Origin of the sequence: Flavobacterium defluvii (genome assembly GCF_900129555.1) — a bacterium.
GTDB lineage: Bacteria > Bacteroidota > Bacteroidia > Flavobacteriales > Flavobacteriaceae > Flavobacterium > Flavobacterium defluvii.
On record NZ_FQWC01000008.1, the window covers coordinates 171492 to 229162 of the forward strand.

General features: G+C 32.3%; 54 protein-coding genes (2 of these 54 cut by a window edge). 32 read left to right on the forward strand and 22 right to left on the reverse strand.

Annotated elements, in window-relative coordinates; translation table 11 throughout:
* Together BUC29_RS17060 and BUC29_RS17065 are read left to right on the forward strand one after the other, a co-directional pair.
* Window positions 1-306 carry the 3' portion of a hypothetical protein gene (locus tag BUC29_RS17060; RefSeq protein WP_073417380.1) on the forward strand. Its footprint begins 219 nt before the window's first position, so only the last 306 of its 525 coding nucleotides appear in the window; the start codon falls outside the window, past its left edge; the stop codon is at window positions 304-306.
* A gap of 51 nt (window positions 307-357) precedes the next feature.
* On the forward strand, window positions 358-828 hold the full coding sequence (locus BUC29_RS17065; RefSeq protein ID WP_073417381.1) for a nuclear transport factor 2 family protein: 471 nt from the start codon (window positions 358-360) through the stop codon (window positions 826-828).
* Between the two features lie 230 nt (window positions 829-1058).
* On the opposite strand, the gene BUC29_RS17070 is transcribed toward BUC29_RS17065, so the two are convergent.
* Entirely contained in the window at window positions 1059-2546 is a 1488-nt protein-coding gene (locus BUC29_RS17070) for an aminotransferase class V-fold PLP-dependent enzyme (RefSeq protein WP_073417382.1), read from the reverse strand.
* A gap of 171 nt (window positions 2547-2717) precedes the next feature.
* Between BUC29_RS17070 and msrA the strand changes: the two genes are divergently transcribed.
* The gene (gene msrA, locus BUC29_RS17075; protein WP_073417383.1) at window positions 2718-3251 is read left to right on the forward strand and encodes a peptide-methionine (S)-S-oxide reductase MsrA; all 534 of its coding nucleotides are present in this window, start codon (window positions 2718-2720) and stop codon (window positions 3249-3251) included.
* 78 nt (window positions 3252-3329) lie between these two features.
* Complete coding sequence (locus tag BUC29_RS17080; RefSeq protein ID WP_073417384.1) at window positions 3330-4898, forward strand: protein adenylyltransferase SelO; 1569 nt, start codon at window positions 3330-3332, stop codon at window positions 4896-4898.
* Between the two features lie 148 nt (window positions 4899-5046).
* Here BUC29_RS17080 and BUC29_RS17085 read toward each other — a convergent pair whose 3' ends face one another.
* Complete coding sequence (locus tag BUC29_RS17085) at window positions 5047-6015, reverse strand: YpdA family putative bacillithiol disulfide reductase (protein WP_073417385.1); 969 nt, start codon at window positions 6013-6015, stop codon at window positions 5047-5049.
* Between the two features lie 3 nt (window positions 6016-6018).
* Window positions 6019-6495, reverse strand: coding sequence for a CYTH domain-containing protein (locus BUC29_RS17090; protein WP_073417386.1), 477 nt, complete (start codon window positions 6493-6495; stop codon window positions 6019-6021).
* A 284-nt stretch (window positions 6496-6779) separates the two neighbouring features.
* On the opposite strand from BUC29_RS17090, the gene BUC29_RS17095 reads away from it, so the two are divergent.
* Both BUC29_RS17095 and BUC29_RS17100 read left to right on the forward strand, forming a co-directional pair.
* The gene (locus BUC29_RS17095; protein WP_244160841.1) at window positions 6780-7601 is read left to right on the forward strand and encodes an OmpA family protein; all 822 of its coding nucleotides are present in this window, start codon (window positions 6780-6782) and stop codon (window positions 7599-7601) included.
* 16 nt (window positions 7602-7617) lie between these two features.
* Window positions 7618-8172: a hypothetical protein gene (locus BUC29_RS17100; RefSeq protein WP_073417388.1), complete on the forward strand. Its 555-nt coding sequence runs from the start codon at window positions 7618-7620 to the stop codon at window positions 8170-8172.
* A gap of 62 nt (window positions 8173-8234) precedes the next feature.
* On the opposite strand, the gene BUC29_RS17105 is transcribed toward BUC29_RS17100, so the two are convergent.
* From BUC29_RS17105 to menD, 8 genes are all read right to left on the reverse strand, one after another.
* Window positions 8235-9293 (reverse strand): o-succinylbenzoate synthase, encoded by a 1059-nt coding sequence (locus BUC29_RS17105; protein WP_073417389.1) that lies wholly within the window; start codon window positions 9291-9293, stop codon window positions 8235-8237.
* Between the two features lie 58 nt (window positions 9294-9351).
* On the reverse strand, window positions 9352-10554 hold the full coding sequence (locus tag BUC29_RS17110; RefSeq protein WP_073417390.1) for a tetratricopeptide repeat protein: 1203 nt from the start codon (window positions 10552-10554) through the stop codon (window positions 9352-9354).
* 146 nt (window positions 10555-10700) lie between these two features.
* The gene (locus tag BUC29_RS17115; RefSeq protein WP_073417391.1) at window positions 10701-11378 is read right to left on the reverse strand and encodes a metal-dependent hydrolase; all 678 of its coding nucleotides are present in this window, start codon (window positions 11376-11378) and stop codon (window positions 10701-10703) included.
* Window positions 11379-11405: 27 nt separating this feature from the next.
* Window positions 11406-12368: a 1,4-dihydroxy-2-naphthoate octaprenyltransferase gene (gene menA, locus BUC29_RS17120; protein ID WP_073417392.1), complete on the reverse strand. Its 963-nt coding sequence runs from the start codon at window positions 12366-12368 to the stop codon at window positions 11406-11408.
* Window positions 12369-12461: 93 nt separating this feature from the next.
* Window positions 12462-13295: a 1,4-dihydroxy-2-naphthoyl-CoA synthase gene (locus BUC29_RS17125; RefSeq protein ID WP_073417393.1), complete on the reverse strand. Its 834-nt coding sequence runs from the start codon at window positions 13293-13295 to the stop codon at window positions 12462-12464.
* Window positions 13296-14008: 713 nt separating this feature from the next.
* Window positions 14009-14866, reverse strand: a complete 858-nt coding sequence (locus BUC29_RS17130; RefSeq protein ID WP_073417394.1) for a CvfB family protein — start codon at window positions 14864-14866, stop codon at window positions 14009-14011.
* 144 nt (window positions 14867-15010) lie between these two features.
* Window positions 15011-15352: a DUF2853 family protein gene (locus tag BUC29_RS17135; protein WP_073417395.1), complete on the reverse strand. Its 342-nt coding sequence runs from the start codon at window positions 15350-15352 to the stop codon at window positions 15011-15013.
* A gap of 93 nt (window positions 15353-15445) precedes the next feature.
* Window positions 15446-17110: a 2-succinyl-5-enolpyruvyl-6-hydroxy-3-cyclohexene-1-carboxylic-acid synthase gene (gene menD, locus BUC29_RS17140; RefSeq protein ID WP_073417396.1), complete on the reverse strand. Its 1665-nt coding sequence runs from the start codon at window positions 17108-17110 to the stop codon at window positions 15446-15448.
* 177 nt (window positions 17111-17287) lie between these two features.
* Here menD and BUC29_RS17145 point away from each other — a divergent pair, with 177 nt between their 5' ends.
* Window positions 17288-18463: a thioredoxin family protein gene (locus BUC29_RS17145; RefSeq protein WP_073417397.1), complete on the forward strand. Its 1176-nt coding sequence runs from the start codon at window positions 17288-17290 to the stop codon at window positions 18461-18463.
* A gap of 81 nt (window positions 18464-18544) precedes the next feature.
* A complete protein-coding gene (locus tag BUC29_RS17150) occupies window positions 18545-19042 on the forward strand; it encodes a GNAT family N-acetyltransferase (RefSeq protein ID WP_073417398.1) in 498 nt (165 codons plus the stop codon).
* 208 nt (window positions 19043-19250) lie between these two features.
* Here the strand turns inward: BUC29_RS17150 and BUC29_RS17155 are convergent, their stop codons facing one another.
* The gene (locus tag BUC29_RS17155; protein WP_073417399.1) at window positions 19251-19838 is read right to left on the reverse strand and encodes a glutathione peroxidase; all 588 of its coding nucleotides are present in this window, start codon (window positions 19836-19838) and stop codon (window positions 19251-19253) included.
* 759 nt (window positions 19839-20597) lie between these two features.
* Here BUC29_RS17155 and BUC29_RS17160 point away from each other — a divergent pair.
* The 3 genes from BUC29_RS17160 to BUC29_RS17170 all read left to right on the forward strand — a co-directional run bounded on the left by BUC29_RS17160 (window position 20598) and on the right by BUC29_RS17170 (window position 22389).
* Complete coding sequence (locus BUC29_RS17160; protein WP_073417400.1) at window positions 20598-21128, forward strand: RNA polymerase sigma factor; 531 nt, start codon at window positions 20598-20600, stop codon at window positions 21126-21128.
* Complete coding sequence (locus tag BUC29_RS17165; RefSeq protein ID WP_073417401.1) at window positions 21128-21916, forward strand: anti-sigma factor; 789 nt, start codon at window positions 21128-21130, stop codon at window positions 21914-21916. The genes BUC29_RS17160 and BUC29_RS17165 overlap by 1 nt, the downstream gene beginning before the upstream one ends.
* 86 nt (window positions 21917-22002) lie before the next feature.
* Entirely contained in the window at window positions 22003-22389 is a 387-nt protein-coding gene (locus BUC29_RS17170; protein WP_073417402.1) for a DoxX family protein, read from the forward strand.
* A gap of 47 nt (window positions 22390-22436) precedes the next feature.
* Here the strand turns inward: BUC29_RS17170 and ccsA are convergent, their stop codons facing one another.
* Window positions 22437-25643 carry a cytochrome c biogenesis protein CcsA gene (ccsA, locus tag BUC29_RS17175; RefSeq protein WP_073417403.1) on the reverse strand — a complete coding sequence of 1069 codons (3207 nt, stop codon included), beginning with the start codon at window positions 25641-25643 and terminating at the stop codon, window positions 22437-22439.
* A 270-nt stretch (window positions 25644-25913) separates the two neighbouring features.
* On the opposite strand from ccsA, the gene BUC29_RS17180 reads away from it, so the two are divergent.
* From BUC29_RS17180 to BUC29_RS17235, 12 genes are all read left to right on the forward strand, one after another.
* Window positions 25914-26675, forward strand: a complete 762-nt coding sequence (locus BUC29_RS17180; protein ID WP_073417404.1) for a Rossmann-like and DUF2520 domain-containing protein — start codon at window positions 25914-25916, stop codon at window positions 26673-26675.
* Complete coding sequence (locus BUC29_RS17185; protein ID WP_073417405.1) at window positions 26659-27186, forward strand: KdsC family phosphatase; 528 nt, start codon at window positions 26659-26661, stop codon at window positions 27184-27186. Before BUC29_RS17180 ends, BUC29_RS17185 begins: the two co-directional genes overlap by 17 nt.
* A 136-nt stretch (window positions 27187-27322) precedes the next feature.
* Window positions 27323-28258 (forward strand): geranylgeranylglycerol-phosphate geranylgeranyltransferase, encoded by a 936-nt coding sequence (locus BUC29_RS17190; RefSeq protein WP_073417406.1) that lies wholly within the window; start codon window positions 27323-27325, stop codon window positions 28256-28258.
* On the forward strand, window positions 28251-28835 hold the full coding sequence (locus BUC29_RS17195) for a Maf-like protein (protein ID WP_073417407.1): 585 nt from the start codon (window positions 28251-28253) through the stop codon (window positions 28833-28835). Before BUC29_RS17190 ends, BUC29_RS17195 begins: the two co-directional genes overlap by 8 nt.
* Before the next feature lie 10 nt (window positions 28836-28845).
* Window positions 28846-29376 carry a mechanosensitive ion channel domain-containing protein gene (locus tag BUC29_RS17200; protein WP_073417408.1) on the forward strand — a complete coding sequence of 177 codons (531 nt, stop codon included), beginning with the start codon at window positions 28846-28848 and terminating at the stop codon, window positions 29374-29376.
* Window positions 29377-29487: 111 nt separating this feature from the next.
* Window positions 29488-30588, forward strand: coding sequence for an AI-2E family transporter (locus BUC29_RS17205; RefSeq protein WP_073417409.1), 1101 nt, complete (start codon window positions 29488-29490; stop codon window positions 30586-30588).
* An 86-nt stretch (window positions 30589-30674) separates the two neighbouring features.
* Window positions 30675-32504 carry a BamA/TamA family outer membrane protein gene (locus BUC29_RS17210; protein ID WP_073417410.1) on the forward strand — a complete coding sequence of 610 codons (1830 nt, stop codon included), beginning with the start codon at window positions 30675-30677 and terminating at the stop codon, window positions 32502-32504.
* A 188-nt stretch (window positions 32505-32692) separates the two neighbouring features.
* Window positions 32693-33199 (forward strand): hypothetical protein, encoded by a 507-nt coding sequence (locus tag BUC29_RS17215; protein WP_073417411.1) that lies wholly within the window; start codon window positions 32693-32695, stop codon window positions 33197-33199.
* Between the two features lie 217 nt (window positions 33200-33416).
* Window positions 33417-35039 (forward strand): LVIVD repeat-containing protein, encoded by a 1623-nt coding sequence (locus BUC29_RS17220; RefSeq protein WP_073417412.1) that lies wholly within the window; start codon window positions 33417-33419, stop codon window positions 35037-35039.
* A 182-nt stretch (window positions 35040-35221) separates the two neighbouring features.
* Window positions 35222-37753 (forward strand): PIG-L family deacetylase, encoded by a 2532-nt coding sequence (locus BUC29_RS17225; RefSeq protein ID WP_073417413.1) that lies wholly within the window; start codon window positions 35222-35224, stop codon window positions 37751-37753.
* A gap of 120 nt (window positions 37754-37873) precedes the next feature.
* The gene (locus BUC29_RS17230; protein WP_073417414.1) at window positions 37874-39604 is read left to right on the forward strand and encodes a sodium:solute symporter family protein; all 1731 of its coding nucleotides are present in this window, start codon (window positions 37874-37876) and stop codon (window positions 39602-39604) included.
* A gap of 113 nt (window positions 39605-39717) precedes the next feature.
* Window positions 39718-40347: an MCP four helix bundle domain-containing protein gene (locus BUC29_RS17235; RefSeq protein ID WP_073417415.1), complete on the forward strand. Its 630-nt coding sequence runs from the start codon at window positions 39718-39720 to the stop codon at window positions 40345-40347.
* A gap of 1 nt (window position 40348) precedes the next feature.
* On the opposite strand, the gene BUC29_RS17240 is transcribed toward BUC29_RS17235, so the two are convergent.
* The 7 genes from BUC29_RS17240 to BUC29_RS17270 form a co-directional block, all read right to left on the reverse strand.
* Window positions 40349-40762 carry a nuclear transport factor 2 family protein gene (locus tag BUC29_RS17240; protein WP_073417416.1) on the reverse strand — a complete coding sequence of 138 codons (414 nt, stop codon included), beginning with the start codon at window positions 40760-40762 and terminating at the stop codon, window positions 40349-40351.
* Window positions 40762-41289 carry a TetR/AcrR family transcriptional regulator gene (locus BUC29_RS17245; RefSeq protein ID WP_073417417.1) on the reverse strand — a complete coding sequence of 176 codons (528 nt, stop codon included), beginning with the start codon at window positions 41287-41289 and terminating at the stop codon, window positions 40762-40764. Before BUC29_RS17245 ends, BUC29_RS17240 begins: the two co-directional genes overlap by 1 nt.
* A 132-nt stretch (window positions 41290-41421) precedes the next feature.
* Window positions 41422-42264, reverse strand: a complete 843-nt coding sequence (locus BUC29_RS17250; RefSeq protein WP_073417418.1) for a DUF2911 domain-containing protein — start codon at window positions 42262-42264, stop codon at window positions 41422-41424.
* Between the two features lie 72 nt (window positions 42265-42336).
* Window positions 42337-42999: an HAD family hydrolase gene (locus BUC29_RS17255; RefSeq protein WP_073417419.1), complete on the reverse strand. Its 663-nt coding sequence runs from the start codon at window positions 42997-42999 to the stop codon at window positions 42337-42339.
* A gap of 158 nt (window positions 43000-43157) precedes the next feature.
* On the reverse strand, window positions 43158-43874 hold the full coding sequence (locus BUC29_RS17260) for a tRNA threonylcarbamoyladenosine dehydratase (RefSeq protein ID WP_073417420.1): 717 nt from the start codon (window positions 43872-43874) through the stop codon (window positions 43158-43160).
* A gap of 149 nt (window positions 43875-44023) precedes the next feature.
* Complete coding sequence (locus BUC29_RS17265; RefSeq protein ID WP_073417421.1) at window positions 44024-44677, reverse strand: TatD family hydrolase; 654 nt, start codon at window positions 44675-44677, stop codon at window positions 44024-44026.
* On the reverse strand, window positions 44677-45276 hold the full coding sequence (locus BUC29_RS17270; protein ID WP_073417422.1) for a DUF1684 domain-containing protein: 600 nt from the start codon (window positions 45274-45276) through the stop codon (window positions 44677-44679). The genes BUC29_RS17265 and BUC29_RS17270 overlap by 1 nt, the downstream gene beginning before the upstream one ends.
* A gap of 97 nt (window positions 45277-45373) precedes the next feature.
* Here BUC29_RS17270 and BUC29_RS17275 point away from each other — a divergent pair, with 97 nt between their 5' ends.
* From BUC29_RS17275 to BUC29_RS17305, 7 genes are all read left to right on the forward strand, one after another.
* Window positions 45374-46591: an MDR family MFS transporter gene (locus BUC29_RS17275; RefSeq protein WP_073417423.1), complete on the forward strand. Its 1218-nt coding sequence runs from the start codon at window positions 45374-45376 to the stop codon at window positions 46589-46591.
* Between the two features lie 167 nt (window positions 46592-46758).
* Entirely contained in the window at window positions 46759-47127 is a 369-nt protein-coding gene (locus BUC29_RS17280; RefSeq protein WP_073417424.1) for a BlaI/MecI/CopY family transcriptional regulator, read from the forward strand.
* Window positions 47128-47142: 15 nt separating this feature from the next.
* Window positions 47143-48798, forward strand: a complete 1656-nt coding sequence (locus BUC29_RS17285) for a M56 family metallopeptidase (protein WP_073417425.1) — start codon at window positions 47143-47145, stop codon at window positions 48796-48798.
* Between the two features lie 17 nt (window positions 48799-48815).
* Window positions 48816-49184: a BlaI/MecI/CopY family transcriptional regulator gene (locus tag BUC29_RS17290; protein ID WP_073417426.1), complete on the forward strand. Its 369-nt coding sequence runs from the start codon at window positions 48816-48818 to the stop codon at window positions 49182-49184.
* 18 nt (window positions 49185-49202) lie between these two features.
* Complete coding sequence (locus BUC29_RS17295; RefSeq protein ID WP_073417427.1) at window positions 49203-51032, forward strand: M56 family metallopeptidase; 1830 nt, start codon at window positions 49203-49205, stop codon at window positions 51030-51032.
* 78 nt (window positions 51033-51110) lie between these two features.
* A complete protein-coding gene (locus tag BUC29_RS17300) occupies window positions 51111-51251 on the forward strand; it encodes an SsrA-binding protein (RefSeq protein WP_073417428.1) in 141 nt (46 codons plus the stop codon).
* Between the two features lie 64 nt (window positions 51252-51315).
* Window positions 51316-52161 carry an EamA family transporter gene (locus BUC29_RS17305; protein WP_073417429.1) on the forward strand — a complete coding sequence of 282 codons (846 nt, stop codon included), beginning with the start codon at window positions 51316-51318 and terminating at the stop codon, window positions 52159-52161.
* A 59-nt stretch (window positions 52162-52220) separates the two neighbouring features.
* On the opposite strand, the gene BUC29_RS17310 is transcribed toward BUC29_RS17305, so the two are convergent.
* Together BUC29_RS17310 and BUC29_RS17315 are read right to left on the reverse strand one after the other, a co-directional pair.
* A complete protein-coding gene (locus tag BUC29_RS17310) occupies window positions 52221-52775 on the reverse strand; it encodes a fasciclin domain-containing protein (RefSeq protein ID WP_073417430.1) in 555 nt (184 codons plus the stop codon).
* Window positions 52776-52958: 183 nt separating this feature from the next.
* Window positions 52959-56465, reverse strand: coding sequence for a patatin-like phospholipase family protein (locus BUC29_RS17315; RefSeq protein WP_073417431.1), 3507 nt, complete (start codon window positions 56463-56465; stop codon window positions 52959-52961).
* Window positions 56466-56754: 289 nt separating this feature from the next.
* Between BUC29_RS17315 and BUC29_RS17320 the strand changes: the two genes are divergently transcribed.
* Together BUC29_RS17320 and BUC29_RS17325 are read left to right on the forward strand one after the other, a co-directional pair.
* A complete protein-coding gene (locus tag BUC29_RS17320) occupies window positions 56755-57294 on the forward strand; it encodes an ExbD/TolR family protein (RefSeq protein ID WP_073417432.1) in 540 nt (179 codons plus the stop codon).
* A gap of 26 nt (window positions 57295-57320) precedes the next feature.
* On the forward strand, window positions 57321-57671 hold the 5' portion of the coding sequence (locus BUC29_RS17325; RefSeq protein WP_073417433.1) for an ExbD/TolR family protein. It continues 177 nt past the right edge of the window; the window shows 351 of its 528 coding nt (coding positions 1-351); it begins with the start codon at window positions 57321-57323; its stop codon lies off the right edge, out of view.

Below are 57671 nucleotides of genomic sequence, written 5' to 3' on the forward strand. Positions count from 1 at the left end.
GCCAGAATTGCGGGCGGACTCTATGTAGACCTTGCAAATGCTGATGTAATCGCGTGTGTAGATAAAAATGTAAAAGAATCTGGTAACGGAAAAACAACTTCGTACTATTATTTTACTCCTGCAGAATTTGCTAAACTTAAAAAAACAGATATTTATGCCATAAGATTTATCATAAACGGCGGAGCAAATACTTTTGGAAACCAAACCGGTTATTTTACGACTTACAACAAAAAGAATTATTTTTCAACAGCTTACGATAATTCAAAAAAGAGTTACGATACTGCAAAAGAAATTAGTGTTTTGTAAATAAATTATTTATAAAAATAAATCTTATATTTATAATCTAATTTCAAATTTATGACTCCCAACGAAGCTTTAATTACAAAGTTCTATACTGCTTTTGCCAATTCTGATTTTAAAACAATGGCTGAATGTTATCATCCAAAAATACATTTTATCGATCCGGCTTTTGGTTTATTAAAAGAAGAACAAGTTTCTAAAATGTGGGAAATGCTTTTGTCAAGAAGTAAAGGAAATATCAAGATTGAATTCTTTGATGTAAAAGCCGACGAATTTACAGGCTCGGCAAAATGGGTAGCTACCTATAATTTCAGCAAAACAAATCGTAACGTTGTAAACCGAATTTCTGCCGAATTTGTTTTTCAGGATGGACTAATCATCAAGCATACTGATAATTTTGATGTTTGGAAATGGTCAAAACAAGCTTTTGGTCCAACCGGATATTTATTAGGCTGGACAGGGTTTTTCCATAAAAAAATTCAGGAACAAGCATTATTATCCCTAAAGAAATTTCAGGAATCAAAATAAACTTAAAATCTTATTGTTTTTAACGCTAAGTTCACCAAGGATTTTTCGCAAAGCACGCTAAGTGTTGTTTGAGAATATCAATTATAAAAACAAACCCGACAGGTTTTTAAAACCTGTCGGGTTTTCTATAGATAAAGCTTTGTGAAACTTAAAAAACTTGCTTTTCAAGCTAAATTCTTCGCGTGCTTTGCGAAAAATTCTTGGTGAACTTTGCGGTTAAATCAAAAATATTAAGATTTAAACCAACTCTCTACCAGTTGGTCTTCAAATGAATTAGCATTTTTATGAATAAATTCATTTGTGTTTTTATTATAAGAATAATCTAAAGCCCAAGTTTTGTGGTTTTTAGCTAAATCTTTAATACTATTACAAACAAATGCAATTTCTTCGTCAGTTGTGGTTGGATGAATCGACATTCTAATCCATCCCGGTTTTTTTATCAAATCGCCAATCGTAATTTCATTAACCAGTTTATTAGAAGTTTCCTGATCCACGTGCAATAAATAATGTCCGTAAGTTCCTGCACAGCTGCATCCGCCGCGAGTCTGAATCCCAAATCGGTCATTCAATAATTTTACACCTAAATTAAAATGCAGATCTTCAATAAAAAATGAAATTACACCCAAACGATTTTTATGTTGTCCGGCAAGAATTTTAATATTTTCAACAGGATCTAATTCATTGAAAACAAAATCAACAATTTCGTGCTCGCGCTGCAAAATGTTTTCAATTCCCATTTCTTCCTTAAGTTCAATTGCCAGCGCTGTTTTTATAACCTGGAGAAATCCCGGAGTTCCACCATCTTCCCGATCTTCTATATTATCAATATATTTATGTTCGCCCCAGGGATTTGTCCAGCTAACTGTACCTCCACCCGGACAATCAGGGATCATATTATTGTATAATTTTTTATTGAAAATCAAAACACCAGATGTTCCTGGACCGCCAAGAAATTTGTGCGGCGAAAAGAAAATCGCATCCAGATAGGCTTCAGAATCTACAGGATGCATATCGATTTCAACATAAGGGCCTGAGCAGGCAAAATCTACAAAGCAAACTCCATTATATTGGTGCATTAATTTTGCTGCTTCATGAAAAGGAGTTTTAATACCCGTAACATTTGAACAAGAAGTAATCGATGCAATTTTTATAGTTCTGTCGCTGTATTTTTGCAACAGCAATTCCAGATTATCTAAACAAAATAAACCTTTTTCGCATGACGGAATAATTTCAACATCGGCAATTGTTTCTAACCATGATGTTTGATTAGAATGGTGCTCCATGTGAGAAATAAAAACAATAGGTTTTTTCTCTGCAGGAACAGTGGTGAAATTTTTAAGATTTTCAGGAATTTTTAAACCAAGAATACGCTGAAATTTATTGATAACTCCAGTCATTCCGGTTCCGTCTGTAATTAAAACATCATCTTCATTTGCATTTGTATGACGTTTAATAATATGTCTGGCATGATGATATGCTTTTGTCATGGCAGTACCTGACACAGTAGTTTCTGTATGTGTATTGGCAACAAATGGTCCAAATTGGTTCAAAAGTTTCTCCTCAATTGGTCTGTAAAGCCTTCCGCTGGCAGTCCAATCCGTGTAAACAATGTTTTTTTTGCCAAAAGGTGACATAAATTCCTGATCTATGCCAACAATATGCTGTCTAAAATCCTGAAAATAAGTTTCTAGACTGATGGTACTATTTTTGGTATTCATTTGTTGTGCCTGTGTTTGACTGCAAATATATTGCTTTTTTATAGAATTGAGAATTTATCAATTATAAACTTTAAATACTGAATAAAATTTAGTTTAAAGTATATTTTTTAGATAAATTATCATAATACTCTATCGAATTAATAGGGCATATAAACTTAAACAAATACATTTATGGGAAATTTATCAACAGCCACTTTTGGTGGTGGATGTTTTTGGTGTGTAGAAGCTGTAATTCAGCGTTTAAAAGGAGTTGAAACAATAAAATCTGGTTATTCAGATGGTTTTATAAAAAATCCGGCATACCGTGAAGTATGCACGGGACGTACAGGTCATGCAGAAGTTGTTCAGGTTACATTTGACTCTGACATAATTTCATATCATGATTTATTAACTATTTTCATGACCAGTCATGATCCAACAACATTAAACCGTCAGGGCGGTGACAGCGGAACACAATACCGTTCTATTATTTTATATCATGACGAAACGCAAAAAGAAATTGCGGAGCAGGTTTTTACAGAAGTTCAGCCTGTTTATGCAGATCCAATTGTAACTCAGTTAAAACCTTTTGAGGTATTTTACGAAGCCGAAGATTATCATCAAAATTATTACAACGATAATCAGGAAGCAGGATACTGTCAGTTCGTAATTGACCCAAAAGTTAACAAGCTAAAAAAAATGTATGCTGATAAATTAATTGGCTAATATTTTTTAAGCCACAGATCATCTGGATTAAAAGATTTTTTTTAATCTACGAAATCTGTGGCTATTTATAATTCTCTTATGAAAAATTTAAAAATAAATAATCGATTTACTGCCGAATTACCTGCAGATCCAGATTTGACAAATGAAACTCGTCAGGTTAAAAATACAGCTTTCTCGTATGTAAATCCAACAAAACCTTCAAATCCAGAATTAATTCACGTTTCTGAAGAGGTCGCAGAATTAGTCGGGATTTCTAAAGATGAAATTCAATCAGAAGAATTTTTAAATGTTTTTTCAGGAAAAGAAATTCTTCCTGAAACACAACCTTACGCCATGTGTTATGCCGGGCATCAATTCGGAAACTGGGCCGGACAACTGGGCGACGGACGTGCTATCAATTTAACTGAGATTGAAAATAACAATCAGTTTTTTACGCTTCAATTAAAAGGTGCCGGAAAAACTCCTTATTCAAGAACTGCCGATGGTTTGGCTGTTTTACGCTCTTCAATACGAGAATATTTATGCGCTGAAGCCATGTATCATTTGGGCGTACCTACTACCCGATCACTTTCGTTGATTCTTTCCGGAGATCAGGTTTTGCGTGATATTTTGTACAATGGAAACCCAGCTTACGAAAAAGGCGCTATAGTTTGCCGCGTTGCCCCTTCTTTTATTCGTTTTGGAAGTTTCGAAATGCTGGCTGCACGCAATGAGCTAAAAAATCTCAAACAGTTTGTCGAATATACTATCAAACATTATTTTCCAGAAATTACAGGCGAGCCCAAAGAGCAATATTTGCAATTCTTTAAAAAAGTAGCCGACACGACACGCGAAATGATTTTGCATTGGCAGCGAGTTGGTTTTGTTCATGGTGTAATGAATACCGATAATATGTCCGTTCACGGAATTACAATTGATTATGGTCCCTATGGCTGGCTTGAAAACTACGATCCAAACTGGACACCAAATACTACAGACAGCCAAAATAGAAGATATCGTTTTGAAAATCAACCACAAGTTGCTCATTGGAATTTATACCAATTAGCCAATGCAATTTATCCATTAATTAATGAAACTGAGGGATTAGAAAAAATCTTAGAATCGTTTATGGATAATTTTATTGAAGATTATAATCAAATGTTTTTAAGTAAGTTAGGGATATTTACTTCAAGAGAAGCTGATAATAATTTAATAGACAATTTAGAAGCTATTTTGCAATTAACAGAAACCGATATGACAATCTTTTTTAGAAATTTAAGCTCTGTCAAAAAAGCGGATTCTGTAGAAAAAGCAATTGAGAAAGTTCAATTTGCATTTTATAAAATCGAAGAAGTTTCAGGAGATATTTTGGATGCGTGGAAAAAATGGTTCACTGTTTATTTACAAAGATTAAATGCTGAAAAATTATCAGACGAAGAACGTTCACAAAAAATGAACTTAATAAATCCAAAATATGTACTTCGAAATTATATGGCGCAATTAGCGATCGATGCAGCTGACAAAGGCGATTATTCATTGGTAGATGAGTTGTATAAGCTTTTACAAAAGCCATATGATGAACAGCCTGAAAACGAAAAATGGTTCGCAAAACGTCCGGATTGGGCACGAACTAAAGTTGGCTGTTCAATGCTTTCTTGCAGCTCTTAATTTTTTCAGCCGCGAATTCACGAATTAATATTTTGTCAGTTTGAGCGAAGTCGAAAACACACGCGCATCTCGACTTCGCTCGATGTGACAACTTACAAAAGAGATTATAATCTATTAGTGAAAATTCGTGAATTCGTGGCGAAAAAAACTATTTCGAAGTAATATAATCCACAATCATATTAGCATGGATTCTTGAATTTTCGATAAACCATTTATGTGTCTGCATTCCTCCGCACACAACGCCTGCCAGGAATAATCCTTCAACATTTGTCTCCATAGTTTCCGGATTATAAGTTGGAATTTTTAATTCATCATTTGAAAGATGAATTCCAATATTTTCAAGAAAGTTCAGATCTGGTTTATAACCTGTTAAAGCTAAGACAAAATCGTTATCAATTGTGATTTTTCCGTTTCGAGTTTCAATTTCAACTTCATTTTCGCGTATTTCAGTAATATTAGATTCAAAATACGCTTTTATGCTTCCCTCTGCAATTCGGTTTTTAATATCGGGTTTAACCCAATATTTTACTCTGCTGTTAATTTCATTTTTGCGAATAACCATCGTTACATTGGCCCCTTTTCTCCAACATTCTAAAGCTGCATCGACAGAAGAATTATTGGCACCAACCACCAAAACATTTCTAAAAGCATATTCGTGTGCTTCTTTATAATAATGACGAACTTTTGGCAGTTCCTCACCTTTTACATTCATTAAGATCGGAATATCATAAAAACCCGTTGCAATAATCACATTTTTGGATTTGTATAAACTTTTATCTGTAGCAATTTTAAAAATTGAAGTTTCAGTTTTTTTAATTTCTAATACTCTTTCAAATAAATTGATGTTGAAATTAAAATATCTGTGAATGTTTCGGTAATATTCTAAAGCTTCCTGACGCCCGGGTTTTGGCGCTAAGCAATTAAAGGGAATATCTCCAATTTCAAGTCTCTCGGCAGTAGAGAAAAAGGTCATATACAAAGGATAATTAAAAATACTATTTACAATTGCACCTTTTTCTATTATTAAATATTTTAAGTTTTTCTTTTGAGCTTCAATTGCGCAAGCCAATCCTATTGGACCGCCACCCACAATAATTAAATCATATTGATTAGTCATAAATTATTCTTTTCCCCAGTTTTTAAAAGGATTTTTGCTCAAATAAGCGTTGTAGTATCTTTCGTCATTTGTAACTTCTTCTCCAAGCCAATCTGGTTTTTCAAAGCTTTCTGTTTCAGACTGCAGTTCGATTTCTGCCATAATCAATCCTTCATTTTCTCCGTAAAATTCATCTACTTCATAAACATGATTTCCAGATTTAATTTCATAACGGGTTTTCTCGATTTTGCCTTTCTCACATAATTTCAATAGTTCTTCAGCTTCGTCAAGCGGAATTTGATTTTCCCATTCAAAACGCGACATCCCTCCTTGTTGTCCAATCCCTTTTATGGTTAAAAAAGCTTTATCACCTTTTATTCTCACACGAACAGTTCGTTCCGGAATTGAACTCAAATATCCCTGAGCAATTTTATTTTGTGTAAATGCCTGTTCTTTAAAATCATTCGATTTTACAAGAAACTTTCTTTCTATTTCGAGCATTTTTAGTCTAAATTTATTTTACTGCAAGTTACTCAATTTAATTCAGTCACGGAATTCACTTTTTAAAATTCTAACGATAAAAGGCTTTTTATTTTAAAACTTTACTGGTCTAAAATGCAACCAATTTGATTGATTATTAATATGTTACAAATTTTAATTTTCGCTAAATTTGATTGAACCTTAATTTTCTACTTATGTCTAAAAAAGCACTTTATCTATTAGGCATTTTGCTAACAATAATTTTAGGTACTTTTTTGTATGTAAAATTTTGTTGTAACTGCAGTATGTCAGAAACCAGGGCCAATACAGAAAAAGTAACGCCAGCGGCAGTTAAGAGCGATAATTTTGTCCCTTTTGTACTAAATGGTTCCGAATTTGAATTTAAAACAAATGAAAATTTTAAATTTCTTAAAAATAATGCTGCGATAATTCAGCCAATCAGTGACTCCATCTCAATTGGAATCGAAAAACTAAATACTTTTTTAGTTTCAAATCCAAAGCAAAAAATTATAATAACCGGTTATGCGGCTTCAGAAGAAAAGAATACAACACAATTTGAAAATCTTGGTTTGGCAAGGGCAAATGAAGTTAAAAATTTCTTTGTTGCTAAAGGTTTAGCGGCATCTCAATTTGAGGTTAAAGGAGAAATTGTGAGTAGTTGGAAAACAATTTCAGACACACTTATTGGTCTGGTAGAATATAAATTTGAGATTCTCCATGCAGTTTCTACAGCAAATGGCGACTGGAGTGTATTAAAAGATAAAATCAACACTAATCCTTTAATTCTGCATTTTAATACAAATAAATCGAACTTTAATTTAAACAATGAAGAAGACCAGAAACTGTCCGATATTATTAAATATTTAGAAAATATAAAAAATGCTTCTGTTTTGATTGTTGGTCATAGTGATAACGTTGGAAACAGAGAAATGAATATAGCTCTGGCGCAAAAAAGAGCTGAATTTTCTAAAAGCTATTTAATTAAAAATGGAATTGGGGCTGCCAGAATTGATATAGAATCAAAAGGCCCAGATGAACCCGTTGGAGATAATGCTACTACCGAAGGAAGAGCGAGTAACAGACGTACAGTAATTACAATCAAATAATTAAAAATATACTACTATGAACTTACCATGTATCTTAATACCAATTATAGTGGGAATAATCTGTGGGATTTTAGGTTATCTTTTAGGTAAATTAAATTCAAAAGGAGATGATTCACTTTTGGCGTCATTACAGGCAGATTTAGATGCCTGCAAAGCAAACACAAAGAATTTAAATACTAAAATTTCTTCATTAGAAGCAGATTTGGCCGCAGCTCACGCAAAAGTTTCTTCATCTGTGCCAAAATCTTTTGCAGCAACTGCAGCAACAGTTGTTTTTGACAGCGATTTAGCGACAAACGTTTTAGGTAAAAAAATTAAACAAGACGATTTGAAAATTGTAGAGGGGATTGGGCCAAAAATTGAAGCATTATTTAACGAAGCCGGAATTAAAACCTGGTATGATCTTTCGCAATCTTCGACAGAGAAACTTCAGTCGATTTTAGATGCAGGAGGCGAAAATTATGCAATTCATAACCCAAGCACGTGGGCGAAACAAGCTTTATTTGCTTATGAAGGAAAATGGAAGGAATTAAAAGAATGGCAGGAAAGTATGCTTGGAGGGAAAGAGTGAAAAATAAATATAAAAGGTGCAGATTAACAAAGGGACAAAGTTTTTTTGCTTTTGAAACTTTGTCACTTTGAACCTATGTCACTTTGAACCTTAAAAAAATCCCATTTTAGAGATGTATTATACCATAATTTACCTTTTGAAACTTCTAATGGTGAATCAAAATTATTAGTATAAAGTGCTCCGGTTCCTAATCCCTGAGGCATATTTGAATTTAATGTAAATGTCCATTGTGCAATGGCATTTAAACCAATATTACTTTCTAATGCAGAGGTAATCCACCAGCCGATATTGTATTTTTCGGCCAATGTAATCCATTCTTGCGTTCCTCTAAAACCGCCAATAAAACTGGGTTTCAAAATAATATACTGTGGTTTAATTTCACGCAGCAGTTTTTCTTTTTCTTCAAATGAGAAAATGCCAATTAATTCTTCGTCTAATGCGATTGGAAAAGGTGTAATTTTGCACAAATCGCGCATAGCCATAATATTTCCTTTTTTAATTGGCTGTTCGATGCTATGCAGCTGAAATTTATGTAATTGATTAAGTTTATTTAAAGCTTCATCTAAAGTAAATGCGCCATTTGCATCGACCCGAATTTCAATTTCTTCTGCAGAAAAATGATTTCGGATGAACTCTAATAATTCAAGTTCTTTTTGAAAATCTATTGCTCCAATTTTTAGCTTAATGCAGTTAAAACCATCGGCTAATTTTTCTTCTATTTGTTGTTTCATGAATGCCGGCTCCCCCATCCAAACCAAACCATTTATCTCAATTGATTCAGAATTATTGGTGAAATTAGATGGAAAAAGTAAATACGGGGTTTCACTTTTTAGGGATAAAAAAGCCATTTCAATTCCAAATTGTATTGAAGGAAATTCCAGCAAAGATTCCCAAAGTACTTTTTCACCTAAATCAATATTTTCGCAGGCCCACTTTAGTTTTTCTTCGTAATCATGACGATCATCGGCACTTAAACCACGAAGAATACCACACTCACCTATTCCGATTTTACCATTTTCTTCAAGAATAATAAACCAGGTTTCTTTTTCAATCATAATACCACGCGACGTCCCAGACGGACGCTTAAACTCGAGCATGTATTTGTGATAAGTCGCTTTCATTTTTTAAGGCACTGATATGCTGGTGTTTAAGATTATAAGATATTTAGAACTTAGCACCTTAGTTAAATAATTTTAAAACTTTTTCGAAATCTTTTGAAGGTAAACCCGCTTTTTCAAAAATGGCAAAATCAGCTTTTGTTTTGTCTTTCCAGCTTATAGTGTCAGTAACATTTTGATCTTTGTATTTTTTATAGATTGCTTTTGCATCACTGTAATTGTTACTAACCAAATAAACGTGGGCCAAATTTAATTTTACCAATAATTCAGTGTCATCAAGTTTTTCGCCTTCCTGCAAAAACTTCAATGCTTTTGCATATTGTTTTGTCAAAATATAAGAATAACCAATAGAACTGTAATCTAATGCCGTTGCTTTTCCGTCATTAATTATAGTGTTTAATTTCTGAATCGCTTCATTATATTTTTGCTGCTTTATTAAAGATGCTGCCTGATTTCTTAAATCATTATAGATATTTTTAGAAATATCGGCATCTTTATAGCATGCATTTCCAAAATCTTTATAAACTTTCGTTTTTTCTACTGCAAGCAGTTTTTGAAATTCTGAATAACGATATTGTTTCATTATCTTGTCAAGAATGCAAACGCAAAAATCATCAGAATTGGCCATTTTTTGAGCCATTGTAGATGTTTTACAAAGACTTATAATTTCATTTTTGTTATCCTGATTCCATCCGCGGTTTAATTTGGTATCGACCCACGGCACAACTTCTAAAACAATTTTTTGGCTCAAAAACCAATTTTTACTTTCAAAACCAAACCAGATTGTTGTTGTGTTTTCTTTTAAACAAGAGTTTTTGTCTAAAGAAATTCGTTTGGCATCTTTACTTACTGGTTCGGATTGCGAATAACATGCCGTATCTATTTTTCCATCGCTAATATATTTTTTGGCATTTTCATTTGAAGTAAAAAGGGAATACGTGCATTGATCGTCTCCCGAAATTTTAGACATTAAAAAAACGGCTCCTGCCGATCCCTGTCCAATTCCGTAAGGATCTGGAATAGCTTTTAGTAAAGAAACCAAGCTATTTGCCATTTGCTGATTTTTGTCGAGAAGTGTAATACGATAAACAATTTCAGTTGTGCCAACTGGTAAATCTTCTGTTTTTACAACAATGCGTTCTCCGGCAGAAACCAAAACTTCTTTTGTTGTAGCTCGTTCTTTATCCCAATAACCGTCTTTTTGAGCAAAAACTTTATAAGTTAAGGTGATTAAAAGGATTAAAAATATTCTTTTAAAATTCATATTTCTAAATGATGATTTTATTTTTTGTCATTTTGACGAAGGAGAAATTGCACTTTGAAATTCTACAAAAAAGTTATTCTTTGTTGATTAAACGTGTGCAATTTCTCCTTCTTCAAGATGACATATATTATGCCAAAACAAAATTCTTATAATTCTATAGATTCTCCAACGGCAAGCAGCATTAAATCTTTTCCTTTATCAAAGAATTTGCGAATTGATTCTTCGTGGTTGATTTCGATATAACCGAAAGTATCAAAGTGATATCCCAGAATTTTATCGCATTCAACAAAATCAGAAGCGATGATAGCATCTTCAACGTCCATTGTAAAATTATTTCCGATTGGAAGAATTGCCAAATCTAATTTTGTTCTCAACGGAATTAACTTCATATCGTAAGTAAGTGCTGTATCTCCTGCTATATAAATGTTTTTATGTTCGCCTTCGATTACAAATCCGCCAGGATTTCCGCCATAAGTACCATCCGGAAAAGAACTTGAGTGAATGGCGTTTACATATTTTACTTTTCCAAAATCAAATTTCCAGCTTCCGCCATGATTCATTGGATGTGCGTTGAAACCTTTTTTAGCATAATAACTCGTAATTTCGGCATTTGAAACTATAACCGCATTAGTGTTTTTTGCAATAGTTTCAACATCTAAAACATGGTCGCTATGCGCATGAGTAAGTAAAATATAATCAGCCTTTAATGTGTTTATGTCTATAGCGGCAGCCTGCGGATTTCCCGAAATAAACGGATCAACAATAATATGTTTTCCTCCAACTTCGATACCTAAAGATGCGTGTCCGTAAAATGTAATTTTCATTTTTTAATATTTAAAGTTTAACTTCAATTATCTTCCTCCTAAAAATAGATTCACAATTATGTCTGATATCAACGAAATCATACAAACTGTTAATAGTATTGATAACAGGAATGTACTTAGTGCCAGTTTTTTTAATTCAGGATCTAAAAGCTTAGGGTTTTGGTTTTTATAGACCGTAATTAAATGTTTAGTTAAAGGAATATAGGCCAGTAAAAATAAATATTGATCGAAACGATAATCGCTTAAAGCAGCAAAAATGATTACTAAAAGCATAGCGGTAATAATCAAAAAGTAATGGTATTTTTTTGCTTTTGCTCCGCCCATTTGCACTACAATTGTATTTTTTCCTGATTTTCTGTCTGATTCTTCATCGCGCATATTGTTTAGGTTTAAAACTCCAACACTTAATAAACCAATTGAAACCGCGGGAAGAATTAGAAGCGGATCTACTTCTTTTGAATATAAAAAGTTAACACCTAAAGTGCTTACAAGTCCGAAGAAAATAAAAACAAATAAATCGCCAAATCCTTTATATCCGTAAGCTGAATTTCCTACAGTATAACGAATTGCCGAAATAATGGCTGCAATACCCAGTAACAAGAAAAAAATCGAATAACCAAAATTGTCTTTTCCAAAAGCAAAATAAATAAGAATTATTGCTGATAATAAAGTCAATATTGATGTGATTATAATCGCCTTTTTCATTGCCTGCGGCGTTATAATTCCGCTTTGAATGGCACGCTGCGGGCCAACTCTGTCAACATTGTCTGTTCCTTTTACCCCATCACCATAATCGTTAGCAAAATTGGACAAAACCTGCAAACCAAGCGTTGTTAAAAGTGCGAAACCAAAAATCTTCCAGCTAAAAACTTCTGTTGGAGTATTGATAGTTTCTGTTGGGTTTGAAAGTGCATAAATACTTCCAACTATAATTCCGGAAACTGATAAAGGTAATGTACGCAGTCTTGCGGCTTCAATCCAGTGTTTCATTTATATTTTTGTTTATTTGGTTTTAAGTTTCAAGTTTCGAGTTATTCACTTAACGTGCAACTTGAAACCTGAAACCTTAGACAATTTATTAATTTACGGTATCCATTTGTTTTCGCCAAAGTTTGGTTTTCTTTTTTCCAAAAAGGCATTTCTTCCTTCTTTTGCTTCTTCTGTCATGTATGCTAAACGTGTAGCTTCTCCGGCAAAAACCTGCTGTCCTACCATTCCGTCATCAGTCAGGTTCATGGCAAATTTTAGCATTTTGATCGAAGTTGGTGATTTTTGAAGAATTTCCTGAGCCCATTCATAAGCCGTTGCTTCTAATTGGTCATGAGGAATTACAGCATTTACCATTCCCATTTCAAAAGCTTCCTGAGCAGAATAATTTCTACCTAGAAAGAAAATCTCACGGGCTTTTTTCTGTCCCACCATTTTAGCAAGATATGCAGATCCGTAACCACCGTCAAAACTAGTTACATCAGCATCAGTTTGTTTAAAAATAGCGTGTTCTTTACTTGCCAGAGTCATATCACAAACAACATGTAAACTATGTCCTCCGCCAACAGCCCAGCCCGGAACTACAGCAATAACAACTTTTGGCATAAAACGAATTAATCTTTGAACTTCTAATATATTCAAACGATGCTGTCCGTCATCACCAACATATCCCTGATGTCCACGCGCATTTTGATCGCCTCCGCTGCAAAAAGAGTAAATACCGTCTTTTGTCGATGGTCCTTCTGCAGAAAGCAAAACCACTCCAATTGAAGTATCTTCTTGTGCGTCGTAAAAAGCCTGGTATAATTCTGAAGTTGTTTTTGGTCTGAAAGCATTTCTAACATTGGGTCTGTTAAAAGCAATTCTGGCAACTCCGTTACATTTTTTATAGGTTATATCTTCAAATTCTCTGGCTGTGATCCAATCCATTTCTATTTGTTTTGTTTTAAAATTATAGTGTAAAAATAAAGCATTTTTTACATTTTCTCCTATTGAATTTTGTTTAACTCACAGCTAATTTTTGTTTCAATGTTAACAATTAAGGTAAGCGTACAAAAAATAACACTTTTTAACATTAGTTTTAAAAAATAATAAGTAATTTTACACCCTAGAAATCAATGAGATACAAGTTATTTTATTGATATAAGATTGATTTTCTTTCACTGATTTATTAACCTAAAAAATGATTTTTTTGAGAAAATTTAAAAAATTTGTCGCTCAGTTTTTTATGGTTTTGATAAATAAACCTGCAAAGAACGAGCAAATGATTTATTCGTTTGTCAAAATTTCAAAAAGGAGATAGTAACACCTAAGGTTAAACGCTAGAATTGTTTTGTAATTAGTATAAAATTGATTACGAAAAGAGGAAAAAATGCTAACTAAAACTTTCTATAAGTTATTTTATTAAACCAAATGGATTAGCCGTGAAATTAAATTTTTGCTTTTTAAGATAAACGCATCAATTGTTTAAAGACATACCATTAAGAAGGTAATTTCTAAAATTCGTAAAGCTATTACTTTCGAGATGAATTCGAATTATTTTATTTCTGTTTTTTTTTAATTACAATTTTTTTTAAAACTAGAATAAAAAGGGAAAGGCTGCTTGTAATGAGCGGCCTTTTCTGTTATAAAAATATTAAAATTTAATTTTCCTTTACCAGATAAATCCCGTCTTCTTTAATTTCGATAAGTTTGTCTTTGTATAAAGCACCAACAGCTTTTTTGAAAGTTTTTTTACTCATTTTCAAAACTGTTTTAATATCTTCTGGATGCGAATTATCATTTAAACGCAAAAATCCGCGGTTGGCTCTCAATTCACTTAAAATCTTTTCTGCATTAGGCTCAATACTTTGATAACCTTGTATTTGTAAAGCTACATCTATTTTATGATCAGGACGGATATTTTTAATATAACCGCGCATTCTGTCTCCGGTTCTTATCGAATCATCATAAACTTCATCTTTATACAAAAGGCCTTTATGTTTCTCATTAATAATTACATTAATACCAATTTCTGTAATATGCGAAACAATTAAATCTACTTCTTCTCCTTTTTCTACCGTTAAATGATCATTGCTCAAAAACTGATTTGTTTTACTTGATGCGACTAAACGGTTTGTTTTTTTATCCAGATATAAATACACCAAATAGCGTTTGCCCTTTTCCATTGGCCGTGCCTGTTCCTTAAACGGTACCAAAATATCTTTTTCCATTCCCCAGTCCATAAACGCACCAACATTATTGATGTAATTTACTCTTAAAAGAGCAAATTCATTCAGTAAAATATAAGGTTCAAGTGTGGTTGCAACGGGACGTTGTTCGTGATCCAAATAAACGAAAACAACAAGTTCTTCACCTATTTCAAATTCATTTGGGACATATTTGTTTGGTAATAAAACGTCGTGAACCCCGTCTGGATCTTTTTCAGGATTTCCTAAAAAGAGCCCTACTTTTGTATCACGTAATATAGTAAGTGTATTGTATTTTCCTATTTCCAGCATTTTTCTTAAGATTCTAATTTGAAAAGCTTCTGAGCTTTTAAAGTGCAAATGTACGAACTTTGAAAATGGTAAACCTAAAAATGTTTTGGATTGAAGCTATAAAAAGAAAAAGCGTCCTATTCTGACGCTTTTCCTGTTTCAATTTTACTTATAAACACTTTCTTTTTTAAAGTGAACTGTTAATAAATAATATACAACAGCTCTGTATTTATGTTTGTTAAATTTTCCGTATTTTTCTAATACTGCATGTATTGCTCCAAATAATTCAGGACTGTCTGGTAAACCTAATTTTTTTACTAAAAAGTTCTTTTTTACTGTTTCCAGTTCTGATTCCTGAGTACCCGCTACAACTGATGCATCATCATTATATATTGCTGGTCCGCAGCCAATTGTAACTTTCGTTAATAAATCCATATTTGGAGTTACTCCACATTTCTCTTTCAAATCAGCCGCATACTTCTTGATTAGTTCATCTCTTTTGCTCATAATATATTTAATATTGGTTATTATTTATGCAACCAAATCTAAATAATATTAAAAAGCAAAGCAAAAATTTAACACAATTTAACCTACAAAATATTATACTAATTCTTTAAAGTATTGTTTTAGAATAACATCATTTTCAACTGTTGGCGTAAAAACTTCTAATATTGAAGGTGCATCATTAGAATCATACAATTTTACCAGATTCACATTAAGTTCATCCAAATCATTAGCTTTAAAGTAATTACATTGATACATTCTCGCTAAATGTTCAGCAGTTAATTGATGTGAAGTTTCAAAATAAGTATTAAAAACCGGTTTTTCCTGATGTCCCGGCAAAATTCTAAAAATACCTCCTCCTCCATTATTAATTAAAATAATTTTGAAATTTTTAGGTATATAAGAATTCCATAAAGCATTACTATCGTACAAAAAACTAATGTCGCCAGTAATAAAAACGGTTTGTTTATAGCTCGCAACAGCCGCACCAACTGCTGTAGAAGTACTTCCGTCAATTCCGCTTGTTCCTCTGTTGCAGAAAACTTCTATTGAAGGATCAATTTCTATTAATTGTGCATAACGAATGGCTGAACTATTACTTATTTGAAGCTGACTGTTTTTAGGAAGCGATTCAATAACTTTTTCGAATACTTTAAAATCTGAAAATGGGATTTTCTTTAGATATTCCTGTTTTCTGATATTTCTTAGGGCGTAAATTGAATCAATTTTAGCAAAATAATCACTTGCTGTAAATTCTGTTTTTGGAAGCAGATCTTTAAAGAAATCATTAGGTTCCATCACAAAATGTTTACTTAAAGCATTAAATGTATCATAAGCTCGTAAAGTGTCTATGTGCCAGTGATGTGCAGGTTTATATTTTCTTAAAAATGCTTTGATACGCTTTGATACGATCATTCCGCCAAAAGTAATTAAAACTTCGGGCTCTAAATCCTGAAAATCAGCATCATCAAAAGGGGTAATTAAAGAATCAATGCTATTGATAAAACTCGGATGATGTAAGTTTGATGTCGTTTCTGTAAGCACAACAATTGATGGATCGCCGGCAAAATTTTCCAAGATTTCCTTATCAATTGAATTCACTTCGTTTATTCCGCCAATAAGAATTAATTTTCGTTTAGCCGAATTCCAGATCGAAACAAATTCTGCGCTATTTTCAATAATTTTAGCTGGAATTATTTCTTCTGCATGTGTAATTTTTGGCTCCACAGTAAGCTCTGAAACTGTTTCATATAAAGGCTCTTCAAAAGGTGCATTAATATGTACCGGCCCTTTTTGAGAAATAGCAGTTTCTATGGCTTTATTGATTTTCAAATCATTTTCTGCAGAAGCTTCTTCGGTTAAATTTGCATTGTAAACCGAGTGATTTAAAAATACATTTTCCTGTCGAATGGTTTGTCCGTCGCCAATATCGATTTTATTTTGCGGACGATCGGCCGAAATTACAATTAATGGAATCTGGCTGTAAAATGCCTCGGCAACTGCCGGATAATAATTCAACAAAGCTGATCCTGATGTACATACAACAGCAGTTGGTTTTTGGGTCTGCTGAGCAATTCCCAATGCAAAAAATGCCGCACAGCGTTCATCGGCAATACTGTAACATTTAAAATTTGGATTTTGGGCGAAACCAATCGTTAAAGGTGCATTTCGCGAACCCGGAGAAATTATTATATTGTGAATTCCTTTTGCTGAACAAATCTCGATAATGCTTTGTGCAAGCGCTATTTTGGGGTAAATCATTCTAAAACGGTGTATATTTTTTGAAGAAAATTGTCACTTAAAATTTTCTTTTGCGAATACAAAGTTACAAACTTCGCGCTTGATTTAACTTATATATTAGGAAGATATTAAGACTGTTTTTAGAAAAAGGGAATATATTTGTAAAACGGAATTTTCTTTCATTAAAATAAACTCTTTATGCGTTTCTTACATTTGCTTTTGCTATTTGTTTTTTTACAAACAGCAAGATCTCAAAATCAATTTACTACAGACGGAATATCATACAAAACTGCATTAGAAAATGCTAAAACCGATAATAAACCTGTTTTTGTAATGCTTTACGCAGACTGGTGTCCGCATTGTAATTTGATGAAAAAAGAAGTTTTCAGCGATCCGAAAGTAATGGATTTTTTGAATAAAAATTATGTATGCGTTTGGAAAAATGTTGAAAAAGAAGAAGGTATTGCGCTTAAAAATAAATTTAAAACTACTTCTCTCCCTGCTTTTTTATTTCTGGATTCAAATGAAACGCTTTTATATGCTTTAAAAGGTGAAATGAAAACCGCTGATTTTTTAGCCGAAGCCAATTATGCTTTAAATCCAAAATTTCAGCTTCCGTATTTACAAAAACAATTTTTAGCAGATCCGGGTAATTCTGATACGTTTTTTGCATATTTAAACACATTAAAAAAAGGAAAAGACAGAACCGAATTGTCGATTCCTACTCATATTTATCTACAAACGCAATCTGATGCTCAATTGATAAGCGAAACAAACTGGCGCGTTATTGCGAATGGCGTTACGGATATTAATTCACGGGAATTTCAATTTGTTTTAAAACATCAAAAAGAATTTGCAGCTGTGGCTTCTCAAAATCGTGTTGATCGAAAAATCGAAAATATTGTAAATGAATTACTTCGCCCGCTTGTTGATAATCTGGATACAGTAAATTATTATAAGCAGAGAGAAGTTGCAAAATCAATCCGATTACAAAAAACAGATTCTCTAGTTTTTAAATTTGATCTAACGCTTGCTGAACGAACCGAAAAATGGGATTTTTATAAAAAAGTTACGCTTGAAGATACTGAAAAACTGGTTTGGAATGATGCCAGCTTTTTAAAAGACATCGGACAAACTTATTTAAAACATATTAATGATCCTGAAAGCCTTAAAAAATCAATTTTGTGGGTTAAGCATTCTTTAGAAATTAGTGATTCATATGACGGAAACTTACTTATTTCAAGGCTTTATAATAAATTAAAAGACAAAAAATCGGCTTTAAAATATGCTAAAGACGCTAAAGCGATTGGTAAAGAAATGGGCTGGAATACCAAAGATGTTGATACTTTGCTCGCTGAATTAAATTCTAAATAAACTTAAAAATTATTATTGGCCACGAATTCACAAATTATTCTAATTAAAATTCGTGAATTTGCGGCAAAAAACAACAAAACCATGAACCTAAAACTTAGACCGGCAACTACAAAGGATTTAGAAAAAATTCTTGAAATTGTAAATCATTCTATTTTAAATACAACTGCAAATTATAGTTATGATATTCAAACTCTTGAAGTGCAAACAAAATGGTTTGAAGATAAAAAAGCTAAAAACCTGCCTATTGTAGTTGCCGATTTAGACGGCGAAGTTGTAGGTTTTGGAAGTTACGGTCAGTTTCGGGAAAAGATTGGATATCAATATACTGTAGAACATTCTGTTTATGTAGTAGATCATGTTATTGGAAAAGGTATTGGATCAAAATTATTAACAGAACTGATTCGTTTAGCAAAAGAACAAGGTTATCACGTTATGATTGGTGCAATTGATGCTGATAATGCCGGAAGCATTGCCTTTCATGAAAAATTTGGTTTTGTATCAACCGGAACAATACGTGAAGTTGGTTATAAATTTGACCACTGGCTCGATTTAGTATTTATGCAGTTGATATTGGTATAGATAGCACGTGGATTTTGCGGATTGGCTATTGCATAAGCATGGATTATTACAGATTCTATATTTGTTTTGTTATTATTTCGCCGAAGGCAAAATGACAGGACTTTGAGAAAAACCTTTATTACTCTGTAACTTTGTCTTTTTGTACCTTAAAAAAATCCCCAAATTTGAAATAATCAAATTTGGGGATTTTTTTTACTAAAATAACTAATTAGCTTTTAATCCAGTTAATTACCTCAGGATCTGTTGGCAGCGTTCTTGGTTTAATCACTTTTACCAATTCACCTTTTTCATTAATTAGATATTTTTGAAAATTCCACTCAACTTCAGAATCTTGTAAACCATTTCTCGATTTCTCGGTAAGGAACTTATACACTTCGCACATATCACTCCCTTTTACAGAAACTTTGTTCATCATTGGAAAAGTTACACCGTAATTCTGCTGGCAGAAAGTTTCTATTTCTTTATTTGTTCCAGGTTCCTGAGAAGCAAAATTATTTGCAGGGAAACCAACAATTACAAATCCTTTGTCTTTATATTCTTTGTAAATAGCTTCAAGATCTTTGTATTGAGGCGTCAATCCGCATTTTGATGCTGTGTTTACAATCATGATTTTTTTACCTTTTAAAGATGCAAAATCAAAAGTATCTCCTGATAAATCTTCAACCTTAAACTGATAAATTGTTTCTTTTGCCATAGCTTTATCTGATTTAGATAATTTATTAGTGCTTTTTTGAGCCTGAGTCTGCGTGCTTAAAAAAAATATGGCACTGCAAGCTATAAATAGTATTTTTTTCATTGTATATTTTTTTATAAAATTAATTAAAATCTGTTTTGCAGAATGTTTTTGTGTGCTTTATTTTTATTAAATATAAGTTAAATAAAAAATGAAGCCCGGCGTTAATCAGGCGCCGGGCTTCCCCCCATACAAACAAATCAAACCATGAATTAATTGTTTCTCTTATATATTTTAAATTATAGTTGATGCCCCGGTTATATTGAAAATCTTTTTTAATATTAATCTCACTAATTCAGTTATCAATGGCTTTTAGTAAGTGGAAATTTCAGTTCGTAAATGTTAGATTACCATTAATTTTAAAATTTTCGACTGGAAGTCCGAAGACATCAACTATTCAATATCTTATCCGTTTTTTATTTTAATTTCAATTCAAATTTATTTTGAACAATTTCTTTTTTAAAATCATTATTGCTAAAATGTATCAGCGATAAAACAGTTGTTAAACCCACAATTAATATTTTAATTTTATTTATCCACATCATATTTTATAACTTTAAAACTTCAGTTTATGAACCCTGAAAAAGTTTTTAATTTCCGTTTTCATTTCTTATAGGCATATACGTAACAGGTTTGCTTTTGGATTTAAAAAAAGTAAAAAAAATTGCACTTTTTTTCTTAATTGTGGTTAAAACCCTTATTTTTCTAAGGTTAAGACTACTAAAAAAAATATTATTTTTCACAAAAAAATGAATTATCTTTATCTCAGGTTATAAAAAAAAGTATTTATAAATTTGTCTAAGCTTTAAAAATCCTAAATCTATGAGTCAAGAAGAATTGTTAGTTTTAATTTACAAAAAAGACGAAAGGGCTTTTACATATTTGTATGATATGTACTCAAAAAGTTTGTTTTCTGTCATTAATGTTTTAATCAAAAATCGTGAAGAAGCCGAAGACGTTTTGCAGGAAGTTTTTGTAAAAATCTGGAAAAATGTCGATTCTTATAACGAAAGTAAAGGCCGTTTTTATACCTGGATCCTTAATATTGCAAGGAATACTTCGATTGACAAACTGAGATCTAAAAATTATAATAACAGTCAAAAAAACCTTTCTTCAGATAATTTCGTAAATCTGTTAGATGACAGTAATAAATTAACTAATCGAATAGATACAATTGGTATTCAGGAATTCGTTAAAAAACTGAAACCAAAATGTATAGAGATTATAGATTTATTATTTTTCAAAGGATATACCCAGCAGGAAGCTTCGGAAGAATTAGCGCTGCCATTGGGGACCATCAAAACACAAAACAGAAACTGTATTAACGATTTAAGAAATTATTTAAAAATATAATGGAAGCACAAGAATACATAGAATCAGGAATTCTGGAACTTTATGTTTACGGCTTATTGACCGAAAAAGAGAATCTGGAAATTGCCGAACTGGCAAAAAATAACAAAGAAGTTGACGACGAAATTATTGCTATAGAAAGAGCAATTGTGGCTTTATCATCTAGTTTTGCTCCATTTCACTCTGTAGAAAACTTCGAAAAAATTAAAGCTCGTCTAGAACTTAAACATGGCAAAGTAGTCGATTTAAAACCTGCATCAAACTGGACACAGTATGTTGGATGGGCAGCTGCTGTATTATTGTTGCTAGGTTTTGGATATCAAACATTAGAATTAACTAAAACAAAAGAAGTAATCTCTAATGTTGGTAATGAAAAGAATAAAATCGAAAGAGAATATGCATTCTTAGATCAACAAAATAAACAAACGGAGAAAAACTTGAGCATTGTTAGAGATATTAAAAACACCGGAGTAACACTTGGCGGTCAGGCAGTTTCTCCTACTTCTTTTGCAAAAGTGTACTGGAATAAAGAAACAAAAACTACTTATATAGATGCTGCAGGTTTACCAGCACCACCAAAAGGAAAAGTGTATCAGGTTTGGTCTTTAAAATTAAGCCCGGTTCTTACGCCTACAAGTATAGGTTTACTGGATAATTTTGAAGCAAATAAGCAAAAAATCTTTGCTGTAAGTCAGACAGATTCTGCAGAAGCATTTGGAATTACTCTTGAGCCAGCCGGAGGAAGCCCAACACCTACAATGGAACAATTATATACTTTAGGAAAAGTGTAAAAACTAAAAAATTTATAAATAGAAGCGCATATTAATTACTTTTAATATGCGCTTTTTTATTTTACTAAAAATCAACATTATAGATTATGAACGGTATTTTACTTTTGAGAATTGCTACAGCAATTATTTTACTTACCCATTCTGTTTTTGGCATGTTTAATAACGGAATAAACGATTTTGGAAATTTGTATTTAAATCAAATTGGCTTCGCTCCTTTTGGCGTTTTCCTGGCATGGTCCATTAAGATTTCGCATGTGGTTGCGGCTATATTATTGCTTTTAAATAAATATGTAAAACCCGCAGGCTTTGTAACTATTTTTATTTTAGTAATGGGTATTGTCCTGGTTCATTTTCAGGAAGGCTGGTTTGTTGTAGGAGGCGGCAGAAACGGTGTCGAATATAACTTTTTGTTGATTTGTGTTCTTCTGGCAATTATGTACCCAAATGGTTTCAAAATTGGATCTTCAGCATAAAAAAAGGTTCAGCTTAACTACTGAACCTTTTCTTATATCTTAAAAAATTACTTTTTAGTTTTATAGAATTTTCTGTAACTCGGATATGTTATAGCACCAATTACAGCAATTGTTCCCATAGAATAGTAAATCCAGTTTAATGAATGTGCTTCTCCGGTTGCGTATGAATGCAGACCAACTAAGTGGAAATTTACTCCATAATAAGTAAACAAAATAGAAATAAAAGCAAACATACTCATTAAGTTAAAGAACCATTTTCCGCGTAAAGCTGGTACAAAGCGAGCGTGAATTACAAATGCGTAAACCATAATCGAAATTAAAGCCCATGTTTCTTTTGGATCCCAGCCCCAGTAACGTCCCCAGCTTTCATTTGCCCATTGTCCTCCAAGGAAGTTACCAATAGTAAGCATAATTAAACCAATTGTTAAGGCCATTTCGTTGATATAGGTAATTTCTTTTACGTTAAGGCTCATTTTGGCTTTGTTACTTTCATTTGTAAAGAAAATCAAAATCAAGGCAACGAAACCTAAAATCATTCCCAATGCAAAAGGTCCATAACTTGCTACAATTACAGCAACGTGAATCATTAACCAATATGAATTAAGAACAGGTTGTAAGTTTGCAATTTCCGGATCGATCCAGTTCATGTATGCTGCCATTAAAATCATTGCTGTTACAAAGGCAGAAGAAGCTACTGTAAGTTTTGATTTTCTGTCGAATGCCAAACCAAAAAACATCGTTGCCCACGCCACATAAACAATCGATTCGTAAGCATTACTCCACGGAGCATGTCCGGAAATATACCAGCGTGCAACTAATCCTAATGTGTGAAGCGCAAACAATAATCCGACAATAATATGGAAACCGTTTATAGTTATACGCAGCCATTTTTTCTCAAAAAAGATATTTACGATCGTAAAAATCAACATTAAAATAGAAGCTGTTATATACCAATAAGGCAATACTTTAAAGACGTCATATTTGTTATAAGCGATTTCAGCATCAATTTTTTGTTCACTAGGACGAACTTTTGCTCCAAATTTCTTCTGGAAACCATTTATACTTTCGACCAATTGATCTGCTGTATCCCAGTTTTTAGAAATAGAACCATTATTTAAGGCGCTGAAATATAATGGAAGAATTTGATTTACATATGTAGAATCCATTCCTTTAAAACCTTTGTCATTACGCTCTAAATAGGAAACCCATTTATGGTTTGGATCGTTTGGAACTGGAAAAATTTTCAAAATACTTCCGCTTAAAGCAGATTCCATTAAGTTTACCTTTTTATCTGTTTCGATAAAATCTTTTTCAAACTGATTTGGATTTCCGGCTTTATAAGCAGCATCCAAATAAGGAGAAAGTTTATAGTTTCCGTTTTCATCAAAGAAATTAACAAAAGGGGCAAATTTTGCTTCTTTGTCAACGCCAATAATTTTACGAATACTATCATTTCCTGATTTTATGTAAATAAGCGGAACCTGAATCCAAACCTGGGCATATTGCGTCATTGACAAAAATACCTGATCAGAATTCATTCCGTTATAAGTGTCAGCGTGACTTACTTTTCGAAGTAATTCAGATGAGAATGTATTAATAGGTTTCATGCGTCCTCCGGCATCCTGAATAATCAAACGTCCAAATTTTGCAGCATGCGCTTCAGGAGCTTTATAGATAGTTAATAACGAATCTAATTGTTTTTTGCTTGGCGGCGCTGTAACATGATTAGCGTGATCATTTGGATCTGCTGTATGATTATGATCGTGATCGTGAGAATGTACATGAGGATTTTGTTGTGCGAAACCACTCAAACCAATCATTAAAACCAAAATCGTAATTAGTTTTTCTTTTTTCTTTTTAACGCCTTCTAATTTGCGCTTTAAATCTCCAAATCGAGAATGTTTTGTAAACATAATTGCCATTAAACCAAAGAACAGCATAAAATATCCTAAATATGTGATTGAAGTTCCCCAAAAATCGTGGTTTACAGATAGAACTGTTCCTTTTTCATCTGGGTCAAATGATGACTGAAAGAAACGATATCCTTTATGATCCAAAACGTGATTCATATAAATATCAGCGTCAAAAGTTTCTGCAGAATCTAAAACGGTTACTTTACTTTCAAATGCAGAATAACTTTTTTCTGTTCCTGGATATTTTGTTGCTATAAAATCATTCAATTTAATTCTAAAAGGCAAAACATACGCTTTACTTCCGTAAAATAGAGAATATTCTTTATTGCCAATTTTTACAGTTTTTGGTTCCCCTACACTACCTTTGGACCCCATAACCATAACCTCTTTTTCCTGTCCTTCGGCCTTTACTTTTACAACTAAAGCATCTGTATGAGATTTTGCTTTAAAATCATTATTAGATTCATAATCTATTTTTCCTTTCATTGCAGGTTCTGGAAAAACGATTCTGATATCGCCAATACTGTATAAAGAACGCATCATCAAAGGCTGAACGTTATCTTTTGTAACTTTTCCTTTTAGCTGATCTGCCATTCGCATAAATTCTCCTTCAAATGGAGTCTGAATAGTATATTTTTCTCCTTTAGTATTAATATTAATAGCACCTTCTGTAGGTTTATTTAAAGCAAATAATACGTTGTGAATGTTTTGAACTTCACCTTCCTTAAGGTAATGTTCTTCACGTCCGCCTGCTCCGGCTTCAACCAATTTAATGTATAAAGTTCCGTTTGGGTCTGGTTTAACAACTTCCTTAGCTCCCATTATATATTTAGAATAGGTAACTTCAAATGGAGTTTCATCAAATTTTCCTGAAATCGTAAAATCATTATTGGTTACCGGAGAAAGCAAAAGGCTTTTTTCAAAAACCCTGCGTTTCATTTCACCTTTATATTCTCCGTCAACAAAAACAGTTAAAAATGTTTTGTCTGAATAAAGCTGATTTTCTGTTGCGCCTTCGCGAATCGGCATCATTCCTTCATAACTAATATAACGTGTAATAAAAGCTCCTAAAATGATAAAAACAAAAGCAATGTGAAGTAAAAACGTTGCCCATTTTTCTTTTTTAAGCAACTGATAACGTTTGATATTTCCGAAGAAATTAATCATAAAAATGAACATTATCGCTTCAAACCACCAGGTATTGTATATTAAAATTCTGGCCGTATCAGTATTGTATTTACTTTCTATAAAAGTTCCAACACCCATTGCAATTGCGAATGTTAAAAAAAGAACGGCCATTAATCGTGTAGAAAACAAAAAAGAGAATATTTTTTTATCCATTTCTTAGGGATTACATTGTATAAAAGTGCGACAAAAGTACTTAAAAATGTTGATTAGCCGTTAGGATAATTTGTTAATAAAAACCAAATAATCGGATTGAGTTTTGGGCCACAGATTTCACAGATTAAACGGATTATTTTTTAAATCTTTTTATTTTTTTATGGTAAACAAAAACATAAATCCTTATAAATTAGTTTAATCAGTATAATCTGTGGGCAAACTTTCCTCCACGATATTTTCTTTAGAAAAAATAATGTTAATTTTGCGGGTATGATTCGACTCACAATAATTGGTTCCGGAAATGTCGCACAGCATTTAATAAAAGCATTTTCTGCAAGTTCATTTGTAGAAATGGTTCAGGTATTTTCGAGAAAAAAAGAAGCTTTGAGTCATCTTCTGGATTCAGAGAAAATTGTAACCGAATTTTCAGCTTTAAAAAAAGCCGATTTATACATTATTTCAGTTTCTGATAATGCAATTGCCGAAGTTTCGAGTCAATTACCTTTTGAAAATCAATTAGTTGTTCATACTTCAGGAACGACTTCTATCGACATTTTAGATTCAAAAAACAAAAAAGGCGTTTTTTATCCGTTACAGACATTTTCTAAAGCTAAGGAAATTGATTTTTCAATAATTCCAATTTGCTTAGAAGCTGAAAATCAAAATGATTACACAATTTTGGAAACTGCAGCTAAAAGTATTTCGAATGCTGTTTTTGCCATAAGTTCTGATCAAAGAAAAGCATTGCATGTTGCAGCAGTTTTTGTGAATAATTTTACGAATCATTTATATCAGATTGGTCAGGAAATATGTGAAGAACATCAGGTTCCTTTTGAAGTTTTAAAACCTTTAATTCAGGAAACTGCCGAAAAAATCAAAACATTAGATCCAATTGATGCCCAGACTGGTCCAGCAAAACGCCACGATTCGGTTACAATAGATGCGCATCTGGAATATATTACAAACGAAAATCAAAAAAACATTTATAAAATACTAACACAATCTATACAGCATAATGGCAAAAAGTTATAAAGAAATGATGAACGACATTACAACATTTATTTTTGATGTTGATGGCGTACTTACAGACAGTTCGGTTTTTGTAACCACAGAAGGAGAAATTCTTCGTACGATGAATATTCGTGATGGTTATGCGATGAAAGCAGCTGTAGAAAGCGGTTATCATGTCTGCATTATTTCTGGCGGAAGCAATGAAGGTGTTCGTGTAAGGCTTAAGAATTTAGGAATTAAAGATATTCATTTGGGAACGCCTGATAAAGTAAAAACATTCAAAGAATATACAGAAACCTATAACATTAAACCAGAACAGGTTTTGTATATGGGAGACGATATTCCGGATTATCATGTAATGAAATTAGTAGGTTTACCGGCATGTCCGCAGGATGCAAGTCCAGAAATTAAAAATATCTGCCGCTACATTTCGCACGTAAAAGGCGGAAGAGGCGCAGCAAGAGACGTAATCGAACAAGTTATGAAAGTACAGGGAAAATGGATGGAACATTTTAACGGACAACACGATTAAAGCAATTGTTAATGGTTAATTGTTAATGGTTAATTGTTAATGGTTAATTGTCAATTATAAAGCCTTTGTAACTCTGCACCTTTGCCCCTAAAAACTCAGAATCTTAGCACCTTAAGAACCTTAGCAACTTAAAAAAATGAAATACCTAAAACTAATTCGATATAAAAATCTATTAATGCTTGCTTTTATGCAGGTTTTATTTCGTTATGCTTTTTTAAAACAACAGGATATACCATTGGCATTGGCCGACTGGCAATATGGACTTTTGGTTTTAAGCACGGTATTATTAGCAGCAGCAGGATATGTTATCAATAATATTTACGACGTTGCTACCGATACGATCAACAAACCGCAAGATGTGGTTGTAGGTAAAGGAATTTCAGAAACTGCAGCATTTAATATTTATATCGGTCTAAATATTACCGGAGTTGCGCTTGGATTTGTTTTGGCAAATATTATTTTAAGACCAACATTTGCTTCGCTTTTTATTTTAATTGCTTCGCTTCTTTATTTTTATGCAACAACTTTAAAATCGATTATGATTTTAGGGAATTTTGTTGTGGCTGCCTTGCTTTCAGTAAGTGTTTTAATAATTGGAGTTTTTGATCTTTTTCCGGCTACGACAATCGAAAATAAAGCCCAAATGGCGAGCTTCTTTTCTATTTTAACAGATTATGCACTTTTTGCTTTTATGATCAATTTTGTTCGCGAAATAGTTAAAGACATTGAAGACATGGATGGCGATTATAATCAAGGAATGAACACTTTACCAATTGCTATTGGTAAAAATCGTGCAGCAAAAATTGCATTGGGGTTTGCTATAATTCCGTTTATTTTATGTTTGCTTTACATCAATAAATATTTCTTTGAAAATAATCTTCTAGTAGTAACGTTTTATACATTCGTTTTTGTTTTAGCGCCTTTGTTATATTTTATTGTAAAAATTTTTAGCGCTAAAACAAAAAAAGATTTCCATCATTTAAGTACGATTTTAAAATTGATTTTATTCTTTGGAATCTTATCCATTTTAGTCATTAGCTTAAACCATCAATACCTTTTAACTCATGCTTAAAGAAAAACTTAAAAAATATAAAATCATATTGGCTTCGGGTTCTCCGCGAAGACAGCAGTTTTTTAAAGATTTAGATCTTGACTTTGAAATTCGTTTAAAAGACGTTGAAGAAATCTACCCTCCTGAATTAAAGGCAGTAGAAATCACTGATTTTCTGGCACAGTTAAAGGCAGATGCTTTTAAAAACGAATTAAAAGAAAATGAAATTTTAGTTACAAGCGACACCATTGTCTGGCATCAAAATAAAGCTTTAGGAAAACCAAAAAATGCCCAGGATGCTTTTGAAATGATAAAATCGATGTCAAACGCAACCCATGAAGTAATTACATCTGTTTGCTTTCAAACCAATACAACTTCTACTCTCTTACATGATATTACAAAAGTTACTTTTAAAGATTTATCAGATGAAAGTATTTTGTATTATATCGAAAATTACAAACCTTATGACAAAGCCGGTGCATACGGAATTCAGGAATGGTTTGGTTTTATGGCGGTTACAAAAGTTGAAGGTTCGTATACCAATGTTATGGGACTTCCTACGGCTAAAGTTTATGATTATTTGAGTACTTTAGTGTAAAAATTTATTTATGTTTTCTTTTAAAGAATATACTCAGGAAATATTTGCTACCATTATTCTTCTTTTAGTTTTAATTACTTTAAGAATGGTTGTCGCTAAATTAATCCGTCGCTTTGCTGCTACAAGTCATTTATTAGAACATCGTACAAATTTGGTTATCAAATACATTAATATTTTAATGAATATTTTGGTTGCCATAAGTTTAATCGTGATCTGGGGTGTAGATACCAAAGATATATTCATAACCGTTTCTTCAATTGCAACCGTTATTGGCGTTGCCATGTTTGCACAATGGTCAATTCTGAGCAATATAACTTCGGGAATGATCTTATTCTTTTCATTTCCTTTTAGAATTGGGGATACCATAAAAATTCACGATAAAGATTTTCCTATCGAAGCTGAAATCGAAGATATTAATACCTTTCACGTAAGCCTGCGAACTAAAGAAGGCGAAAAAATAATTTTCCCTAATAATCTGCTTTTGCAAAAGGGAATTTCAATCATGCCTTCTCATTATGAAGAGAAAGAATTTTTTGATTAATTTTTGAATGGGAATTTTATAAAGTATAATTAAAAAGCTAAAACGTTATAATTTAAAGAAATTATAATATTTGCTTAACCAAATTATACATTTTTCTAAAATTTCATTTAAATGATTCAAACAATTAAGTTACCGTTTTATGCAAAACTTGCCTGTATCTTAGTAAGCTTAATTTCATTTGCTTATATTTTTTGTATTACCAAAGATATCCTTACACCAGTTTTACTAGCATTTTTATTTGCGGTTTTACTATTGCCGATTTTTACTTTTCTGCATACAAAAGTTAAGTTTCCAAGGCATCTTGCAGCAATAGTCTGCATGATAATTTTCATATCCTTTATTGTTGGTATTTTAGTTTTTATATCTTATCAGGTTACCTACATGGCAAATGATTTTGGTACAATAAAGAAAAACGCAAATTCCTTTATTATTGAAATTCATAAGTTTATCAGAGAAAATTTTGAGATAAGTATTGGCGAACAAAAAAAATATCTTGATTCTGTTACGAAAGATTCAGTTAAAAATGGTCAGGCAAAATTAGGTTCGGCGATTATATCTATAAGCGATGTTCTTTTAGACAGTACTATTATGATTATTTATACGTTTCTGTTTTTAATATACAAAGAACACTTCAAATTGTTTTTGGCCAAATTAATAAACAAAGAAAATCATTCGGTATTAAAAGATATACTGTCGCAGATAAAAGTTTCAATCAATAATTATATTGTAAGTCTGATTATTGAAATGATTGTCGTTTCAATATTAACAAGTTTAGGACTTTGGATTATTGGTATCAAATATTTTATTTTATTAGGTTTAATAACCGGAATTCTAAATTTGGTACCTTATATCGGGATTTTGATTGCTGGAATAATTACTGTTTTTGCTTCTCTCACAGGTTCTGGCGAGACCTCAGTAATATTAGGCATTTTGATTGTAAATGTAATCGTTCAGTTAATTGATAATAACATTCTTGTGCCTTTAATAATTAATTCAAAAGTAGAAATAAACGCTTTTGTTTCGATTATGGGAATTATAGTGGGCGGTGCTGCAGCCGGAATTTCCGGAATGTTTTTGGCCATACCGCTTCTGGCAATTTTAAAAATTATTTTTGACAGAATTGAATCACTCGAACCCTGGGGATATTTAATGGGAAATCATGTTCCGAGAAAATTTACCTGGAGAGTCCGCAGAAGAAAAATCGAAGAGTAAAATTGTCTACCGGTTTTAAAAATAATCGTGTTATTTATCTTAAATTCATAGAATAATCAGCCTTTAAATAGTTTAAACTTATCTGAATGTTACTCAATAAAAAAATAGTTGTTTTTATTTCCTTATGCTTTTGTTTACAAAGCATTTGTGCACAAACAGATAAAACAAAAAAGGACAATCCTCCTAAAAAAGACAGTACAGAGATTTACACTAAAATTAAAAATTATTCAAAGAAAAATAAGTTTACCCAAACACTTCACAAGCTTCTTTTTAGAACCAAAAAGCCTAAAAAAAGAGAAGTAATCGAACCAAGTGATTCAGAACAATACGAAGGTAAAATTATTCGAAAAATAAATATTATAACTTTAGATCCTTTTGGTTATTCGCTAACGGATACAACAGCTGGTCCAAAAAACTGGGGAGAACGAACAGGAAACAGCCTGCATTTAAAAACTAAAAAAATAGCAATTTACAATCTTCTTTTATTTAGAAGAAATGCACCCTACGATCCTTATAAAGTTCAGGAATCCGAACGTTTGATTCGTGCGCAGCGATATGTTACTGCGGTAAGGATTACTAATGAATTAGCAAGTCCCGCCTCAGATTCTGTTGATGTAACAATTCGGGTTTTGGATTCGTGGAGTACAATTCCGAGATTTTCAATTTCCAGCAACAGAATTGGTGTAGGATTTAAAGAAAAAGATTTTTTCGGTACAGGCCAGCAGCTCGAATATCGTTTTACCAATCGATTTAATGATGGTGCAAATGGTAACGAAGTTACTTATACTGTTCCTAATATAAAAAACACTTATATAGGAACTACACTTCATTACAATATGGATTTAGACAATAATTATACTAAAAGTATTAATATTGAACGAGATTTCTATTCACCTTTAACCAAATGGGCGGGCGGAGTTTTTGTTGGGCAAAACTATAGAAGAGATACATTGCAGGCGCCAGATCTGAGTTATGCTTTTCAGTCTTTTAAAAATAATTTTCAAGATTTATGGGTTGGTAAAGCCACAAAAGTCTATGAAGATGATAATGAGGCCATAACTAATTTAATTACATCAGCCCGATTTTTGAATGTAAATTACAGTCAATCTCCTGATTCATTGTATGATCCGACAAATTTTTATTCAGATGAGAAACTGCTCTTAATGGGAGTTGGATTAAACAGACGTAAATTTATAAAGGATAATTATATTTTTAGAAATGGCCAGACCGAAGACGTTCCGATAGGAAGAATTTACGGAATCACATTTGGTTATCAATACAAAAATACTATGTGGCGGCCTTATGCCGGAGCTCAGTTTTCTTTTGGAAATTATTACCGTTTAGGCTTTCTAAGTATGAATTTTGAAGCCGGAACATATTTTCATCAATCTAAAACTTATCAAACGGCTTATTTATTTGAAGCTAATTATTTCACCAAACTTTTTAATCTTGGTACCTGGAAATTAAGACAATTCGTGAATCCTAGAGTTGTAGTTGGTGCTAACAGGGAAGAAATTATTGGAGATGAACTGAATATAAACGAACAAAATGGTTTAGCGGGGTTTAACAGTGCTTTATACGGAACCAGTAAAACGCTTCTGTCTTTGCAAACGCAGACCTACTCGCCGTATGCACTTTGGGGATTTCGTTTAAATCCGTTTTTTAATTATACAATTGCGTTTTTAGGAAGCCCAAAAAATGCAATGTTTGACAGCAAATCATATTCAAAAATAACATTAGGTTTATTAATTAGTAATGACTACTTAGTTTTTAGTAATTTCCAGCTTTCGTTATCCTATTATCCAAGTATTCCGCTTCAGGGAGATAATGTTTTCAAAACCAATACCTTCGAAACAACAGATTATGGTTTGCAGAGTTTTGAGCTGGCAAAACCAAGAATTGTAGATTATCGATGATATAAAATAGGTAAAAAAAATATTTTTTTATTTATTTAAAAAAGCCTATAAATCAATATTTTACAACAAAATAGCTCAAAAAAATCGGTGAAACGCATAATTTATCCGATGAAATACAATTGTTTTTATATTTTTGGCACGGTATATGAAAATCCCTAAGTAACATTAACATTAAAAGTCTAGAAAAGATGAAAACAATTAAAATAGCAATCGCCGGATTATTCCTTTTGATTGCAAATGCCACACAAGCTCAGGTATCAATTAACGTTAATATAGGGACGCCACCAGCTTGGGGACCTGCCGGATATTCTGAAATGGAATATTACTATCTTCCAGATATTGAAGCTTATTACGATGTACGTGCATCACAGTTCATCTATTTTGGAGGAGGAAGATGGGTTAGAACAACTTATTTACCAAGACAATACAGAAACTATGATTTATACGGAGGTTATAAAGTAGTTTTAACAGATTACCACGGAAGAACTCCTTATGTGTATTTTGACCGTCACAGAGTAAAATACTATAAAGGGTATCACGGTGCACCACAAAGACCATATAGACCAAGAGAAGTATATGGATATGATGACAGACGTTATGATAAACATTACAAGCATGATAAACATGACAAACACCATGGACACGACAGACATGATGATGACCATCATCACCATGGCGGACCTGGAAGAAGATAATATTAAAAATATTGATTTTAATGACAAGAGAGTATCGGTAATTCGGTACTCTCTTTTTTTTAAAACTATTTTTTTTTATAACTTTAGTTAAAACAGTGCATTATGTATATAAATACCCTAACACAATGATTTAAAGCTATTTATTAACAAAATAAACTTGTTTTATTAGATTTATAACATACATTTGCAGCGAATTTTAAAATCCAGAAAAACAATTATGAAAAAGAATCTCTATTTATTTTCATTTTTAGCTCTTTCATTATTAATTTCTTGCGACGATAATAATGATGACAAAAACAACCAATTGTTAGAAACTATTACCATTACCGCAGATCAAAACACTTTAAATAAAAGACTTGATTACACCAATGCTGGGGTAATTTCGATCGAAAATGGTTCTTTAACCGGTAAAAGTGCCGATAATACTGTTACATCTTTTCCTTTAGTTCAAATAGCCGAAATAAAACCGCCGGTAGATGCTAATGGTAAAACATTACAGGCAAGCCATGTAGCCGTAAACGGAAACTATGCTTATGTTTCTTATATCACTAGAGGCGATGTATACTCTGGAGCAATAGATGTTATAGATGTTTCAGATCCTTATAAACCAAAACTGGTTACTTCTGCATTAATTCCCAATACAGATATTACTTCACTTACCTACTCTAATGGAAACCTTATTATTGGTGCCGCAAAAGATGTAGATAAAGATCCTTTGCTTGGTAGCAATCCGGCAATTGTATTTAATATGACATTAAACTCAGGACTACTTACTAATCAACTCACAACAAATTACTTAGAAAGCAGAGTTACAACAGATGTGGCTTCTAATCCTACAAATTATTTTGCTGTAACCGGAGATAACGGAAGCTTATTTAAAATAAGTAATTCTACAAAAGCAGTTACCGGAAAAACTGCAATGGCTGATTTACGTTCGATTGCTTTAACAACAGATAAGGTTGTTACTCTAAGCGGAACGAAAGGTGTAAACATTTACAATCAATCGACACTCACTTTGCAAAAAAGCTTTACAACTTCTACAGATGTTAGCGGTGCAAAAAGAACAATGGATATTGACGGAACAAAACTTTTAGTTTCTGAAGGTGCAAATGGTCTTGGCGTTTACGACATTAACAGCGGTTCTAAATTACAAACTATAGCAATTTCTGCTTCTGGCGAGGATAATGTTACCAATGCCGTTTCTGTAAACGATGGTTATGCATTTCTTGCAAATGGTGCTTTAGGCCTTAATGTTTACCAATCCGGAACACAGCTTAGTTTATTAGGATCAGTAGGAATTGCAGGTTCATCAAACTATGTTAAATCAAGCGGTAACTATATTTATGTTGCCAGCGGAACAGGCGGTTTAAAAATCATTAAGATGGAAAAACCAAGTACAACATTTGCAAGCTGTTCATCGTATGGTTTATACAATCAGGGTAGGGATTTAATCCTGAACTCTAATGAAACCAAATCATATCAGGGAGCTACTTCTATAAATTCTGCAATTGTAAATTCTGGCGCTGTATTAACCCATTGTGGCGCTATCTCTGTATTAAATAATTTGACTTTAAACAGCAATGGTACTTTTAATATGAGAGGAAGTTTATCTCATGGAAAATACCAGCAGTCAAGCCCAACAGAACTTATTATTAACGATAAAGCATTATTACAAATTGAAGGTTCTGTAGTAATTTGGGGAGATTTAAGATTAAACAGCGGTGCCAAAATTAATTTTATAGGCAATGATTCTTCTATAACTATTTATGGAAAAGTAATTAAAGGAAGCAACGTAACCATCACCGGAACTTATAGAGACACCGAAAATAAACTGAAATAAAGTCGAGAGCGCTTAACGCTTTTTCACTTAAACTATAAAGGCTGTCAGATTTATTCTGGCAGCTTTTTTATTTTATTCCTAAAATTGAGGTATAATTATTGTGCATTAACATTTCATTTAAATAATCTTCCATAAAATAATTAGTATTTTTGGGACAATTTCAAAAACCATCTAACTACACCATGCGAAAAATACAAGTTCAAATACTTCTTTTATTTTTTATAAGTTTTCAAATTTCATTTGCACAACAGCCGCAAAAACCAAATGCTGTAGAAATTTACAATCAAATCAAAAAATTAAACTTTTTAGGTTCTGTATTATATGTTGCAGCACATCCAGATGACGAAAATACACGAATGATTTCGTATTTGGCTAATGAAATGAATGCCAGAACTGGTTATTTATCTTTAACTCGCGGTGATGGAGGTCAAAATTTAATTGGACCACAATTGCGTGAATTACTTGGTGTAATAAGAACGCAGGAATTAATAGAAGCACGAAAAATTGACGGCGGAGAACAGTTTTTTTCGAGAGCAAATGATTTTGGTTTTTCTAAAAACCCGGACGAAACCTTGCAAATTTGGGATAAAGACAAAGTACTTGCCGATGTTGTCTGGACAATTAGAAATTTTCAACCGGATATTATTATAAACAGATTCGATCACCGCTCGCCTGGAACAACTCATGGTCATCATACTTCATCTGCAATGCTTAGTGTAGAAAGTTTCAAATTGACAAATGATCCAAAAGTATATCCTGAACAATTAAAATACGTTTCACCGTGGCAGGTAAAACGCCAGTTTTTTAATCCATCGTGGTGGTTTTATGGAAGTCAGGAGAAATTCGATGCAGCAAATAAATCAAAATTTACAAAATTAGAAACAGGAGTTTACTATACCGGAATTGGAAAATCAAATCAGGAAATTGCTGCTTTAAGCAGAAGCCGCCATCAATCGCAAGGATTTGGAAGTACTGGTGTTCGTGGTTTAGAAACAGAATATTTAGAACTTATTAATGGTGAAACCCCAAAAGACCGCGACAATTTATTTGACGGAATCGACACAACCTGGAACCGCGTTAAAAACGGAAAACCAATTGGAGATTTGATCTCGAGAATTATTGATAAATACAATTTCAGCAATCCATCAGCAAGTATTCCTGATTTAGTAAAAGCTTACACTATGATTCAGGCTTTAGACGATACACATTGGAAAAATCTAAAATCTAATGCAATAAAAAATATCATTGCATCGTGTTCAGGTCTATATCTTGAAGCTGTTTCAAGTGAGCAGGAAGCAACGCCTGGAAGCCGAATTAATTTAAGCTTAGAAGCAATTAACAGATGTTCTGTTGAAATGCAATTAACAAGCGTTACAACGCTGCCAGACAATAAAACGACAGCTCAAAACAGTATTTTAAAAGATAACAACGATCAGAAAATCAATTTGCAGTTACAGCTTCCTAACAATATTGAATACACACAGCCATATTGGCTAAAAGAAAAAGCAACAGTTGGAATGTACACAGTTTCTAATCAGCAAAACATTGGAATTCCGGATATTATTAGAGAAGTAAAAGTTATATTCAATATAAAAATCAAAGATGTTGAAATTCCGTTTGAACGTACAGTTGTTTACAAATATAATGACGGGGTAAAAGGCGAAATGTATAATTTCCTTGATATTGTTCCCGAAGTTACTACGTCAATTTTAGAAAAAGTTTTGGTTTTTAGAGATACCAAAAGTAAAATGGTTCCGGTAAAAGTTCGCGCCGGAAAAGATAATGTAAATGGAAATTTACAACTAGATTTACCAAAAAGCTGGAATGTTTCTCCAAAACAAATTCCGTTTACTTTAGATAAAAAAGGAAACGAACAAATTTTCTATTTTGAAGTTACACCGCCTGTAAATCCTGAAGAAGTTGTCGCAAAAAGCATTGCAATTGCTGATAACAAGCGTTTTGACAGAGATCAGACTATTATCGATTTTAATCACATAACAAAACAAATGGTTTTAAAACCAGCTGAATCAAAATGTATCAGAATTGATTTAAAAACTTCAGGAGATGCGATTGCATATATTATGGGCGCAGGAGATGAAGTTCCGGAAAGTTTAACCCAGATGGGATACAAGGTTACGATTTTAAAACCAGAAGAAATTACACCAGAAAAACTAGATTCATTTTCAACTGTTATTACAGGAATTAGAGCTTACAATACCGTAAATGCTTTAGCCAATAAACAAAATATCTTATTCAATTTTGTAAAAAGTGGTAAAAACATGATCGTGCAGTATAACACAAACGGAAAATTAGTAACCGATAAAATTGCTCCTTATCCGTTAAAATTGTCAAACGATCGAGTTACTGAAGAAAATGCAAAAATCACATTTTTAGCACCAAATCATCCTGTTTTAAATACGCCAAACAAAATCACTGCAAAAGATTTTGAAGGCTGGACACAAGAACAAGGTTTATATTATCCGGACGAATACGATGCAGCCTTTACTCCTATTATATCGTCTCATGACAAAGGAGAATCAGCTAAAAAAGGAGCTTTATTAGTCGCTCCATATGGAAAAGGATATTACATATATACCGGTTTAAGCTTTTTTAGAGAACTGCCTGAAGGCGTTACAGGTGCTTACAGATTGCTATCGAATATTATCTCGTTAAAACAGCCTGTCGAAGCTCCAAAACAAGATATCAAACAATAACTTCAGAATATGGAAGCAAAAAAAACAAAAAAATGGAAAAAAAGTTACACCTATGTTTTGGTTGCTAACCTAATTTATATTGTGATTTTTTTCTTAATCATGCAATTTTATTCATAACCTATGCAGCTATTTGACTGGATTGTACTTATTGTAACTCTTTTATTCATTGTTGGTTACGGTTCCTGGAAAACCAGAGGAAGTAAAAACGTTGAAGATTTTATTTTAGGAAACAACGAAACACCTTGGTATACTGTAGGCCTTTCTGTAATGGCAACTCAGGCCAGCGCCATTACCTTTTTATCTACACCGGGACAAGCTTATCATGACGGAATGGGTTTTGTGCAGTTCTATTTTGGACTGCCCATTGCAATGGTTGTTATTTGTTTGACATTTATTCCGCTTTATCATAAATATAAAGTTTTCACCGCTTACGAATTTCTTGAAAAAAGATTCGACGTTCAGACCCGTTCACTTGCTGCCATTTTATTTTTAATTCAAAGAGGATTAGGTACCGGACTTACAATTTATGCCCCGGCGATTATTTTATCGGCGCTTTTGGGCTGGAACTTAACCATAATGAATATTATAATAGGAGTTTTGGTTATCATTTATACTTTTTCCGGAGGAACAAAAGCTGTAAACGTGACGCAGAAACAGCAGATGTTTGTTATTATGTCCGGAATGTTTATCACATTTTTTCTCATTTTACATTACCTGCCAAACGATATGACTTTTACAAGCGCATTGCATATTGCAGGTGCCAATGATAAGATGAATATTGTTGATTTTTCTTTTGATCCTGAAGAAAAGTATACCATTTGGAGCGGAATTACAGGTGGATTTTTCTTAGCCCTCGCCTATTTCGGTACAGATCAATCTCAGGTTGGAAGATATTTATCCGGAAAATCAGTTACCGAAAGTCAGATGGGATTAATCATGAATGGTCTTTTAAAAGTTCCAATGCAGTTTTTTATTCTATTGACAGGAGTTATGGTTTTTGTTTTTTTCCAGTTCAATCCGGTTCCTTTAAATTTTAATCCGAATAATAAAATTGTAATCGAAAAATCGGCTTATAAAGAAGAATACCGAACTTTAGAAAAAAAGCTTGAAAAACTTTCTGAAGATAAAAAAGTAATCAATTTATTGTATATCGATCAGCTTAATCAGGATTACGACAATCCTATTCTGCGAAAAGAATTAGTCAATTTATCCAATAAAGAAAAAGATCTACGCGATCGAGCCAAAGAAATTATCGAAAAAGCCGACAGCAATAGCGAAACCAACGATAAAGATTACGTATTTTTCCATTTTATCCTGCATTATTTACCAAAAGGTTTAATTGGTTTATTACTTGCCGTTATTCTTTCGGCTGCGATGTCATCTACCGCTTCGGGCTTAAACGCGCTGGCTTCAACAACAGCGATTGATATTTACAAAAGAAATCTCAAAACCGAAAAATCAGAGAAACATTATCTAAACGCAACAAAGTTTTTTACTCTGTTTTGGGGAGTTGTAGCCATACTTTTTGCCTGCGTAGGAACTTTGTTTGAAAATTTAATTCAGCTTGTAAATATAATTGGTTCTATTTTTTATGGAACAGTTCTTGGAATCTTTTTAGTTGGATTTTATCTTAAAAGAGTTCAGGCAAAGCCAATGTTTATTAGTGCCATTATAAGTCAGTTTGTAATTATAATTATTTATTATTTTATGGTTTACAAACAAGAAAAATTAGGTTATTTATGGCTTAATTTTATTGGGGCTATTTTGACTATTGCTTTGTCATTGATTTTTCAGTTTTTATTTTTTAAAGGAGATAAAAAAGAGAACAACGATTTAATTTTAGAGGAATAGATAAAGTAAGTGGATTTTAAACGTTATTCTGTCAGTAGTTTTTCAAACTAAAAAACAATAGAAAATCTAAACAAATCTCTATCTTTGAGTTAATCACTTCATCATACAGCATTATGAAAGAACACAAAAAATACAGCAATAAAACCAAAGCCGCTTTTATTCTGTTGATTGTAATGCTAATCATTTTGCTTGGAAATTTCAATACGCTTCAAAACTCGAAAAAAGTAAATGAAAATATTAATGCAATCTATAAAGACCGATTAGTTGTAGCGCATTATATTTTTCAATATTCAAAACAACTTCATTTTATAAAAAGTGAAGCCGAAAAGCTCAATTTAAGCGATAATATTAAAAAAGACGAAATCGTTCATACTTTAAATATCATTCACAATATTGACGATTTGTACGCCAAAACTGTTCTCACAAATAACGAAAAACAACATTTTGATATCTTTTTGGCTTCTTGTAAAGAAATCAACAAACAAGTCGAAAATAAAAACTGGTATAAAATTGCAAAATCGAGCGAATTTGCTTTAAAAACTTTAGAATCCTTATCAGAAATTCAAATTAAAGAAGGAAAAGCCAAGTTGTCAAGCGCAAATGCGATGTACAATAAAAACAATAGTTTAGGTCAGCTTCAGATTGGTTTACTAATAATTTTGGGCGGAATTACTTTTTATCTTTTGATTGTAAAGAAAATTAAACGAAAAGTAAAAATTCCTGAACCGCCCAGTATGAATTAGTTTATTTAAATTTTCTGTCTTCTTCTTTTATTTGAAGATCATTTATACTAGCAAATCTTTTCTGCATTAAACCGTTTTCGTCAAATTCCCAGTTTTCATTTCCGTAAGCTCTAAACCAGTTGCCATTAATATCTTGATATTCATACTCAAATCTCACAGCAATTCTGTTTTCAGTATGAGCCCAATATTCTTTTTTAAGTTTATAGTTTTTCTCTTTCTTCCATTTTTCAGTTAAAAACTGAACAATTTCCTCACGTCCGTTTACAAATTTATCTCTGTTTCGCCATTCGCTGTCAATTGTATAAGCTTTTGAAACTCTTTCCGGATTCTGACTATTCCAGGCATCTTCTGCCAGCTGAATTTTTTCTTTTGCCGTTTCTAATGTGAAAGGCGGCAATGGTAATTTCTGTTCCATTACTTTAAAATTAGGGTTTGAATTATTTTTTTTGATTGTTCTATTAACTCGTTTGATTTAAACATTTGACTTTCAACAATGCAGCTTTCAAATAATAAATACAAATGATCTGAAAGCAATTCATCTTTTAAAATTTCTTTGAAATAATTACGCAAATCATTTTTATGACTTTGAATAACGTTAAGGATTTTGATATTATCAGACGGAATTTCCGAAAGTATATTTAAAAAGCTGCAGCCTCTAAAATTTTCTTTTTGATTCATATAAATTAAAAAGTCAAATGATGCTAAAACTTTAGAATTTGAACTTTCTGTTTTTGATGTGAATTTTAATAATTCGCTGAACCAAAAATCATGACGCTGATTTAAAAAAGCGACACACAAATCTTCTTTGGATTTAAAGTGCTGATAAAAGCTTGCTTTTGCCACTTTCGATTCTTCAATAATTTGATTAATTCCTGTAGAATTATAACCTTGTTTATGGAATAAACTAAAAGTCTTTTCTAAAATTCTTTCTTTTGGCTGCATCTTCAATTAATTTACTCTGCAAATATAAATATTTTTTATCAAATACAGACAAGTCTGTCTATATTTATTTAAAAAAAAATTCCAAAACTCATAAAGCTTTGGAATATATTTTTTTATACTAAAATTGAAATGTTATCTGCTCCACTCAGCGATACTATCTTTATTCATTTTTACATAATCCTGATTGTTTGCGGCCTCGGCAGCGGCAAGAGATGCTTTTGCTGTTTCAATCGCTCCCTTTTTATCTCCTTGTTTTGCCTGAATTAATGATTTTAATCTTGAAACATAATAAGGTTTATCTGAGCTCATATCTAAAGCTTTATCAACATAGATTTTAGCAGTATCTAAATTTCCATTTGCCGAAAATAAATATTGAGAAGCTGCATAATAATCATTCCACGTTGGTCCTGCCAAAGTTTTTTCAATACTTGCAATTGCAGTTTTAGCCGTTGGAACTTCAAATTTTAAAGCAACATGAGAGTTTTCCCAAGCCATTTCTAAATAACCAAAATTTTGATCTAAACTATTAATTCCAATTGTAAAAGTTTCTACAGGAGTTGGCAATGCATTTTCTTTAACTGTAGTTCTCAGAACAACATATGCATCGTTCCAGTTTTCAGGTAATCCCCAGTTATCAGTAGACAGATAAAAAATAACTTCCCAGCTTTCTATTTTTGGAATGGTATAGATTGCATACTTCCCTTTTTTAAGCGTTTTGCCATCAATAATTACATCGTCACTAAAATTAATAACTGTGTTTTCATTGGCTCCAGTTCTCCAAAGTTTACCAAACGGAACTAAATTTCCAAAAACCGCTCTGCCCTTAGCACTTGGTCTTGAATAAGTAACTTCGACATCAGTTAAACCAACTGTTTGTTTAATATATCCTTTTGGGCTTGCTTGTGGCGTTTTAACTTGTGCTTCTGAAGCAAAAGGTGCCAAAATTATGGCTAATGCAATAAGTAGTTTTTTCATTATTAAGTGTTTGTTTGTTTTTCCTCAAATTTACAAATTCAATTTCCTAACAAATGTTAAATTTTATATAATTCAAGACTTGAGCTGTGATATTTTTTGTGCATTTAACTCATTAAAATGATTGATAACAATATCGGCTTGTTCGAGATTTTGCATGTTCGAATGTTCGCTTACATAGCCTACACAAAAAATTCCGGCAGCTTTTGCCGCTTTTACACCATTTGTACTGTCTTCAATAATAATACATTCCTCTTTTGGGGCGATCGATAACGAAGCAGCATGAATAAAAATTGCAGGATTTGGTTTTGACTGTGGAAAATCTTCTCCGCTTACGATATGTGAAAAATACTGGTGAAGATTAAATCTTGTAAAAACACGTTCGATAGTAACTTTTGATGCCGATGAAGCCAAAATTAACTGAATTCCATTTGCATATAAATCTTTAATTAAATCCTCGACACCATCTAATAAATACAAATCTTCTTTGGTATCAAAAGCATCATTAAAAAGATTTCTTTTTCTTTGGATCAAATCTTCAACCTCATGCTCAATTGCAGGAAAAAATCCTTTTAAACTCTGAAATGTATTTCGGGTAGAAAATCCCGTAAATGAGGTGTACATTTCCTCAGGAACTTCAATGTTTAATTCTGAAAATTGTTTGTAATATGCATAACGATGAACGGGTTCTGTATCGACAATAACGCCGTCCATATCAAAAATTACTGTTTTAATCATTTTTTTTTAGGTACTAAGGTTCTGAGATGCTAAGATTCTAAGCTTTGTTTCAGGTTTTTCTTTGTTTCATGTTTCAAGTTACTAGATTGGGAAACTTCGACAAAGTGTACTCCGGTTAGAACGTGAAACCTGAAACTTTAAACTTGAAACAAAATCTTCTACTCTTTTTTAAGTAAATAACGAATCACGGTTTCTGCCGCGTGAAGCCCGAATAATCCCGGCATGTAGCTGTTTGTTCCGTAAAAAGATTTTTTGAAGTTTTTTCCATCCGTTAGTTTTAAGCTTTTTTCATTTTGAATTTCAGATGAAAAAACAACTTTTAATTTATTGATATTTACAGCTTTCAAACGTTTACGAATAGTTTTTGAAAAATAACAGTTGATGGTTTTAGAAATATCTGCCACTTTTACTTTAGAAGCCAGCATCTTTCCTCCTGCTCCCATGCTGCTAATGATTTTTACTCTTTTGCGTTTTGCGGCAATAATTAAATTTAGTTTTGGAGTAATACTGTCGATACAATCCATAACGTAATCAAAATCTGAGGTAACGATTTCAAAAGCGCGTTCCGGAGATAAAAATTCCTGAACACGAGTTAATTTCAATTCTGGATTGATATCCATTAAACGATCGCCGACAATTTTAATTTTTGGTTCTCCAACTGTAGAATGTAAAGCCGGTAATTGTCTGTTAATGTTTGTAATATCGACAACATCACCATCAACAATAGTCATATTTCCTACTCCTGCCCTTGCTAAAAATTCAGCTGCAAAAGATCCAACGCCGCCTAAGCCAACTACTAAAACATTTGCATTTCGCAAGTTTTCCAATCCTTCTTTTGTAAATAAAAGCTCGGCTCTTTCTGTCCACTCTGCCATATTATATTTTTTGTTTTTTTATTTGTTTCAGGTTTCAGGTTTCAAGTTTTAGGTTTCACCGTTTGTCAGGCTGAACGAAGTCGAAGCCTAGTGTCCAATTGATACGCCCTTCGATTTCGCTCAGGGTGACAAACTCATTTCACTTTTCACTAATTATTTTCACCAAAAACTTGTTTAAAATTACTTGAGATAATATCCTGTAAATCTTTCAAATTGAGATTTTTATATTCTGATGCTAAACTGTAAACCTGCTCGATGTTTTCTTCAATTGTATCGGTTTCCAAAAAGAAACGATCATTTGGAATATCCTGAAAAACAGTTTTCAAATCCGGATTTCTTAAAAGATATTTTCCAAATGAAATATAAAATCCGTCTTTAATTAACTGTTCAGCAAGTTGCTTGTTTTTTGAAAAACCGTGAATAATCATCGGAACAGAAATTTTCAGTTTCTTTTTAATTGCTGTAACTTCCTGAAAAGCCGCAACACAATGAATTACAACTGGTTTTTTATATTTTTCAGCTAAAGCCAATTGTTTTTCAAAAACTGTAATCTGAAGTTCTAGCGGAATTTCGATTCGTTTATCTAAACCACATTCGCCAATCGCCAGACAATTTTTAGTCTGGAGTTTTTCTTCAATAATTTTCAATTCTAAATCAATTCCACTTTCCTTAATATGCCAGGGATGAATTCCGATGGAATAAAACGGAATTGTCGCATCAAATTCCAGCGGATATTGATTGACCAATTCTAATACATTAGAACGATTTGTAAATTGATGTGTATGAAAATTAAAGAATTCCATTAATGAAATGTTTTCACTCCGGCTTTAATTTCTACTTTTAGATCATTTTCCAATGGAACAAGCGGACATGAATACTTATGATTATAAGCACAATACGGATTATAGGCCTGATTAAAATCAACAGCAATTGTATTTCCTTTTGGGATTTTTAAGTCGATGTATCTTCCGCCGATATAGCTTTCTTTTCCACAGGTTAAATCAGAAAACGGAAGGAATAAATGGTCTTTATATTCTTTTTGTTTAGAAAGTTCAATGTTTCTGTAAACATTCAACTGCATATCGACACCATTTAAAGTAAAAAACAGAGTTCCGTATTTAATATATTTTGGAGTCCTTGTTCCCGTAGTTTTCATTTCGAAAACTTTTTCATTCTTTGCTTTTTCAAATCTTGCATTCACAAAATATTTTGCATCGATTGGATAAAAATCTAAACTTTTAAAATTCTTTAAATCTTCCTCCATCAACGGACTTGTCTTAGCATCAGCATATTCTGAATTAATTTGCTTTTGAAATTTTTCAGCTTCGCTCAGACTAAATTTACTTTGGCAAAAACCAAAATGAAATGCTAATAACAAAATTAGGATTATACGGTTTCTCATCTTTGAAATTTTATGCAAAAATAGTTTAAAATTAACAAAGCACCAACCGTTAAATGTGGCAAAGTTTTCTAGCTTTGTGACAAAAAAATCATCAATAATGCTCAAAACTGCAGCAAACCATTACGTCAATAATTTTAGAGGATTTACAAAAGAAATTTGGATACTTACTTTAATTACTTTCATAAATCGTGCGGGTACAATGGTTCTGCCTTTTTTATCAAAATATTTAAATGAAGATTTACAGTTTTCGTTAGATCAGGTAAGCTGGATTATGGTTTCATTTGGTTTGGGTTCTATGCTGGGTTCCTGGCTTGGAGGAAAACTTTCTGATAAAATTGGCTTTTACAAAATCATGATTTTTAGTTTGTTTACCAGCGGAGTATCACTTTTCTTTGTTCAATATATTACCTCTTTTTGGGGTCTTTGCATTGCGATGTTTATATTAATGACTATTGCTGATATGTTTCGCCCTGCGATGTTTGTCTCGCTGGGAGCATATGCAAAACCCGAAAACAGAACGCGTGCTTTAACACTTGTTCGTCTAGCAGTAAATTTAGGTTTTGCAGCCGGGCCGGCTCTAGGAGGTTTGATTATTATGGGAATGGGATATTCTGGTTTGTTTTGGGTTGATGGTGCTTCGTGTATTCTTTCAATATCAATTTTTGCTCTATTGGTTAAAGAAAAGAAAAAAGTTGATCATGGTGACAAATCAGAAAGTGTAACAAATGTAAAATCAGTATTTCACGATAAAATATTCTGGGTTTTCTTATTTGTGAGTTTTATAACGGCAATGATATTCTTTCAGCTTTTTACCACTTTACCTTTATATCATCATAAACAATATGGTTTAAACGAATTTCAAACCGGACTTTTAATGACTTTAAACGGGCTTTTAATTTTTGCTTTAGAAATGCCAACCGTAGGTTTTATGGAAAGAAAAGGAATTCCTAAAATTAAAATTATAATTGTCGGATCATTTGTAATGGCACTAAGTTTCTTTTTGCTATTAATTAATGTTTGGGCCGGAATACTGGTAATCAGCATGATTTGTATTTCAATTGGTGAAATCTTAACTTTTCCATTTTCAAATGCTTTTGCTCTGAGCCGTGCACCTCGTGGTCAGGAAGGCCGTTATATGGCTTTGTACACCATGAGTTTTAGTCTGGCTCATATATTTAGTACTAAACTTGGTTTTGGAATTGCTGACCATTTTGGTTATCAAAGGAACTGGCTTTTTATGGCTTCTATTGGAATCATAGCTACTCTTTGCTGTATTTGGATTCGAAATGCCTTACTTCTGGAGAAAAAGAAATAAATTTAACTTTTTCACATAATTTACTATAATTCAAATCATTAACTTTGATTTTGAATAACTTTTCTATGCTTTTTATTAAGCCAAAAACGAAAAATTTAGTTAAATAACTATATTTATAGTTGTGTAACTAAAAAAATAGTTGTAGGTTTGAATTAAAATTAAAAGACATGCAAAAGTTAACCAATAAAGAAGAAGAGATAATGCACATTTTATGGAAGCTTAAAAAAGCATTCGTAAAAGAAATTCAGGCAGAAATTACTGAAGACCAGCCGCATTATAATACGCTTTCGACAATTGTTCGAAATCTGGAGGAAAAAGGTTTTGTGGCGCATAATGCCTTTGGAAATACACATCAGTATTATCCAATTGTAACCCTTGAAGCGTATAGTAAAAAATATATGAAAACGGCTATTGATAACTATTTCAACAGCTCTTATAAAAATATGGTTTCGTTTTTTGCCAAAGAAGAAAAAATTTCTGCAGATGAATTACGCGAAATTCTGGCCATGATCGAAAATCCAAATAAAGAGAAATAAGAAAAAATAATAGTTATGGAAGCAATATTGGTTTACATCGCAAAATCGGCCGGCTTAATTGCCTTGTTTTATTGTGCCTATTATTTTTTACTTCGAAAAGAAACTTTCTTTAATAGTAATAGATGGTTTTTGCTTACTGGTTTAATTACATCTGTACTATTACCATTTATTGTGTATACAAAAGTTATCTGGGTAAACCCTGCTCCTATTTCAAATTTTAATTTAGCAAATGTAAATTTCATTCAAAAGACTGAAAGCAAAACTTTTGAAATTAACTGGTTTTATTTACTGCTTGCAGTGTACTGTATCGGATTTTTAATTCTTCTTATAAAATTTGCTATAGATTATTACAGTTTAAATTCTGTTTTAAAAGGCAAAAAAGTGCATCAGCAGGCAGATTTTAAATTTATTGACACCGAAGAAAAAATTGCTCCTTTTTCCTATTTTGAATATATCGTTTACAACTCATCAATGTATACGCCGTCAGAACTGGAAAATATTATTGAGCATGAAAAAGTGCACAGCGATCAAAATCATACTATCGACGTATTGATATCCAGAGCTTTTTGTATGATCTTTTGGTTCAATCCTGTAATATGGTTTTATAAAAAAGCAATTGTTCAGAATTTAGAATTTATTGCAGACAAAGAAGCTGCTAAAAAACTTTCAGACAAAAAAGCGTATCAATACACGCTTTTAAAAATAACAACACATGAAAGCTGTGTTGCAATCACCAATCATTTTTATCAATCATTAATCAAAAAACGAATAGTCATGTTAAACAAAAATCAATCAAAAAGGAGAAATTCCTGGAAGTATTATGTTGTAATTCCTGCGCTTGCTGCTTTTGTTCTGCTATTTCAAATTAAAGTTGTGGCAAAAGAAAAACAACAGACTTTAAAAGAAATTCCAGAAAAAATTAAATCTGTAGATGTTTACAAAGTCAAGAAAAGCTCAACAGATGCCGAATTAGAAAAAATTAAAGAAAATTTAAAAAAATACCACAATGTAGATTTTGAAGTTTCTGATGTAAAAAGAAATTCAGATAACAATTTAACTTCTATTAAAGTAAATATTAAAAATGGTAAACAGCAGACACAATCTATTCAGGTTGGCGGAGATAAAGCCATCAAAGATTTTGGCGTAGTTGTTATTACAGATGAAAAAGGCAATAAAAAAATCGGTATTCAAACAGATGATCAAAATGATGCTAAAATTGCTGTAAGCAAAAAAATCACTTCTGTGAATACAAACCAAGCCGATAATTCTGAAAAAGCTTCGGATTCAAAAACTATAATTACCAAAAAACTAACCACAAAAACCGACATCAATGTTAACACTGATTCTGATACTAGTACAAAAAATAATAGTAATACTGACACAAATATTAGTACTGTTGTAACAATCAACAAAGACAATAATACTAATACTAAAACAATTACGACTACTAAGGGCTCGACTATTGCAATTTCAAATTCTACAAAAGCAAATGTTCAACAAGGACATCAGCTTATCATTATTGACGGACAGGAAATGCCTGATAATTTTGATTATAATAATATTGATGCAAAACATATTAAATCTGTAAATATTTATAAAGGCACTAATGCAGTGGCTAAATATGGAGACAAAGGCGCAGATGGCGTAATTGAAATCGAAACAAAACATTAAAGTTTAAAAATCTGAAAATGCAAAAACTAACCAATAAAGAAGAAGAAATAATGCACATTTTATGGAAGCTTAAAAAAGCTTTTGTAAAAGAGATTCAGGCTGAAATTACTGAAGACCAGCCGCATTATAATACGCTTTCGACAATAGTTCGCAATCTGGAGGAAAAAGGTTTTGTAGCGCATAATGCCTTTGGCAATACACATCAGTATTATCCAATTGTAACCCTTGAAGCGTATAGTAAAAAATACATGAAAACGGCTATTGATAACTATTTCAACAGCTCTTATAAAAATATGGTTTCGTTTTTTGCCAAAGAAGAAAAAATCTCTGCAGATGAATTACGCGAAATCCTGGCTATGATCGAAAACCCGCAGGATAAAAAATAAACGAAGAAAATAATCATTATGGAAGCACTTTTCATTTTTATAGTCAAATCAAGTGGTTTAATCGCTTTGTTTTATTTCGCTTACTTTTTTTTACTGCGAAAAGAGACTTTCTTCAACAGCAGCAGATGGTTTTTACTCGCTGGATTAATAACATCAGTAGTTTTGCCATTTGTAGTTTATACAAAAGTAGTTTGGATAGATCCAGTTCCGGAACCTGTTGATTATGCACCAATTGCTAATTATCACCATTATACTTCAGGTTACGGTTCGCAGATTGTTGAAGAAGAATCTTTTGAAATAAACTGGAATCTCGTTTCTCTTGTTGTTTACACTATTGGGTTTGCTGCTTTTATGATAAAATTCGGAATAGATTTCTATAGCCTGAATTCGGTTTTAAAAGGAAAAAAAGTAGAACAGCAGGCCGATTTTAAATTTGTAGATATTGAAGAAAACATAGCGCCATTTTCTTATTTTGATTATATCGTGTACAACTCATCAATGTACAGCGCATCAGAATTAGAAAGTATTCTGGAACATGAAAAAGTGCACAGTGACCAGCATCATACAATTGATGTTATCATTTCGAGGATTTTCTGCATTCTGTTTTGGTTCAACCCAATTATGTGGCTTTATAAAAAAGCAATTCTTCAAAATCTGGAATTTATTGCTGATAATGTAGCAGCCAAAAAAATATCAGACAAAAAAGCGTATCAATACACGCTTTTAAAAATTACAACACACGATACTTGTGTTGCCATCACCAATCATTTTTATCAATCATTAATCAAAAAACGAATTGTTATGTTAAACAAAAGTCAATCAAAAAAATGGAATTACTGGAAATATTCTGCAGTAATTCCGGCACTTGGAGCATTTGTGTTATTGTTCCAGATTAAAACAATTGCACAAGAGAAAAAAGAACTGAAAGAAAAAACAGAAAAAGCGGCTTTGGCATCTAAAAAACAAGATGGAGAAGTTTATAAAATCACAAAATCAACAACAGATCAGGAATTAAAAGATTTAAGCGCAAAACTAAAATCTGAACATAATGTTGATTTACAAGTTTCTAATATTAAAAGAAACAGCGATAATGAACTTATCAGCATAAAACTTAAAGTTGTTAAAGAAAACGGCAAAGTTCAAATTATTGAAATGAACAGTACAAAAGCTTTAAAAGACTGCAGTATTGTAATCGGCAAAGATGAAGACGGTACCAAAGCAGTAAGCTTAATTACTGATGACCAGATTGATCATCCGGTTTTAATTCAAACTCGTGACGTTATTGTAAAAGACAATGAATCTGATGTTGTTGTTGAAGATCGCGCTGCACCGGTTCCTCCTGTAGTTCCAGTTGCTCCGGCTGCCCCTGTTTTTCCTGCAAGTCCAATGCCTCCGATGCCAGCAATTGATATGTCTAAAATGCCAAAACCTCCAGTTCCTCCAAAGAATTCAAATGATAAAGTGGGCTGGGCTAAATTTGAAAAAGATATGGCCGATTTTGAAATGAGAATGGAAGCCTTTCAACCGGATCTTGCCAATTACGAAAAACAAATTGAGGATATTATGGCTCAAAGAGAAGCTATTTTTCAAAAACAAATGGAGAAATATGAAGTTGCCATGGATAAATTCAACTTTGATATGGATAAATTTAATCAGGATATTCAAATTAAATATGGCAGAGATTCTAAGGAATACGAAAAAAACATGAAGCAATATGAGTATGATATGAGACAGCACGAGCTTAACATGAAACAACATGAAAAAGATATGAAGCAGTTTGAGAAAGACATGAAACAGCGTGAAAAGGAATTAAAAAAGTGGGAAAAAGAAAATAATAAAAGATCTTAATCTCTCTTTCTATCAATAAAAAAAAGACTTTGTGAGTAACAAAGTCTTTTTTTATATCTTTGAAAAAACAAATCTGCCATGTATAAATTTTTAGCCAAACTAAATAAACTTCTTCTTCCGAGTTTTACTAAACAAGGTTTAGATATTTCGAAAGCCAAAAAATGGCAGCTGGCTATTATTGGCTATCGCGCCTACGTTACTAAACGAGCTTTAGGATAATCAATCAAAAATACTTTTGTTTTTAGCAGAAAGTAATTGATTTATTTTCTGCAATATTATATTTATGAAAAATAAAAAATTTAGTTTACCTCCTGTTCCGGCTGTATTATTAGCAATTATTAGTGTACAGTGTGGAGCAGCAATAGCAAAAACACTTTTTCCGGCGATTGGAGCTGCAGGAACTGCATCTATACGTATAGGAGTTTCGGCATTAATTTTATTATTGGCATACAGACCTAATTTAAAAGCCATAACGCCGGCTCAATGGAAAATCGTAATTCCTTACGGTTTGTCTTTGGGTGCGATGAACTTGATTTTTTATTTTGCTATAGAAAGAATTCCGATTGGTCTTGCTGTAACTTTAGAATTTGTCGGACCTTTATTATTGGCTATTGTAGGCTCAAAACGTCTGGTAGATTATTGCTGGGTTTTACTGGCTGCAATAGGAATTTTGTTAATTGCTCCGTGGACAAACGAGCGAATTGACTCTCTGGGAGTTGTTTTTGCGCTTTTAGCGGGTGGACTTTGGGCAGCATATATTGTATTTGGCGGTAAAATTTCAAAAATTATGAATGATGGTGATGCCGTTTCAACCGGAATGTTGTTTGCTGCAATCCTGGTTTTACCTTTCGGATTTCTCGAAAACGGATTAGCCAATCTTACACCAAAACTTTTCGGAATGGGTATTGCGCTTGCACTTTTATCAAGTGCTATTCCGTTTACTTTAGAAATGAAAGCTTTAGGTCAGCTTCCTCCTCGTACATTTAGTATTTTAATGAGTTTAGAACCATCTGCTGCTTCTATTTGTGCCTTTATTTTTCTTCAGGAAAATCTAAGTTTTTATGAAATTTTAGCCGTTGTTTGTGTTGTGATAGCTTCGGCAGGTTCAACATTAACAGCCAAGAAATAAAAAAGCCCTGCATTGCAGCAAGGCTTCTTCGTTGTAGGCATTCTGTTTGGAGATCTTAATTATTTTTTTGGAAGCAATACTGCGTTAACAACATGAATCACACCATTTGATTGATTAACGTCAGCAATTGTTACCTTAGATTTATTACCGTTTTCGTCAGTAATATATAAATCTTTTCCTTTCATCCAAGCTGTAAGAGTTCCACCGCTTACAGTTTTAAGCGTTGCTTTTCCATTACCAGCTTTTATCGCTTCTGCAATATCTGATGCATTCATTTTTCCTGCAACCACATGATAGGTTAAGATCGTTTGAAGCTGTTTTTTGTTTTCAGGTTTCAGTAATGTTTCCACTGTACCTTTTGGAAGTTTATCAAAAGCAGCATTTGTTGGAGCAAAAACCGTAAATGGGCCTGCACCTTGCAAAGTTTCTACTAATCCTGCAGCTTTTACAGCAGCAACAAGGGTTGTATGATCTTTTGAATTAACGGCATTTTCAATAATATTTTTATTTGGATACATTGCTGCACCTCCTACCATTACTGATTTTTGGGCAAATGATGTAAATCCGAAAGTTAATGCTAAAATTGCTGTGGCTAAAAATTTTCTAGTTTTCATAATTAATATTTTAAGTTATAAAACCATTTACGACGTTATAATCGTTTTGGTTTTAACAAAAAATAAAAAACCGAAATCTTATTCTTTAAAATCATTAAAACATATGATAAAATATGGGCTTCGCAAGAAATTAAAATTTTAAAATTAAATTATCATTTACAGAATTTATAAAATTTAATTCTTTTAAAAATGTAACTCTGATACATCGTGTATGGAATGATAACCTAATTTGCGATAACTTTCAAACTGTGCTTCATCAAAAAATTGGTCTGCTGTAGACTGTTGTGGAAAATCAGGATTGGCCAAAGCATATTCTCGTATGTCAATTGGTTCATCGCCGGTTAAAGTTGCTTTTATATAAATTAATGTGCCTCTGGTTTTTGTTCCGGGATAAATAATATCACCTTTAATGATATGTTTCTTTTTCGATTTTTCGGCGAGCTTGGTAATATCTTCAAAATTATGAAAGACGATTTCAACACCAAAATCAATTCGGCATCTTCTTATTGCATTTGCCAGTCCTTCACAAGCAACATCCTGATCTTGTTCGCCATCTCCTAATATAATGTAGTTACAGCGTCTTCTAATGAGTTCATACAATCCCATATTATCAAAATGTCCTCCATCAGAAAGACAAACATAATCTTTATTGATATCTGATTTACCAATCAAATCGCGAATAAGATAAACCAAACCAAATCTCGGGTCTGAATCTTTCCATCTGTCACGTCTTGTATTGCCTATCCACCATCCAAGCCTAACATTAAAAATAGTCAAGAGAAAAGCCATAGGAGCTGAAGAATGATAACCCCAATTAGGATTTACTGCCGCTCCGGATATTGCCATTGCTGTTCCTATAGTTGGACCTCCGTTTTTGTTAGAAAATTTATTTGTTGGTCGATAGCCATATTCATAAACATTATCAACATCCCAGGTTGAAGCTCGTGTAGGGCTAAAATCATATCCGCAATACAAAGGTGTAAAAACAAATGATTCTGCTTTGCGGTCTTGTCGATCAAGTGCCGAAACTACTGTTGCATTTAAAGCTGTATTAAGAATAGGAAACGGTCCTGAATAGCCGTCTTCAACCAGCATTGAAGACAATAATATATCATCATCGGTATCAAATCCAGTAAATGCATTTGCGGTTTTAATTCGGTCTTCCCTGCTTCGTGTTGCGCCCATAAAAGCTCTTATCAGTCGGTTACGATAGAAATGATGAAGAGAAAATTCATTAACACCAACTCTCCAGCTTAAAAAAAGTGTAAGTAAGAACAATACAACTGTTATTATAAGATTTTGAAAAGTATCCGGCTTAAATCGTATTTGATTTATAATACCAGAACCTATCAAAATTACACCAATCATGAAAATGAAGGGAACAATTTTGACAACTGTATTCATAATGCTTTTGGTATTCCCGGGCTCTGAATTGTCTTTGGAAGAAAATGCTTTTTTTACTCCCCAGGCAACTATTCCAGCCCAGGTAGGTAAAGCAATAAAAGCTCCTTCTTTAAAAAACCGCCATAAATCGGGCATAATAAATACACCAAAACAAATAAGCATCCAGAAAAGTATAAACCTATTTACATACCCTCCTGTTCTTCCCCACCATTCCCGGCGGTAATCCGGAAACATTCTGCCCATTATTGCCATTCTTGTTATAATAGCGAGAGAAAAAATTTGTAAAACTATTGGAAGACCAATTAACAGCATTACTTTGTCGGGATCTATTTTTACCTTGTCGTTAAAATTCGTAAGAGAAGGCAATATGAGACTATAATAATTCCAGAATAAGTACAATAATAAGCTTAAAACGATCGATGCAAAAGTTGATGATATGATCAATATTGTTAAAAACCAAATATATCGTTTTACACCAATTTTCTTTTTTTCACTTTTTTGTTTTTCAGACATTTTTTCCTTTACAACGGTTGCCTTACCCAACAAAATAAGATCATGTCTTTTATCATAATTACCAACCATCCCCACAAAAACCAATGCAAAAAGTGATGGAAAAGCTACATTATTTCTAAACCATATAAATATGCCTTCATGTCTGGTACAAATTTCATCCAGTCCGATATTATACATAAATGTACTTATAAGAAATGCACAAAAAATTGTCCATATTATAAGAGCTGTAGGCAGATAACTGGTTAAACTTGTAAGTCTGGCAATGTTAATATCAAAAACATTCCATATTTTTGGGTCGCTTACTACTTTTCTTTTTTGCTTTATTTTATAATAAGACCGCATGGCAAAAGCAGCAATTAAAGCCCCTAAAGACAACATTATACTATTCCACAAAAGAAATCGTATTTCGTCTTTGGCTTTTAATTCTTTAAATATTTTTCCAAGAAATTCCCAAAAATTGTACAGATCTAAAATCATGGAAAAAACCGTAAGCAGTACCAGTAATAATAATACCTGATTGACAAGCGTGTTTCTTAACCAGGTCATTCCTGACGTCCATGCATCTGGAGACATTAACCCTACATTTGGAGAAAGATAATTACTGAACATCCTTAACCAGCGTATGGGACGAACTTCATCTGCAAATGGATCTGATGATTTTTCGGGACATAACTGATCTGTAACTTTGCTCGATGTCCCAGAACGTTTAATCCACGAGGTATACCAAGTTCCAATATAACCGCCTCCGGATACTGTAGATATATAATCCATTTTTCCTAAAACACCCAGACCTGCCAGTCGCTGTAATATTCCAAGATTGAATGTAGCAGAACGAATACCACCGCCAGAAAAAGCAAGTCCATAAAGTTTCATATCCAATGCTCTTACCATCGGATCACCATTATTTTCATTATCAGACAATTTTATATCAAAATCGTCTTTATTTTCTTTTTCTGATATTTTTACTGAATTATTATCCGTGTACTCATTCTTCGAAGCCTGCCATTCTTTCTTTCTCTTCTCACGTGCCTTTACAATTTCATTGAGCTCGTCGTTAAACAGTGTTTCAAACGGAAGTGTAAATTCTCTTTTTATTTTACTCTTAACATTATCATTTAATAATTCCCGAAGTAATAAATTATCATTTGTAAGATACTCCTCCGCAGTTTCTTTATTTTTATCCCACCATATTTTATGATTTTTAAAATCAGTATCGCTGAGTAACTTGTTGTAGTCATCTTCACTTTTTCGGGGAACATAAAACTGATAAAGTCTAACTTCGTATGGCGATTTATTCCGACCAGCAATAGCTTGTATAACCTGCACAGGCATGTATTCTAATATTGCTGCTAATTTTTTACGCTCTTCCAGCTGTCCTTTATAAAGTGCCGCACGTATTTGCTGCCTCCAAAAAAAGGGCACTCTAAACAGTAAAAGTTCTCTGCTTTCTGGTCTGTCAATGTACCTTTTGTCTATATTGGCTCCAAGCCAGTCCAAAAGATTGTAAATAATATCTAAATACACTTCCGTCAAATTTTTGGTATCCAGCTTATCCGGACTATGCCAGACTAGATCTGTTATTTCATCAATTTGCGCCGGAGTTAATTCTTTTTTTAAGTGATAATCATTGGTACTTTTCTTTTTAAGATTTTTCCATGAATATCTGTCAACAAATTCTTTAGGGAAATTGTTTTGAGAATTGTTTTTTAAAATATCCTGAAAAAGAGTTAAATACGAAATTGCTTCAGCTGTCAGATCAGTTACAATATCCATAGTAAATAGGATTAAATGATTACTATATTTAGGAATGCAGTAAAAAAATCAATTTAGAGCTACATGAGTATGGCAGGAATGGATATCTTTTAAATCGTGCTCTTTGTGGAATAAGTATTCAGAATTTTAAATATATGACTAAATTACATTAAAAATCATTTCAAAACAAAAGTATAATTACCTGTTTTTAAACAAGTTATAGCAATATTTAACACAAAAAGAACCAAAACTAAAAAAAATGTTAAATCATTAAATATATTTTACTATTTTAGCAATAAACTTGTCGATTATGAAAAATATACCTCAAAAAGTTAGAAGTAAAAAAATAAGTTCAAGAGTAGATTTAACTGCAATGGTTAGCGTTTCTTTTTTGTTGATTATATTTTTTATGCTGGTTGGTGAATTGGCTAAACCTAAGGTTATGGATTTGAGTTTACCTGCTAAAGATTACAATAATGAATCACATATTATAGGCTGTTACCTTCATCACGATGAAAATCGCATTTTAACGCTTTTACTTGATGATAAGAATAAGATAATTACATATTCTGGATTATTATATAATCCAAAAAACGGCCCCAAAGAAATATTATATGGCAAAAACGGAATTAGGAAAGAATTATTCGTAAGGAACAAAAAAACTTTAGAATATTCAGCTCAAAGAGGAAAACCAGGAAGAGGAATTACAGTAATTATCAAACCAAGTAAAAAATCTAATTTCAAAAATTTAGTTGACATTTTAGATGAAATGGCGATTGCTAAAATTGATACTTATGCAATTGTAAATGATTTTTCTCCGGAAGAATCAGAATTATTGGCTTCAAAATAACTCTTTCTGTATTAAAAATAAAACTTATGAAAAATCTGCCTCAAAAAGTTAGAAGTAAAAAATTAATCTCCAAAGTTGATTTAACTGCTATGGTTAGTATATCTTTTTTGCTAATTATATTTTTTATGGTTGTTGGGGAATTATCGAAACCAAAACTTATGGAACTATATTCTGGAAGAGGAGGTTGCGGTCCTGAGCCTGAATGTAATAAACCTGATGAAAATATTGTTTTAACTTTATTACTTGATAAAAACGACAAAATAATAACCTACCATGGCTTACTAGCATTTCCTATACAAGCCCCTAAAGAAGTTAACTATCAGAAAAATGGAATACGAAAAGAGCTAATAGAGAAAAATAAAATGGTTTTAGAATAT

Bases quoted from the DNA above. Each gene is read 5' to 3' on its own strand.
- BUC29_RS17065 (WP_073417381.1), top strand. From the start codon at position 358: ATGACTCCCAACGAAGCTTTAATTACAAAGTTCTATACTGCTTTTGCC.
- BUC29_RS17070 (WP_073417382.1), bottom strand. From the start codon at position 2,546: ATGAATACCAAAAATAGTACCATCAGTCTAGAAACTTATTTTCAGGAT.
- msrA (WP_073417383.1), top strand. From the start codon at position 2,718: ATGGGAAATTTATCAACAGCCACTTTTGGTGGTGGATGTTTTTGGTGT.
- BUC29_RS17080 (WP_073417384.1), top strand. From the start codon at position 3,330: ATGAAAAATTTAAAAATAAATAATCGATTTACTGCCGAATTACCTGCA.
- BUC29_RS17085 (WP_073417385.1), bottom strand. From the start codon at position 6,015: ATGACTAATCAATATGATTTAATTATTGTGGGTGGCGGTCCAATAGGA.
- BUC29_RS17090 (WP_073417386.1), bottom strand. From the start codon at position 6,495: ATGCTCGAAATAGAAAGAAAGTTTCTTGTAAAATCGAATGATTTTAAA.
- BUC29_RS17095 (WP_244160841.1), top strand. From the start codon at position 6,780: ATGTCAGAAACCAGGGCCAATACAGAAAAAGTAACGCCAGCGGCAGTT.
- BUC29_RS17100 (WP_073417388.1), top strand. From the start codon at position 7,618: ATGAACTTACCATGTATCTTAATACCAATTATAGTGGGAATAATCTGT.
- BUC29_RS17105 (WP_073417389.1), bottom strand. From the start codon at position 9,293: ATGAAAGCGACTTATCACAAATACATGCTCGAGTTTAAGCGTCCGTCT.
- BUC29_RS17110 (WP_073417390.1), bottom strand. From the start codon at position 10,554: ATGAATTTTAAAAGAATATTTTTAATCCTTTTAATCACCTTAACTTAT.
- BUC29_RS17115 (WP_073417391.1), bottom strand. From the start codon at position 11,378: ATGAAAATTACATTTTACGGACACGCATCTTTAGGTATCGAAGTTGGA.
- menA (WP_073417392.1), bottom strand. From the start codon at position 12,368: ATGAAACACTGGATTGAAGCCGCAAGACTGCGTACATTACCTTTATCA.
- BUC29_RS17125 (WP_073417393.1), bottom strand. From the start codon at position 13,295: ATGGATTGGATCACAGCCAGAGAATTTGAAGATATAACCTATAAAAAA.
- BUC29_RS17130 (WP_073417394.1), bottom strand. From the start codon at position 14,866: ATGCTGGAAATAGGAAAATACAATACACTTACTATATTACGTGATACA.
- BUC29_RS17135 (WP_073417395.1), bottom strand. From the start codon at position 15,352: ATGAGCAAAAGAGATGAACTAATCAAGAAGTATGCGGCTGATTTGAAA.
- menD (WP_073417396.1), bottom strand. From the start codon at position 17,110: ATGATTTACCCCAAAATAGCGCTTGCACAAAGCATTATCGAGATTTGT.
- BUC29_RS17145 (WP_073417397.1), top strand. From the start codon at position 17,288: ATGCGTTTCTTACATTTGCTTTTGCTATTTGTTTTTTTACAAACAGCA.
- BUC29_RS17150 (WP_073417398.1), top strand. From the start codon at position 18,545: ATGAACCTAAAACTTAGACCGGCAACTACAAAGGATTTAGAAAAAATT.
- BUC29_RS17155 (WP_073417399.1), bottom strand. From the start codon at position 19,838: ATGAAAAAAATACTATTTATAGCTTGCAGTGCCATATTTTTTTTAAGC.
- BUC29_RS17160 (WP_073417400.1), top strand. From the start codon at position 20,598: ATGAGTCAAGAAGAATTGTTAGTTTTAATTTACAAAAAAGACGAAAGG.
- BUC29_RS17165 (WP_073417401.1), top strand. From the start codon at position 21,128: ATGGAAGCACAAGAATACATAGAATCAGGAATTCTGGAACTTTATGTT.
- BUC29_RS17170 (WP_073417402.1), top strand. From the start codon at position 22,003: ATGAACGGTATTTTACTTTTGAGAATTGCTACAGCAATTATTTTACTT.
- ccsA (WP_073417403.1), bottom strand. From the start codon at position 25,643: ATGGATAAAAAAATATTCTCTTTTTTGTTTTCTACACGATTAATGGCC.
- BUC29_RS17180 (WP_073417404.1), top strand. From the start codon at position 25,914: ATGATTCGACTCACAATAATTGGTTCCGGAAATGTCGCACAGCATTTA.
- BUC29_RS17185 (WP_073417405.1), top strand. From the start codon at position 26,659: ATGGCAAAAAGTTATAAAGAAATGATGAACGACATTACAACATTTATT.
- BUC29_RS17190 (WP_073417406.1), top strand. From the start codon at position 27,323: ATGAAATACCTAAAACTAATTCGATATAAAAATCTATTAATGCTTGCT.
- BUC29_RS17195 (WP_073417407.1), top strand. From the start codon at position 28,251: ATGCTTAAAGAAAAACTTAAAAAATATAAAATCATATTGGCTTCGGGT.
- BUC29_RS17200 (WP_073417408.1), top strand. From the start codon at position 28,846: ATGTTTTCTTTTAAAGAATATACTCAGGAAATATTTGCTACCATTATT.
- BUC29_RS17205 (WP_073417409.1), top strand. From the start codon at position 29,488: ATGATTCAAACAATTAAGTTACCGTTTTATGCAAAACTTGCCTGTATC.
- BUC29_RS17210 (WP_073417410.1), top strand. From the start codon at position 30,675: ATGTTACTCAATAAAAAAATAGTTGTTTTTATTTCCTTATGCTTTTGT.
- BUC29_RS17215 (WP_073417411.1), top strand. From the start codon at position 32,693: ATGAAAACAATTAAAATAGCAATCGCCGGATTATTCCTTTTGATTGCA.
- BUC29_RS17220 (WP_073417412.1), top strand. From the start codon at position 33,417: ATGAAAAAGAATCTCTATTTATTTTCATTTTTAGCTCTTTCATTATTA.
- BUC29_RS17225 (WP_073417413.1), top strand. From the start codon at position 35,222: ATGCGAAAAATACAAGTTCAAATACTTCTTTTATTTTTTATAAGTTTT.
- BUC29_RS17230 (WP_073417414.1), top strand. From the start codon at position 37,874: ATGCAGCTATTTGACTGGATTGTACTTATTGTAACTCTTTTATTCATT.
- BUC29_RS17235 (WP_073417415.1), top strand. From the start codon at position 39,718: ATGAAAGAACACAAAAAATACAGCAATAAAACCAAAGCCGCTTTTATT.
- BUC29_RS17240 (WP_073417416.1), bottom strand. From the start codon at position 40,762: ATGGAACAGAAATTACCATTGCCGCCTTTCACATTAGAAACGGCAAAA.
- BUC29_RS17245 (WP_073417417.1), bottom strand. From the start codon at position 41,289: ATGCAGCCAAAAGAAAGAATTTTAGAAAAGACTTTTAGTTTATTCCAT.
- BUC29_RS17250 (WP_073417418.1), bottom strand. From the start codon at position 42,264: ATGAAAAAACTACTTATTGCATTAGCCATAATTTTGGCACCTTTTGCT.
- BUC29_RS17255 (WP_073417419.1), bottom strand. From the start codon at position 42,999: ATGATTAAAACAGTAATTTTTGATATGGACGGCGTTATTGTCGATACA.
- BUC29_RS17260 (WP_073417420.1), bottom strand. From the start codon at position 43,874: ATGGCAGAGTGGACAGAAAGAGCCGAGCTTTTATTTACAAAAGAAGGA.
- BUC29_RS17265 (WP_073417421.1), bottom strand. From the start codon at position 44,677: ATGGAATTCTTTAATTTTCATACACATCAATTTACAAATCGTTCTAAT.
- BUC29_RS17270 (WP_073417422.1), bottom strand. From the start codon at position 45,276: ATGAGAAACCGTATAATCCTAATTTTGTTATTAGCATTTCATTTTGGT.
- BUC29_RS17275 (WP_073417423.1), top strand. From the start codon at position 45,374: ATGCTCAAAACTGCAGCAAACCATTACGTCAATAATTTTAGAGGATTT.
- BUC29_RS17280 (WP_073417424.1), top strand. From the start codon at position 46,759: ATGCAAAAGTTAACCAATAAAGAAGAAGAGATAATGCACATTTTATGG.
- BUC29_RS17285 (WP_073417425.1), top strand. From the start codon at position 47,143: ATGGAAGCAATATTGGTTTACATCGCAAAATCGGCCGGCTTAATTGCC.
- BUC29_RS17290 (WP_073417426.1), top strand. From the start codon at position 48,816: ATGCAAAAACTAACCAATAAAGAAGAAGAAATAATGCACATTTTATGG.
- BUC29_RS17295 (WP_073417427.1), top strand. From the start codon at position 49,203: ATGGAAGCACTTTTCATTTTTATAGTCAAATCAAGTGGTTTAATCGCT.
- BUC29_RS17300 (WP_073417428.1), top strand. From the start codon at position 51,111: ATGTATAAATTTTTAGCCAAACTAAATAAACTTCTTCTTCCGAGTTTT.
- BUC29_RS17305 (WP_073417429.1), top strand. From the start codon at position 51,316: ATGAAAAATAAAAAATTTAGTTTACCTCCTGTTCCGGCTGTATTATTA.
- BUC29_RS17310 (WP_073417430.1), bottom strand. From the start codon at position 52,775: ATGAAAACTAGAAAATTTTTAGCCACAGCAATTTTAGCATTAACTTTC.
- BUC29_RS17315 (WP_073417431.1), bottom strand. From the start codon at position 56,465: ATGGATATTGTAACTGATCTGACAGCTGAAGCAATTTCGTATTTAACT.
- BUC29_RS17320 (WP_073417432.1), top strand. From the start codon at position 56,755: ATGAAAAATATACCTCAAAAAGTTAGAAGTAAAAAAATAAGTTCAAGA.